At 67.9% G+C, this 55,656-nt stretch carries 45 protein-coding genes and 2 pseudogenes (1 of these 47 only partly in view); 27 read left to right on the top strand and 20 right to left on the bottom strand.

Features of this window, described 5'->3' with window-relative positions:
* From ABLE94_RS12850 to ABLE94_RS12835, 4 genes are all read left to right on the top strand, one after another.
* Positions 1-186: hypothetical protein (locus ABLE94_RS12850; protein ID WP_348808920.1), on the top strand; the 186-nt coding region annotated here is incomplete at its 5' end.
* Between the two features lie 162 nt (positions 187-348).
* The gene (locus ABLE94_RS12845; protein ID WP_348808919.1) at positions 349-1,398 is read left to right on the top strand and encodes a nitronate monooxygenase; all 1,050 of its coding nucleotides are present in this window, start codon (positions 349-351) and stop codon (positions 1,396-1,398) included.
* A gap of 48 nt (positions 1,399-1,446) precedes the next feature.
* Positions 1,447-2,088, top strand: coding sequence for a GntR family transcriptional regulator (locus tag ABLE94_RS12840; RefSeq protein WP_348808918.1), 642 nt, complete (start codon positions 1,447-1,449; stop codon positions 2,086-2,088).
* Positions 2,085-3,326 (top strand): MFS transporter, encoded by a 1,242-nt coding sequence (locus tag ABLE94_RS12835; RefSeq protein WP_348808917.1) that lies wholly within the window; start codon positions 2,085-2,087, stop codon positions 3,324-3,326. The genes ABLE94_RS12840 and ABLE94_RS12835 overlap by 4 nt, the downstream gene beginning before the upstream one ends.
* 27 nt (positions 3,327-3,353) lie before the next feature.
* Here the strand turns inward: ABLE94_RS12835 and ABLE94_RS12830 are convergent, their stop codons facing one another.
* Entirely contained in the window at positions 3,354-4,625 is a 1,272-nt protein-coding gene (locus tag ABLE94_RS12830) for a competence/damage-inducible protein A (RefSeq protein ID WP_348806226.1), read from the bottom strand.
* A gap of 201 nt (positions 4,626-4,826) precedes the next feature.
* On the opposite strand from ABLE94_RS12830, the gene ABLE94_RS12825 reads away from it, so the two are divergent.
* A complete protein-coding gene (locus tag ABLE94_RS12825) occupies positions 4,827-5,504 on the top strand; it encodes a TetR/AcrR family transcriptional regulator (protein ID WP_348806227.1) in 678 nt (225 codons plus the stop codon).
* 33 nt (positions 5,505-5,537) lie between these two features.
* Here ABLE94_RS12825 and ABLE94_RS12820 read toward each other — a convergent pair whose 3' ends face one another.
* Entirely contained in the window at positions 5,538-6,233 is a 696-nt protein-coding gene (locus ABLE94_RS12820) for a CPBP family intramembrane glutamic endopeptidase (protein ID WP_348808916.1), read from the bottom strand.
* Positions 6,234-6,350: 117 nt separating this feature from the next.
* Between ABLE94_RS12820 and ABLE94_RS12815 the strand changes: the two genes are divergently transcribed.
* The 4 genes from ABLE94_RS12815 (at position 6,351) to crtI (ending at position 11,361) form a co-directional block, all read left to right on the top strand.
* Positions 6,351-8,168 (top strand): alpha/beta hydrolase, encoded by a 1,818-nt coding sequence (locus ABLE94_RS12815; RefSeq protein ID WP_348808915.1) that lies wholly within the window; start codon positions 6,351-6,353, stop codon positions 8,166-8,168.
* Between the two features lie 124 nt (positions 8,169-8,292).
* Positions 8,293-8,844: an isopentenyl-diphosphate Delta-isomerase gene (gene idi, locus ABLE94_RS12810; RefSeq protein WP_348806230.1), complete on the top strand. Its 552-nt coding sequence runs from the start codon at positions 8,293-8,295 to the stop codon at positions 8,842-8,844.
* Entirely contained in the window at positions 8,841-9,740 is a 900-nt protein-coding gene (locus ABLE94_RS12805; RefSeq protein WP_348806232.1) for a phytoene/squalene synthase family protein, read from the top strand. Before idi ends, ABLE94_RS12805 begins: the two co-directional genes overlap by 4 nt.
* A gap of 25 nt (positions 9,741-9,765) precedes the next feature.
* Complete coding sequence (gene crtI / locus ABLE94_RS12800; protein WP_348808914.1) at positions 9,766-11,361, top strand: phytoene desaturase family protein; 1,596 nt, start codon at positions 9,766-9,768, stop codon at positions 11,359-11,361.
* A 298-nt stretch (positions 11,362-11,659) separates the two neighbouring features.
* Here the strand turns inward: crtI and ABLE94_RS12795 are convergent, their stop codons facing one another.
* Genes ABLE94_RS12795 through ABLE94_RS12775 form a run of 5 tightly spaced genes read right to left on the bottom strand, consistent with a single transcriptional unit; the run spans position 11,660 to position 16,870 of the window.
* Complete coding sequence (locus tag ABLE94_RS12795) at positions 11,660-13,144, bottom strand: phytoene desaturase family protein (protein WP_348806235.1); 1,485 nt, start codon at positions 13,142-13,144, stop codon at positions 11,660-11,662.
* A complete protein-coding gene (locus ABLE94_RS12790) occupies positions 13,137-14,267 on the bottom strand; it encodes a glycosyltransferase family 2 protein (protein WP_348808913.1) in 1,131 nt (376 codons plus the stop codon). The genes ABLE94_RS12795 and ABLE94_RS12790 overlap by 8 nt, the downstream gene beginning before the upstream one ends.
* Positions 14,254-15,081 (bottom strand): carotenoid biosynthesis protein, encoded by an 828-nt coding sequence (locus ABLE94_RS12785; RefSeq protein ID WP_348808912.1) that lies wholly within the window; start codon positions 15,079-15,081, stop codon positions 14,254-14,256. The genes ABLE94_RS12790 and ABLE94_RS12785 overlap by 14 nt, the downstream gene beginning before the upstream one ends.
* Positions 15,078-15,773, bottom strand: a complete 696-nt coding sequence (locus ABLE94_RS12780) for a monooxygenase (RefSeq protein WP_348806237.1) — start codon at positions 15,771-15,773, stop codon at positions 15,078-15,080. Before ABLE94_RS12780 ends, ABLE94_RS12785 begins: the two co-directional genes overlap by 4 nt.
* Positions 15,770-16,870 (bottom strand): polyprenyl synthetase family protein, encoded by a 1,101-nt coding sequence (locus ABLE94_RS12775; protein ID WP_348806238.1) that lies wholly within the window; start codon positions 16,868-16,870, stop codon positions 15,770-15,772. The genes ABLE94_RS12780 and ABLE94_RS12775 overlap by 4 nt, the downstream gene beginning before the upstream one ends.
* A gap of 172 nt (positions 16,871-17,042) precedes the next feature.
* Here ABLE94_RS12775 and ABLE94_RS12770 point away from each other — a divergent pair, with 172 nt between their 5' ends.
* Positions 17,043-18,263, top strand: a complete 1,221-nt coding sequence (locus tag ABLE94_RS12770; protein ID WP_348806240.1) for an NAD(P)/FAD-dependent oxidoreductase — start codon at positions 17,043-17,045, stop codon at positions 18,261-18,263.
* Between the two features lie 47 nt (positions 18,264-18,310).
* On the top strand, positions 18,311-18,739 hold the full coding sequence (locus tag ABLE94_RS12765; protein WP_348806241.1) for a hypothetical protein: 429 nt from the start codon (positions 18,311-18,313) through the stop codon (positions 18,737-18,739).
* A gap of 94 nt (positions 18,740-18,833) precedes the next feature.
* Here the strand turns inward: ABLE94_RS12765 and ABLE94_RS26555 are convergent, their stop codons facing one another.
* From ABLE94_RS26555 to ABLE94_RS12750, 4 genes are all read right to left on the bottom strand, one after another.
* Complete coding sequence (locus tag ABLE94_RS26555; RefSeq protein WP_496560824.1) at positions 18,834-18,992, bottom strand: DUF8730 family Cys-rich protein; 159 nt, start codon at positions 18,990-18,992, stop codon at positions 18,834-18,836.
* 65 nt (positions 18,993-19,057) lie between these two features.
* Entirely contained in the window at positions 19,058-20,782 is a 1,725-nt protein-coding gene (locus tag ABLE94_RS12760) for an FAD-dependent oxidoreductase (protein ID WP_348806242.1), read from the bottom strand.
* Between the two features lie 54 nt (positions 20,783-20,836).
* Entirely contained in the window at positions 20,837-21,955 is a 1,119-nt protein-coding gene (locus ABLE94_RS12755; protein ID WP_348808911.1) for an Rv3169 family protein, read from the bottom strand.
* Entirely contained in the window at positions 21,955-23,121 is a 1,167-nt protein-coding gene (locus tag ABLE94_RS12750; protein WP_348806244.1) for a phosphotransferase family protein, read from the bottom strand. The genes ABLE94_RS12755 and ABLE94_RS12750 overlap by 1 nt, the downstream gene beginning before the upstream one ends.
* 41 nt (positions 23,122-23,162) lie before the next feature.
* Here ABLE94_RS12750 and ABLE94_RS12745 point away from each other — a divergent pair, with 41 nt between their 5' ends.
* Positions 23,163-23,780, top strand: a complete 618-nt coding sequence (locus ABLE94_RS12745) for a TetR/AcrR family transcriptional regulator (protein ID WP_348806245.1) — start codon at positions 23,163-23,165, stop codon at positions 23,778-23,780.
* A gap of 80 nt (positions 23,781-23,860) precedes the next feature.
* Here ABLE94_RS12745 and ABLE94_RS12740 read toward each other — a convergent pair whose 3' ends face one another.
* Positions 23,861-25,903 carry an OPT family oligopeptide transporter gene (locus tag ABLE94_RS12740; RefSeq protein WP_348806246.1) on the bottom strand — a complete coding sequence of 681 codons (2,043 nt, stop codon included), beginning with the start codon at positions 25,901-25,903 and terminating at the stop codon, positions 23,861-23,863.
* Between the two features lie 167 nt (positions 25,904-26,070).
* Between ABLE94_RS12740 and ABLE94_RS12735 the strand changes: the two genes are divergently transcribed.
* A complete protein-coding gene (locus tag ABLE94_RS12735; protein WP_348806247.1) occupies positions 26,071-26,556 on the top strand; it encodes a PPOX class F420-dependent oxidoreductase in 486 nt (161 codons plus the stop codon).
* 16 nt (positions 26,557-26,572) lie between these two features.
* Here ABLE94_RS12735 and ABLE94_RS12730 read toward each other — a convergent pair whose 3' ends face one another.
* The 3 genes from ABLE94_RS12730 to ABLE94_RS12720 form a co-directional block, all read right to left on the bottom strand.
* Positions 26,573-27,841, bottom strand: a complete 1,269-nt coding sequence (locus ABLE94_RS12730; protein ID WP_348806248.1) for an aspartate aminotransferase family protein — start codon at positions 27,839-27,841, stop codon at positions 26,573-26,575.
* A gap of 10 nt (positions 27,842-27,851) precedes the next feature.
* Positions 27,852-31,463 carry a DUF3376 domain-containing protein gene (locus ABLE94_RS12725; RefSeq protein WP_348806249.1) on the bottom strand — a complete coding sequence of 1,204 codons (3,612 nt, stop codon included), beginning with the start codon at positions 31,461-31,463 and terminating at the stop codon, positions 27,852-27,854.
* 369 nt (positions 31,464-31,832) lie between these two features.
* Entirely contained in the window at positions 31,833-32,696 is an 864-nt protein-coding gene (locus tag ABLE94_RS12720; RefSeq protein WP_348806250.1) for a ribokinase, read from the bottom strand.
* A gap of 262 nt (positions 32,697-32,958) precedes the next feature.
* On the opposite strand from ABLE94_RS12720, the gene ABLE94_RS12715 reads away from it, so the two are divergent.
* The 4 genes from ABLE94_RS12715 to ABLE94_RS12700 all read left to right on the top strand — a co-directional run bounded on the left by ABLE94_RS12715 (position 32,959) and on the right by ABLE94_RS12700 (position 36,403).
* Positions 32,959-33,873: an oxygenase MpaB family protein gene (locus ABLE94_RS12715; protein ID WP_348806251.1), complete on the top strand. Its 915-nt coding sequence runs from the start codon at positions 32,959-32,961 to the stop codon at positions 33,871-33,873.
* A 114-nt stretch (positions 33,874-33,987) separates the two neighbouring features.
* Positions 33,988-34,683: a GntR family transcriptional regulator gene (locus ABLE94_RS12710; protein WP_348806252.1), complete on the top strand. Its 696-nt coding sequence runs from the start codon at positions 33,988-33,990 to the stop codon at positions 34,681-34,683.
* A 45-nt stretch (positions 34,684-34,728) separates the two neighbouring features.
* Positions 34,729-35,850, top strand: coding sequence for an alpha/beta hydrolase (locus ABLE94_RS12705; protein WP_425476192.1), 1,122 nt, complete (start codon positions 34,729-34,731; stop codon positions 35,848-35,850).
* 73 nt (positions 35,851-35,923) lie between these two features.
* On the top strand, positions 35,924-36,403 hold the full coding sequence (locus ABLE94_RS12700; protein WP_348808910.1) for a GNAT family N-acetyltransferase: 480 nt from the start codon (positions 35,924-35,926) through the stop codon (positions 36,401-36,403).
* Between the two features lie 36 nt (positions 36,404-36,439).
* Here the strand turns inward: ABLE94_RS12700 and ABLE94_RS12695 are convergent, their stop codons facing one another.
* Complete coding sequence (locus tag ABLE94_RS12695; protein ID WP_348808909.1) at positions 36,440-38,365, bottom strand: NAD(P)/FAD-dependent oxidoreductase; 1,926 nt, start codon at positions 38,363-38,365, stop codon at positions 36,440-36,442.
* 124 nt (positions 38,366-38,489) lie between these two features.
* Here ABLE94_RS12695 and ABLE94_RS12690 point away from each other — a divergent pair.
* The 6 genes and pseudogenes from ABLE94_RS12690 (at position 38,490) to ABLE94_RS12665 (ending at position 45,217) form a co-directional block, all read left to right on the top strand.
* Positions 38,490-40,322 (top strand): annotated as a pseudogene (locus tag ABLE94_RS12690) (hydroxysqualene dehydroxylase).
* Between the two features lie 51 nt (positions 40,323-40,373).
* Positions 40,374-41,015 carry a TetR/AcrR family transcriptional regulator gene (locus tag ABLE94_RS12685; RefSeq protein ID WP_348808927.1) on the top strand — a complete coding sequence of 214 codons (642 nt, stop codon included), beginning with the start codon at positions 40,374-40,376 and terminating at the stop codon, positions 41,013-41,015.
* Positions 41,016-41,063: 48 nt separating this feature from the next.
* On the top strand, positions 41,064-41,372 hold the full coding sequence (locus ABLE94_RS12680; protein ID WP_348808908.1) for a hypothetical protein: 309 nt from the start codon (positions 41,064-41,066) through the stop codon (positions 41,370-41,372).
* A 121-nt stretch (positions 41,373-41,493) separates the two neighbouring features.
* Entirely contained in the window at positions 41,494-42,747 is a 1,254-nt protein-coding gene (locus tag ABLE94_RS12675) for an NAD(P)/FAD-dependent oxidoreductase (RefSeq protein ID WP_425476196.1), read from the top strand.
* 29 nt (positions 42,748-42,776) lie between these two features.
* Complete coding sequence (locus ABLE94_RS12670) at positions 42,777-43,988, top strand: DUF1214 domain-containing protein (RefSeq protein ID WP_348808906.1); 1,212 nt, start codon at positions 42,777-42,779, stop codon at positions 43,986-43,988.
* Positions 43,985-45,217: a sulfotransferase family protein gene (locus tag ABLE94_RS12665; protein ID WP_348808905.1), complete on the top strand. Its 1,233-nt coding sequence runs from the start codon at positions 43,985-43,987 to the stop codon at positions 45,215-45,217. The genes ABLE94_RS12670 and ABLE94_RS12665 overlap by 4 nt, the downstream gene beginning before the upstream one ends.
* A 3-nt stretch (positions 45,218-45,220) precedes the next feature.
* On the opposite strand, the gene ABLE94_RS12660 is transcribed toward ABLE94_RS12665, so the two are convergent.
* Complete coding sequence (locus ABLE94_RS12660) at positions 45,221-45,928, bottom strand: hypothetical protein (RefSeq protein ID WP_348808904.1); 708 nt, start codon at positions 45,926-45,928, stop codon at positions 45,221-45,223.
* On the opposite strand from ABLE94_RS12660, the gene ABLE94_RS26435 reads away from it, so the two are divergent.
* Positions 45,927-46,055 (top strand): Rv1535 domain-containing protein, encoded by a 129-nt coding sequence (locus ABLE94_RS26435; protein WP_425476195.1) that lies wholly within the window; start codon positions 45,927-45,929, stop codon positions 46,053-46,055. The two genes, ABLE94_RS12660 and ABLE94_RS26435, sit on opposite strands and share 2 nt — an antisense overlap.
* Before the next feature lie 111 nt (positions 46,056-46,166).
* Here the strand turns inward: ABLE94_RS26435 and ABLE94_RS26430 are convergent.
* Positions 46,167-48,314: pseudogene (locus ABLE94_RS26430) on the bottom strand (cation-translocating P-type ATPase); the annotation flags it as partial.
* A gap of 2,227 nt (positions 48,315-50,541) precedes the next feature.
* Complete coding sequence (locus ABLE94_RS12650) at positions 50,542-51,612, bottom strand: magnesium transporter CorA family protein (protein ID WP_348808902.1); 1,071 nt, start codon at positions 51,610-51,612, stop codon at positions 50,542-50,544.
* 82 nt (positions 51,613-51,694) lie between these two features.
* Between ABLE94_RS12650 and ABLE94_RS12645 the strand changes: the two genes are divergently transcribed.
* Entirely contained in the window at positions 51,695-52,831 is a 1,137-nt protein-coding gene (locus ABLE94_RS12645; RefSeq protein ID WP_348808901.1) for an acyltransferase family protein, read from the top strand.
* Positions 52,832-52,901: 70 nt separating this feature from the next.
* Positions 52,902-54,161 carry a hypothetical protein gene (locus ABLE94_RS12640; RefSeq protein ID WP_348806263.1) on the top strand — a complete coding sequence of 420 codons (1,260 nt, stop codon included), beginning with the start codon at positions 52,902-52,904 and terminating at the stop codon, positions 54,159-54,161.
* Positions 54,162-54,176: 15 nt separating this feature from the next.
* Here the strand turns inward: ABLE94_RS12640 and ABLE94_RS12635 are convergent, their stop codons facing one another.
* Positions 54,177-54,548, bottom strand: a complete 372-nt coding sequence (locus ABLE94_RS12635) for an acyl-CoA thioesterase (RefSeq protein ID WP_425476194.1) — start codon at positions 54,546-54,548, stop codon at positions 54,177-54,179.
* A gap of 296 nt (positions 54,549-54,844) precedes the next feature.
* On the opposite strand from ABLE94_RS12635, the gene ABLE94_RS12630 reads away from it, so the two are divergent.
* Positions 54,845-55,656: the 5' portion of an alpha/beta hydrolase gene (locus ABLE94_RS12630; protein WP_348808926.1), read on the top strand. The gene runs 187 nt beyond the window's last position; the window shows 812 of its 999 coding nt (coding positions 1-812); it begins with the start codon at positions 54,845-54,847; the stop codon falls past the right edge of the window.

The raw sequence follows: 55,656 nt of genomic DNA, 5'->3' as shown, positions 1-55,656 counted from the left end.
CACTGGACATGCGCAACGCCGGAACTCCTCAGGTTTAGTCTTCGCAAACCAAACCTTAAGCAGGACAACGGCGTTGCGCCCTCACGCCACGCCGAACCCACCCACAACTACGTCACAAGAGCCGAAACAACTTCAGGGAACCTGCATCTACTCGAGCATATTGTCGTGCATGCTGCCGTGGCGTGAGATGCGGCGCGCTGGTCGACGACGGTCTTGCACAAAGGGGTGCGTGGGCCGCGCGCTCACAGAGACTGTCCTAATTTCTCCCGCGCTGACTGATTAGACGCATTACCCGGGCGCCGCGGTGGTGATTACGCTGGCCCTGACCGCGACTGAGAGGAGTGCGAGATGTTCGATCTGACGAGTCCGGCGGTGCCCGTCATCGCCGCGTCGATGGCGGGTGGACCGAGTACACCGGAGTTGGTGATCGCCGCGGCACACGGCGGTGGGCTCGGTTTCCTGGCGGCCGGCTACAAGACGCCCGACGCCGTCGGTGCCGAGATCGATGCCGTCGCCGACGCCCGAATCACATATGGCGTCAACATCTTTGCCCCGGGGCGACCCCTGCGTGACCGACGCGCCGTCGAACGCTATCGCGAGGCACTCGGCCCGCTCGCCAGACATCTGGGTATCGATCTTCCCGACATCGTCGACGCCGATGACGACCGGTTCGACGCCAAGGTCGATCTGATGATCGAGCGCCGGGTTCCGTTGGTGTCGTTCACCTTTGGTCTTCCCTCGCGTGAGGTGGTCGACCGATTGCACGAGGCCGGAATTCTCGTGATCGCGTCGGTGGCCGATCCGGCCGATGCGACGCGGGCGCTCGCCGTCGGCGTCGACGCCCTGTGCGTCCAGGGTGCCGAGGCGGGAGGTCATCGAGCCACCCTCGACATCGACGCCGTCCCGAACACCACGTCGACCCTGGATCTGCTCGGCCAGATCGGTGGATTGACCGATGTCCCGCTGATCGCCGCCGGTGGGATCGGTGACGGGCCGATGATCGATGACTGCCTCGCCGCCGGCGCGGTGGCGGTGCAGGTGGGCACCGCTCTCCTCGACGCCGACGAGGCCGGGACCAATGCGGTCCATCGCGCGGCGCTGCGCGACCCGGCATTCGATGCGACCACGGTGACCAGGGCATTCTCGGGCCGGCCGGCGCGGGCGCTACGCAACCGATTCATCGAGGACTTCGACGCGGCGGCACCCGCGGAGTACCCGACCGTCCATCACCTCACCAGTCCGATCCGCAAGGCGGCCATCGCGGCCGGGGATCCCTCGGCGGTCAACCTCTGGGCCGGGGCGGCCCACCGCGGGGTGCGCGGTGGATCGGCCACCGAGATCATCGCGGGATTGTGGGCCGACACCGCGGCTGCGGCGTCAGCGCGGTCGGTGCGCTGACGGCCCATCCTTGCACGCAAGCTTGTATGCAAGCTAGGGTCGTCGGTCATGGCGTCCACGACCGGGCCGGTGGCGGCCGAACGCGCCTACGCCTACACCAAGGAACGCATCCTCGCCGGCACCCTCGCCGGCGGTGACCTCGTCAGCGAGGGTGTCATCGGTGGGGAACTGGGAATCAGCCGGACGCCGGTACACGAGGCCTTCTTGCGGTTGGACTCCGAACAGCTGCTCACCCTGGTGTCGCGGAAGGGGGCCATCGTGCGCCCGATGACACCGACCGAGGCGGCCGACGTCCTCGCGATGCGTCACGGCGTCGAGACGGCGGCGGCCGGTCAGGTATTCACCGCCGGCGGCCCCGCGCCGGAGTTCGCCGATCGCCTCGCCGACAATCTGCGGCGTCAGCAGGGATTCGTCGACGACGGCGACGTCGACGGGTTCGTCGAAGCCGACGACGAGTTCCACGCCACGATGGTGAGTGCGTCGGGGAACCCGATCGCCGCGGACTTCTACGACCGACTGCGCAGTCGGCAACAGCGTCTGCGAAACCTGTTGTTACGCATCGACGTGGCCAACCTCGCGGCCTCCTATGCCGATCATCGGGTGCTCGCCGAGCGGCTGACCGCCGGAGACCGGGCGGGTTTCGATCAGATGCTCGCCGACCATTTCGGCCGGTACCGCGGGGCGATATGAGTTCGGGCACCGCGATCGCCGGATCGGCGGAGACGCTCGACCCGCGAGCGGTCGCCCGCCGTGGCTGGATTCCGGTGTTCGGTGCGGTCTTCGCCTGTGCATGGTCGGGCAATCAGTTCAGTCCGATGCTCTTGCTCTACGAGCGTGTGGGCCACTACTCGGCCGGCACGGTGACGATGTTCCTCGGTATCTACGTCGCAGGGCTGGCCCCCGCGTTGGTGATCGCCGGCGCGGTGTCGGACCACATCGGCCGCCGCACACCGATGTACTACGCGGTGGCCTTCGGTCTCATCGGCAGTGTACTTCTCGCGCTCGGTGAATTCGGTTCCGCTCCCATCTATCTCGGACGGCTGCTCGCCGGCATGTCGGTGGGTACGGCGATGGCGGTCGGCACCAGTTGGCTCAAGGAACTGTCCGGGCCGCCGCACGACGTCCGGGCCGACGCCGGTGCCGGGGCGCGCCGGGCATCGCTGGCCTTCACGCTCGGTTCGGCCGCCGGTGCCGCGGTGGCCGGCAGTATCGCCCAATGGGGGCCGATACCCCAGGTGCTGCCCTACGTTCTGCACATCGCGGTGACGCTACCGATGCTCCTGCTCGTGCGTCGCGCACCCGAGACCGTGTTCCCCGCCGCCGCCGCGCGGCCGCTGCATCATCGACTGGTGGTGCCGTCGGCGCGACACCGGCGGTTCCTGGGCGTGGTCCTGGTTTGCGGCCCTTGGCTTTTCGCGGCCTGCGGACTGTCCTACGGCTACCAGCCGGTGTTGCTCTCCGGGTCGACGGGTGGGCTCGGGCTCGCCTACGCGACGGCATTGAGTGTGATCGCGCTGGTCTCCGGTGCGGCCATCCAGCCTGTTGCGCGGCGGATCGACACCCCGTCGGGGGCCCGCGGGATCGTGGTCGCACTCATCGCCCTCGTCGTCGGGCTGATCACGATGATCGGCGCCGTCGCATCGCAGAGCTGGGTGATCGGCATCGTCGCGAGTCTCGTCTTCGGAGCGGGTTTCGGCATCGGGCTGGTCTCCGGACTCCTCGAGGTGCAGCGCATCGCCCCCGCCGAGGACCTGGCGACCCTCACCGGAATCTTCTACGCCGTGGCCTATCTGGGTTTCGCGGTGCCCACGATCCTGGCACTGCTGACGCCGCCGCTGAGCACCGTCGGCCTGCTGTCGATTCTCATCGGCCTGCTCGTGGTGTCGATTCTGGTGGTGCTGCGCGGCTATCGGCGTCATCTGCCCTGACTTTCCATGCAGGAGTGGTGATGCCGACTATCCGGCGAGTGCGCGCCGCAACAGGTGCAATGAGATCGTCGTCGAGCGGTCGCGAACCGCGGCGCGGTCACCGGGCAGATGCAGGGTGCGTGTGATGGTGGGACGTCCCGCCAGTGCGACGCCGAAACAGACTGTGCCCACCGGTTTCTCAGTGGTTCCGCCACCGGGTCCGGCGATCCCGCTGGTCGACAGTGCGGTGTCGGCGCCGAATCGGTCGAGGGCGCCCTCGGCCATGGCGGCGGCCACGGGTTCGCTGACCGCACCGTGTTCGGCGATCAGCTGCGCCGGCACCCCGAGCAGTGCCGCCTTGGCCTCGTTGGAGTACGAGACCACGCCTCCGGCAACGTAATCCGACGATCCCGGCCGATCGGTGAGGCGCGCGGCGATCAATCCTCCGGTGCATGATTCGGCCGTCGCGATGGTGCGGCCCTGCAGCGCTACCGCGATCAGGTCGTCGATGGTGGCGCCGTCGACGGAGAAGATCTGCGAACCATGGTGTGCGAGAAGGGCATCGGCGAGGGCATCGTAGGAGGCGGCGGCGGTCGACGGATAGCGGGTGACGATCTCGACCTCACCGCGACGAAGGCACGTGGTGACCTCGAGATCGTCGAATCCCGCAATACCCGGACCGATCTCACGCAGCGTTGCGGCGAGATCGGATTCGGACAGCCCCATTGCGCGGATCGTCTGCTCACGGAAGTCGCCCCGGCCGGCGAGCGCCTGCTCGATCGGGCCGGTGGCGATGGCGGCGGGCCACATGCCCTGCAGTTCGCGCGGTGGTCCGGGCAGGATGAGGATCGCCGGGCCGTCGTCGCCCGGGATGGCGATGCCGGGCGCGGTCCCGACCGGTGAGATGGGTTGGGCCCCTGCGGGAACCATGGCCTGCTTGCGGGTGCCCGCGCGGGCTGCGGCGGAGTCGTCGGTGACGCCGCGTTGCTGCTGCCATCGTCGGATGATGCCACCGATGTGGGCCTCGAGGTCGGTGTCGAGGTGCAGTGGCCGGCCGGTGAAGCGGGCCACGGTGTCGACGGTCAGATCGTCGGCGGTGGGGCCGAGTCCGCCGGTGGTGACGATCAGCGATACATCCTGTGCGGCGAGGAACTGTAGTTGGGCGATCAGATCGTCGGGGCGATCTCCGCACACGGTGATGTGTGCGACGTCGACGCCCATGTCGAGTAGTTGCCGCGCCACCCACGGACCGTTCTGATCCGCGATGCGGCCGGTCAGGACCTCGGTGCCGGTGACCACGATTCCTGCGCGCGCATTCACGTCGTCGAGCATAGTGCGCGACGCGGATCGGAGGTCGATGCGCGGCGCCGGCAGCGTGGGACAGAGCGCTGTCAGTGAGGTGGGGAGTGCTGTGAACGGGGGATGGTGAATCCCGGAGATCGGGCATGCTCGGATTAGCATGGTGGGGGGTCGGGTCGTTCGTGGTCGGGTGATGCCGTCTCAACAATCCGTGGGAGAAGTATGGACTCAGCAACGCCGCCGCGAAAATCGTTGCTGCAACGGGCCTTCGACGATGTCACCGCGGTCGGGGGTGGGGTTGACGTCGAGGAGGACCCGATCCGGGTGCGTCTGCTGGACGCGGCCTACGACCAGTTCCGACGGATGGGTATCCAGCGCACCTCGCTCGAGGAGGTGGCGCGCCGCGCGGGAACATCGCGGGTGACGCTCTACCGCAAGTTCACCAACAAGGACATCCTCGTCGAGGAGGTGATGCTGCGTGAGTTCCGCCGGTATCTGGTGCAGTTCCTCGCCGACGTCGCGCCCGCCCGCACCGCCGCCGATCGGCTGGTGGCCGGGTTCCTGAGCGCGTATCGCGCGGTGACGACGAACCCGCTGATCATCGGGCTGCTCGAGGTGGAACCGTCGGTGCTGGCCGGCCTGATCGGTGGTGACGACGGTCGGCTGCTGACCGCGGTGCGGATCTTCGTCGCCGCGCAACTGCGTGAGGAACAGCAGGCCGGGAACCTGCGCGGTGACCTCGACGTCGACCTGACCGCCGAGATGCTGGCGCGGATCTCCGTGTCGTTCGTCGTCATCCCCAGCCACATCATCGACCTCTCCGACGACGATCAACTCGTCGACGTCGCCCGGCGCTACCTGGTCCCGATGCTCGACGCCCCGCCCCCGACGACCGGGTAGCGCGACGACCGGGTAGCGCGGCATTCTGGTCGGTCAGTTCAACTGCCAGGCGATCGCCGCGGCGATCGCACCGATCCCGTTGACCGACCAGTGCAGTGCGATCGGGGCGAGGAGGCTGCCGCTGCGCATCCGCAGCCATCCCAGGAGGAGCCCGGCGCCGCCCGTGACGACCACGGCGATCAGTACCCCGGCCACCACGCCGAGGGGTCCGGTGCCGACGATGTCGCCGATGCCGTCGTTGTGCGCGGCGAGCCCCAACGACGATGCGACATGCCAGCAGCCGAACAGTGCGGCCTGACCGGCCAGGGCGACGCGCGCAGAGGTTAGCCGCGCCAGCGACCCGAGCAATGCACCCCGGAAGATCACCTCCTCGGCCAGGACCGTCCGCAACGGAATCAGGACCAGCGCGGCGTAGATCGCCGCCGGAACATCGGGGTAGCTGTCGTTGTGGAACAACTCGCGCGTCCACGGCAGCGCGACGGCCCCCGCGGCGACGACGGCGACGATCACGACGATCACGACGGCATACCGCAACCCGGTGGGCATCGTCCGGGGCGACAGTCCCAGGTCATCCCAGCTCAGGCCGGTGACGCGGCCGAGGATCGCGATGACGACGGCAGCGGCCGGGATGAACCATCCGGCGTAGGTCAGAGGGGAGGTGAACACCACGATCTGCACACCGATCAGCAACGCCACCACCAGCGGCGGATACCAGCGCAACCGTGACATGGGTGGTTCCTCGCTGCCGGGCTCGGCTGGTTGCCGCGGATGATGTGCGGATAGGGTTTCGGCGGTATCTGGGTGATTGTGCCCGATGATCGATCCGTTGCGGTGACAGGAGCAGTCATGTCGAGCAAGCCCGCCGAGGATCATGCGGCGACGCCGGGAGACGGCGAACCACGGAGTGAACCGGACACCGCGTCGTCGAAGGGCGTTGGCGTCAAACCAACGGACGGCGAACCGACGGACGCTGAATCGAAAAGAGATGTGCTCGAGGACGACACGCCCGGGGCAAGCGGGCTGCGTCGGCGCCTCGTCGCGTACTCCCACCGCATCAGTTTCACCGGATTGGTGATGGGCACCATTTTCCTGTGGCTGTCGGCCACGCCATCACTGTTGCCGCGTGGTGCGTTCTTCCAGGGGGTCGTCAGTGGCGCGGGCGCCGCGCTCGGTTACTGCGTCGGGGCGTTCCTGGCGTGGTTGGGGCGGTTCATGCTGTCCCGGGATCGGCGGTGGTCGTCGCCGCGCCGGGTGTTCTGGATCGCGCTGGCGGTGGCCTTCGTGATCGGTACCGCGTCGATGTTCTACTGGTTCGCGAAGTGGCAGAACGATATCCGCGACCTGATGGGCGTCGATCGGCTGTCGTGGACGGCGTACCCGGCGGTGGTCGTGATCGCGGTGATCGTGTTCGTGATCCTGATGGTCATCGGTCAGGCCTGGGCGTCACTGCTCGTGTGGCTGGTTCGGCAGCTCAACCGGATTGCGCCGCCCCGCGTTTCGGCCGTCGCCGGTGCGGTGGTCGTGGTGTTGCTGACGGTGTTCATCCTCAACGGCGTCGTCGCCAAGTATTCGATGCAGTGGCTCAATGCGAGTTTCGCCGCCGCCAACAACGAGACCGACCCGGATTCGGCGCCGCCGACGAGCGGGCTGCGATCCGGCGGTCCGGGGTCGCTGGTCACCTGGGCGTCGCTGGGACGGGAAGGCCGCCGCATCGTCAACGGCGGCCCGTCCGTCGAGGAACTGTCGGCGTTCAACGCCGCACCGGCGATGGAACCGATCCGTGCGTTCGTCGGGCTCGGGTCCGGCGACGACCAGCGCGCCAATGCCCGGCTGGCCGCCGACGAACTCGTGCGGGCCGGTGGACTCGACCGCGCGGTGATCGCCATCGGCTCGGCGACCGGTTCCGGCTGGCTCAACAAGGCCACCATCGACTCGCTGGAGTACATGTACAACGGCGACGTCGCGACGGTGTCGATGCAGTACTCCTACCTGCCGAGTTGGATCTCGTTCCTGGTGGACAAGGAACGCGCCCGGCAGGCGGGCAGTGCACTGTTCGAGGCGGTGGACGCCCGGGTGAGGGCGCTGCCGGAGGATCAACGACCCAAGCTCGTCGTCTTCGGGGAGAGCCTGGGCAGCTTCGGTGCGGAGGCCGCCTTCGGCACCGTTCCCACCGTGGCCGCCCGCACCGACGGTGCCCTGTTCAGCGGTCCCACCTTCAACAACACCATCTGGAGCGATGCGACGACGGCGCGTGACGCCGGGTCGCCGCAGTGGCAGCCGATCTACGGCAACGGTGAACAGGTGAGATTCATCGCCGACCCGCCGGATCTCGACCGCCCCGATGCGCCCTGGCCCGGGCCACGTGTGGTGTATCTCCAGCACGCCTCCGACCCGATCACGTGGTGGTCGCCGGCGCTGGTGCTGTCCGAGCCGGACTGGCTGCGCGAGGACCGGGGACGTGACGTCCTCGACGCGGTGCGCTGGATCCCGTTGGTCACATTCCTGCAGGTCTCCGCCGATATGGCGGTGTCGACCGGCGTACCCGACGGGCACGGGCATCACTATCTGAGCGCGATTCCGTACTCGTGGGCGCGCATCCTCTCACCGCCCGGATGGACCACCGAGAAGACCGAGGCGCTGCTGCCGCTGTTGCATCGCGACTGATCGGAGCCGCTACTCCGCGACCGGGCGGGACCCGCCCATCCGGATTTGCTTCGGCGTCGAAGTGCTGGTGGGTTAGGGGTGACACAACCGACTGCAGCGACGAGTGGAGCGAGGAGCCGCGCCGATGACCGAGGACCTGGTGGTACTCGTCGATGACGACGGCACGCCGCGCGGCACGGCGGATCGAGGGTCGGTGCACGACGAGCACACACCGCTGCATCTGGCGTTCTCCTGCCACGTCGTCGACGATGCCGGCCGACTGTTGATGACGCGGCGCGCGTTGAGCAAGAAGACCTGGCCGGGCGTCTGGACGAACTCGTTCTGTGGGCATCCCCGGCCCGGGGAGGACATCACCGACGCCGTTCGCCGCTACTCGCAGCGTGAGCTGGGTTTCGATGTCGACGACCTGCGGCCGATCATCCCCGATTTCCGTTACCGCGCGGTCGACGCCAGCGGTGTGGTCGAGAACGAGGTGTGTCCGGTGTTTCTGGCGCGTGCCCGGGGACCGGTCGTCGCCAATCCGGACGAGGTGATGGAAGTCGCCTGGGCCGGGGTCGACGACGTGTGGGCGGCAGCGATCCGTACGCCGTGGTTGCTCAGCCCGTGGTTCGTCGAACAGGTTCGTGCCCTGGGTACCGGGCCAGATCCGTATCGCCTCGTCGGAGCCCGGACGTGAGCCTGCGCCGACCCAACCTGGACCGGGTGCAGCCGTACGCCCGGTACGACGCCGTGGCCGAAGCGAGTGCCTCCCTGGTGATCCGGTCGTACTCGTCGTCGTTCGGTCTCGCATCCCGCTTGCTGCGCGGGCCGGTGCGCCGCGATGTCCATAACATCTACGCGCTGGTGCGGGTGGCCGACGAGATCGTCGACGCCCCACGCCCGGGACAGGGCATCGACGAACGTCGGGTGGCCCTCGACCAGCTCGAGAGCGACACCGAGGAGGCGATGGGCACCGGGACGAGCGCCAATCTCGTCGTCCACGCCTTCGCCCGCACCGCCCGCCGGGTCGGTATCGAATCATCGCTCACCGCACCATTTTTCGCGTCGATGCGTACCGATCTGGACTGCACGAATCACGACGATGCGTCGCTGGCCACCTACATCTACGGATCGGCCGAGGTCGTCGGATTGATGTGCCTGCGCGCGTTTTTGGCCGATGAGCGGGATCGGTACGCGCGGTACGACGCGATGGCCCCGGGGGCGCGTAGGCTCGGTGCGGCCTTCCAGAAGGTGAACTTTCTCCGGGACTTCGGCGTCGACAGCGGCGATCTGGGACGGACGTACCTCACCGGGCTCGACCCGGCCGACCCGCGCGACGACGCCTGGCACCGGTGGCTCGACGACGTCGACACCGATCTCGCGGCCGCGGCGACGATCATCCCCGACCTGCCGATCGGCAGCCGCATCGCGGTGTGTACGGCCCACGATCTGTTCGCGGAGTTGGCCGTCGGTCTGCGCGGGGTGCCGGCGGCCGAGGCGGCGCGTCGGCGGATCCGGGTGTCGACCCCCGGCAAGGTCCGGATCGCGGCCGCCGCGATGGCGCGTCGTGGGCGGCCCCGGGTGGCCGCATGATCGGTGAGTCGAAGGTGGTCCCACGATGAATAGTCTTGTGCCGCAACAGAAGAAGGTAGTGATCATCGGCGGTGGCGTGGCCGGTCTGGCGACGGCCGCGCTGCTGGCCGCCGATGGCCACGATGTTGATGTGGTGGAGCAGGGCGCCGAGTTCGGTGGCCGCGCCGGAAGCTGGGAGCGCGACGGTTTCCGCTTCGACACCGGCCCGTCGTGGTGGCTGATGCCGGAGGTCTTCGACCACTTCTTCGCCCTGCTGGGGACATCGACGGCCGAACAGGTGAGGTTGACGTCGCTGGAGCCCGGGTATCGGGTGTTCTTCGAGGGACATGGCGACGCGCTCGATGTGTCCGGTGACGTGGCGCGCAACCGGGCGATGTTCGAGTCGATCGAGCCGGGGGCCGGTGCCGCGTTGGACCGGTATCTCGCGTCGGCACGCGACACGTACGACGTCGCGGTGAGACGGTTCCTCTACACCAGCTTCGACACCGCGCACGCCTTCACCGGCACCGAATTGGTGCGGCGGCTGCCACGGTTGCTGCGGCTGCTCGGCGAAAGCCTCGACGGATACACCAAGCGGTACTTCACCGATCGGCGACTCCGCCAGATCCTCGGGTACCCGGCGGTCTTTCTCGGTGCGTCGCCGGAACGTGCGCCGGCGATGTATCACCTGATGAGCTGGCTCGATCTCGACGACGGCGTGCGGTATCCCGACGGCGGATTCACCACATTCGTCGATGCGCTGGTCCGGGTGGCGCAGGGTGCGGGTGCGCGCTTGCACGCGTCGAGCCCGGTGGTGGAGATCACCACTCGCCCGAATCCTGGCCGCTCGCTGCGGGATCGGCGGTCGGCGGAGGTCAGTGGCGTCCGCGTGCGGGATGCCGACGGTACCGAACGGGTGCTGGCCGCAGACGTGGTGATCGGTGCCACCGACCTGCATCACCTGGAAACGGAGCTGTTGCCCGCTCGACTGCGGACCTTCGACCAGAAGTGGTGGGATCGTCGGACTTCGGGCCCCGGTGCGGTGCTGGTGTTCCTGGGAGTGCGTGGGCGGCTGCCCGAACTGGCCCATCACTCGCTGTTCTTCACCGAGGATTGGGGCTCGAACTTCGATGCGATCTTCGAAAGGCCCACTCGCGTACCCGATCCCGCATCATTGTATGTGTGCCGGCCATCGGCGTCGGACGATTCGGTCGCACCCGAGGGCGACGAGAATCTCTTCTTCCTCGTCCCGGTGCCGGCCGATCCCGGTCTGGGCCACGGGGGCGTCGATGGTCTCGGCGACCCGCTGATCGAGCAGATCGCCGACCGCGCCATCGAACTGGTGTCGAAATGGGCCGACATCCCCGATCTCGCCGACCGGATCGTGCTGCGGCGCACCACCGGTCCGGCGGACTTCGTCGACGATCTGAACTCGTGGTCCGGCGGCGCGCTCGGACCGGCACACACGTTGCGGCAGAGTGCCTTTCTGCGGGCGACCAACCGATCTCGCAAGGTGTCGGGGCTGTACTACGCCGGTGGGAGCACGCGACCGGGCATCGGTCTGCCGATGTGCCTGATCAGTGCCGAACTCATCCGCAAGAGATTGCGTGGCGACACGACGACGGGACCGTCGGCGTCGTAGTCTCCGTCGCGTCGAGTGGGCGCCTTTTCGCGTCGACTGTGCGTCCTTTTGCGTCGAGTGGGCGCTGTTTCGCGTCGACCGTGCGTCGAATCTCGTTGAGTGGGCGCTGTTTCGCGTTGACTGTGCGCACCATCCTCCACTTGCGGCGGGCGGAGCGAGTAACTCGGTAGGATACTGCGCACACTCGACGGAATACAGCGCCCACTCGATGGAATACGGCGCACACTCGATGGAATACGGCGCCCACTCGACGGAATACAGCGCACACTCGACGGGAAAGGGCGCCCACTCGACGGGGTCAGGCCGGGCCGATCAGTCCCGCAACGATTTTCGCGGACAGCAGGACCAAGGGCACGCCCCCGCCGGGGTGGGCCGATCCGCCGACCAGGTACAGGCCCGGGACGGGGGAACGGTTGGCGGGACGCAGGAAGGCGGACCGTGGTCCGTTCGACGACGTCCCGTAGATCGACCCGCCGGGAGTGAGGGTCCGCCGCTGGAGGTCGGACGGTGAGATGACGAATCGATGGCGAATGCGTCCGGCGATGTCGATGTCGCGCATCGACATCAGGTCCACGAGGAGATCGGCATACCGGCTCGCCACACCGGGTGCATCCCAATCCATTCCGCGGTCCGGGTCGTGCCGTGGGGCGTTCACGAGGACGAACCACGCCGCGGTCGAGGCGTCGGGTCGCACCGCCGGGTCGTCGGGGGCGGTGATGTAGATGGTCGGGTCGGCGACCGGGCGGGGCCGGCCGTGGCGTCCGAAGACCGCGTCGAACTCGGCGTCGTAGTCGGAGGGGAACAGCACCGTGTGATGGGTCATCGGCGGCGGATCGTCGACGGCGAGCAGCATCACGAAACCCGACAACGAGGGGGTGGATCGATGCAGCGAGCGGCGCGCCCGACGAGCGGGCGGTGTGGTGATGAGATGCGAATAGACCTGCTCCGCATCGGCATTGGCCACCACGAGATCGGCGTCCACGACGCGGCCGCCGACGGTGCGCACACCGGTGACCCGCCCACCCGAGGTGGTGATGGCCTCGACCTCGGTGTCGGTGCACAGGAGCCCACCGAGCTCGAGGAGCCGGTCCCGTAGGGCGATCGCGATGCGGCCGAGACCGCCGCGCACATACCACGAGCCGCCGCTCTGCTCGGCCCACGGAACCGATAACAGCGCCCCCGGTGCGCGGCGCGGATCGGAACCCGTGTAGGTGGCGTAGCGGTCCAGCATCATGCGGAGTCGGACGTCGTCGAGGTACCGGTGGCCCAGGCCGCGCAGACTGTGCCACGGGGCGACGGTACGGACGTCGGACACCGAACGAGCCAGCGAGGCCATGCGCCGCAACGAGATCGGGGATTCGAGAAACGGTTCCCGCGTGACGTCCCAGATCTGCTGGGAGCGCCGCAGCAGACCCTGCCACTGGGCGCCGCATCCCGAACCCAGGGCGGCGTCGAGTGCGGCGGGGATGTCGGTCATCTCCCCGGGCAGGTCGAGGAGTGTGCCGTCGGGAAAGTAATACCGCGCGGCGATCGGAAGGCGTTGCAAGTCCAGGACATTCCCCAGTGGCGCCCCGGTGTCGGCGAACAGCTCGGCCAGCACCTGCGGCATGGTGAGGAGCGAAGGCCCGGTGTCGAAGACGAATCCGTCCTGGGTGAGGACGCCGAGTTTGCCGCCGACGTCCGCAGATTGCTCGAGAACGGTCACCCGATGCCCCGCCGCCTGCAACCGGATCGCGGCGGCGAGCCCGCCGACACCGGCGCCGATCACCACGATGTCAGACACCGTTGATCTCCCGTCCCTTCCAGCGCAGCAGTCCTCGGCGATGGGTGATCACGGAATCGACTGTCATACCGGTGAAGGCGACGACCGAGATCGGATGTGCCAGCGAGTCGGGCAGTGCACGTCCACCTGTCCGGCGGGCACTGACGACCCGCGAGGCGACCCCGGCCAGATAACCGAACAGGCCGACCCGTGAGCCGGTGAGTGCGGCCACGGCGGGCACGACATAGGTGAGCAGCAGGAGAGCGGACACCGCCGCCGCACCTGCCGGGGAACCGAAGGCCGACCACAGCGACTTGCGGTACCCGTCGCGAATCTCCCGCCAGCCCACATACATTCGGCACGAAGCCACCTCGCTGCCGTCACCGACGACCCCGCGCCCACCGACCGCCTTCACCGCACGCAGCAGCGCGATGTCCTCCAGCACCTCGGCGCGCACCGCGCCGTGACCACCGGCACGGCGGTAGGCGGTGGCGTCGACGATCAGGAACTGACCGTTCGCGGCCGACAGGCTCGGCCGCGCCGACCGTTCGGCCAGTCGCAGCGGGAGCGTCGACATCCAACTCCACTGCAGGAGCGGTTGTATCAGCCGCTCGGCGTAGGTGCCGGCGATCTGACGCGGGTAGGGACAGAACATGTCCAATCCGGCCGTGCGCATCGTGGCCACGCTCGCGGTGAACGCGTCCGGCGCCACCCGCACGTCGGCGTCGACGAAGACGAGAACGCCCCGCTCGACGGCGCGATACGACAACTGCTCACACGCCCACGCCTTGCCGAGCCACCCGGAGATGGGGCCGGCGCCGCTGACGATCTCGAGTGCGGGAATCTGCTCGGCCAGGTCCGCGAGGATGTCGGCGGTGCCGTCGGAGGAGTCGTCATCGAGTACGACGATGCGCACCGGCCCCCGCCACCGATCGGCTGCGGCGGCGACGGCGCGGAGGCAGTCGCGGGCGTGGCGGGCCTCGTCGCGCATGGGCAGCAGCACCGACAACGGTTCGTCACCACTGGGTGCGTGCGCATTCGGCACCCGGATGGTGGCGGCGTTCACCATCGCCAGCACGGCCGAGCCGGTGGCCGTCGCTGTTCCGCACGCCACCAGCGCACGCCAGATCTCACCGCCGCGCACGACGCACCTCGCGGACCAGCGAGATCGCGAGGGGAATCGCGATCACCCCCATCAGCACCCCGCCGACCACCGCGACCATGGGTTGGCCGAAGAAGACCAGGTGGCCGATCACCGACGAGAAGTACGTCCAGAGGTACGCGACGAGCGGGACCGTGCCCTCCGGGGCGTCCGAGCCCCGTCCGGTGCGCATTGCGACGCTCAGACACGTCATGATGATCAGCGAGACCATCAGCCAGCCGGCGAAGTTCGACAGCGGGATGCCGTCCACTCCGGGCAGCGATGGCGTCGTCGAATCCCACTGCCAATAGCCGTTGTCGACCATCTGCGGATCGAGGAAGACATCCCACGCGGTCAGTGCGTACGCACCGACCGGGATGACCAACCAGGTCCGGTCAGCGGCAAGCCGGGTGGCGACGACGAACGCCGGCCAACTCATCATGATCCACGCCGCGGGCACCGCGACGGGCACTCCGAATAGTTCCGGTTGCAGCGCGCCGGTGTAGGAGTAGGCGCCGAACGGGACTCCGGTGTGCACGCCCACGGTTTCGGCCAGCAGTCCGCCACCACCGGCGACGAGCAGCAGGGTCAGGGCACCACGGAGACCGTGGGTGGCACCGGCCGCGCAGAGCATGGCCACCGACAGCAGCAGGGCGCTGCCCGTGGTCATCGCGGTGGTGCCGCCGCCGGTCAGCGGGAAGGCGATCTGGAGAAGGATGTTGGCGCACAACAGCGTCCAGGCGGCGATCGGCAGGAAGCGACGTGGGACGAGGTGTGCGCCGGCGTGCTCGACGGTGCGTCCGGACACGCTGCTCACTGGGTGTCACCCCGGTATGTCCCGTCGACGGTCTCGACGCTGAATCGGGCGAAAAGCTCTTCGGCATACCACCGTTCGGGTGTGGTACGTCGAATGGCGGAGACGTGTTCGGGGTTTCGATAGGCGAAGGCCGTCAGATCGCGCGCGTCATCCCACAGCGAGAAGGTGCCCTGCACGCCGATGGGAGCCTCACCGATCCCCACCGCGAGACGCACCCCCGACGACGCGTTGAGGGCCGCCGCGACCGGCGGTACCGAACGCCAGAAGGATGCCATCCGGGTCGGGCGCAGCCGCGCTCGGGTGATCGCCGCGACCGGACCCGGTACTCGACCCGGCGTGCGAGAGGCGTTGACACCAAATGGTTCCCGCCGCGACCACCGGCCGCGGGCGGAGAGCGGTCGCATCCGGATCCGCAGGTGCTCCCGGCTGATCGCCTCCCACCGATCGAGGTAGGACAGTCCCATCGGGCCGCTCTCCTCCCAGGCGAGGAGTACGGCCCAGTGGGACAGATCGGCGTCGCGCATGGTGAACGTCTCACCGGAACCGGTGCCGAGGACCTTGGCAAAGCGCAGTCCGGGAACATCTTTCAACGATCGACGGGCACGTGCGACGCGCTGCAGCGCGGCGAACACCGAGTCGACCCCGAACAGGTGCAGGTCGACCACCGGCGGTGCGGGTGCTGCGTCGCTCATGACTCCCGCCACACGCACCGGTGGATCAGATCGGTCAGCGCCTTCCGCGTGCGGTCATCGGAGTCGAGCCCGTCGACGGTGCGCAGGGCCGCATCGGTCAGCTCGTCGATGCGTCGTTCCACACCGCGTCGAGCGCCGGTGGACTCCATCAACTCGCGCAGCGCGGCCACATCCCGTTCTCGCACAGCCGGATTACCCAATGCGCGGGACAGCAGTTGACGGCCGACCCGGTTCGCGCGCTCCTCGGTGATGGCCACGAGCAGGGTGCGTTTGCCCTCCCGGATGTCGTCGACGTTGGATTTGCCGGTCGCCGCCGGATCGCCGAACACACCCAGGACATCGTCGCGTAGCTGGAAGGCCTCGCCGGCATGGATGCCGATGTCGTCGTAATCGGCGAGCAGGCGGGCATCGGCTCGCGCCAGGGTTCCGCCGAGCCGAAGTGGCTGGGAGATGGTGTATTTGGCGCTCTTGAAGCGCAGGATCGTGTGCGCTCGCGCACGGGTGATACCGGATGTGGTCTGCGCCAGCATGTCCAGGGTCTGGCCGGCGAAGGCCTCGTCGCGCATCTGTGACCACACCGCGCGCGCCGCACGGCGGATGTCGCGGTCGGCGTCGTCGAGGGCGGTGGCGAGCAGATCGTCGGACCAGGTCAGGCAGAGGTCGCCGGCGAGGATCGCCATCGAGGTGCCGTGGGTGGTGGGGTTGCCGCGCAACCGGTCTCGACGATGCCGATCGGCGAAGTCGCGGTGCACGGTCGGAAGACCGCGACGGGTGTCGCTGTCGTCCATGATGTCGTCGTGGACGAGCGCGGCGAGGTGGAACAACTCGATGGCGGCGGCGGCCGCGGCGGCGCCGGGCGCGAGATCGGCACCCGCACCGCGAGATCCCCACAGGCAGAACGCCGCGCGTAATCGCTTGCCGCCGGTCGCGGAACGCCGGATCGCGCCGGTGAGCGCTGCGGTGTCGGGGTCGACGGCACCGAGGACCGAGGCGTGGGCGTCGAGGGTTCCCCGCACGATGCCCTCGACGAGGGTGGCGTCGTCTGGTGGATCGCTGGGGGCGTCGGACGTGACCGTGGGTAGCGGCCTCGTGCGCATGTGCGGCTCCTCGGGGACGCGGGTGGGCTACGGATCTGGACTGTGATGGACTCGGTGCTGCGATGGATTCGGAGCTGCGCAGCGGAAGGATGGGTGTGGACTCAAGTCGCCCGGACGGTGTGGCGTGCCCGCGTACGGTGGATCGGAGAGTCCACCGAGAAGAGGAATCGCCATGTCGAGAATCATCATCGTCGGAGGAGGCCTCGCGGGAGCAAAGACCGCCGAGGCGTTGCGAGATCAGGATTACGGCGGCGACATCGTGCTGCTGGGTGCCGAGGAACGCCTGCCGTACGAGCGTCCACCGCTGTCCAAGGAGTTCCTCGCCGGGAAACAGAAGCCCGACGAGTTCACCGTCCACGACACCAACTGGTACCTCGACCACAAGGTCGACTTCCGGCCCGGCACCACCGTCGACGCCGTCGATGCGGCGGCGAAGACGGTCTCCCTGCCCGACGGATCGACACTGTCGTATGACTCGTTGGTGCTGGCGACAGGGTCGTCGTCGAGGCACCTGGACCTGCCCGGAGCGGATGCGAGCGGGGTGTATCACCTGCGGTCGCTCGACGACGCTCAGGCGGTGAGTTCGGCGCTGGACTCCATCAGCAGACTCGCGATCGTCGGTGGCGGGTGGATCGGGCTCGAGGTGGCGGCGACGGCCCGCGGACGCGGTGTCGAGGTGGCGGTCGCCGAGGCCGCGGCCTTACCACTGCAACGAGTCCTGGGCGACGAGGTGGCCCGCGTCTTTGCCGACCTGCACCGCGGCCACGGGGTGGATCTGCGGACCGAGGTGCAGGTGGCCGAGATCCTCACCGACGGCGGTGCCGCTGCCGGGCTGCGTCTGAAGGACGGATCGACCATCGATGCCGACGCCGTGCTGGTCGCGGCGGGTGCGGTTCCGAACCTGGGACCGGCGCAGAGCGCCGGGGTGGAGATCGATGGTGGGGGTGTCCTCGTCGACGCCGGCCTGCGCAGCAGTGATCCGGACATCTTCGTCGTCGGTGACATCGCCAACCAGATGCATCCGGTCCTGGGGCGCCGGGTCCGCACGGAACACTGGGCCAACGCACTCAATCAGCCGGCGGTGGCGGCGACGAACATCCTCGGCGGCGACGCCGAGTACGAAAACCTGCCGTACTTCTTCACCGACCAGTACGACCTCGGCATGGAGTACAGCGGGCTCGCCGGCGCCGACGATCGCGTGATCATCCGTGGCGACCTCGGGGCGCGGGAGTTCGTCGCGCTGTGGGTCGACGACGATGCGCACCTGCTCGCCGGGATGCAGTGCAATATCTGGGATCAACTCGACGACATCAAGGCGCTCGTGGCCTCGGGAGCAACGCTCGATCTGAACAAGCTCGCCGATTCGGAGGTCCCGCTGGGTCAGCTGATCTGAGGACTGCCCCGGTGACCTGACGGAATCATCGTGACAGACTGACGGCCATGGCACCCGACATCGGCATCGACACCGCGATCGTGGTGTTCGCGGCCGGTCTGATCCTGGTGCTGGCGCTGATCCTGGGTGTGTGGAAGTACCGGGAGATGCTGTCGTCGCCCACCCATCTCGCCCACCCGTACGTCGACATCGCCCATCGGGCGGCGCTGCTCTACGCGTTCGCGACGTTGCTGCTCGCCGCGCTTGTCGAGTTCAGTGCCTGGCCGACCTGGGTGAATCTCGTCGCCGCCGGCGTGCCGATCGTGTTCTTCGTCGGGGCGATCATCACCTACATGCTGCACGGCTGGCGCCGCGACACCGACAACCAATTCGCGCATGCCTCAACGAGTTTGCGTGCATCCACCACCGCATTGATCGTCGGTGAGATCGGTGGTGTGGTGGTGCTGCTGATCGGCTTCGCGGTCGGCCAATTCTGAACGGCGCGATTCTGAACGGCGCGATTCTGAACGGCGCGATTCTGAACGGCGCGGCTCAGAACGGTTGGTTCTGAGCCGCGCCTGGGGTGTGTGTCTAGCCCTTGCCGAAGAACCGAGCGAACATGCCCGGCTCGCCCGCATGCCCTTGGCAGCGTTGCGATTGCGGGATGCCGCGCATCACCTGGTCGACGTGATTACCGCAGCCTCGCCAGCTGGCCTTTCCGCATTTCCGGCAGGTCGTTCGTTGGCACATGGGTACTCCTCGGGGTTGGTGAAGATGGGGGGTCGGTGAGATGGGGTGGGTGTGATGGTGCGAGGTCAGGCGGTGGTGCGTTCGTCGGCCACGATGTGGTCGGCGGCCGCCGCACCGAACCAGCCGAGGAATGTCAGCATGCCGCCGGAGAGATTCGCGACGTCGGGCAGGGACGCGGACAGGGCGCGGGTGGCCAGGTACGAACGCATGCCCGAGTGGCAGTAGACCCGCACCGGCCGGCCGTCGGCGGCCGCCCGGACCTCCTCGATCCGCTCACGAATCTCGGTGTGCGGGATGTTGAGTGCTCCGGGAAGGTGTCCGCCGGCGTACTCGTCGGCCGAGCGGGCGTCGAGCACCAGTGACGAGACGAGGACGGTGTCGACGTCGGCGGCGTGCCAGAGTTGCACGGTGCCGGTGGCGATGTTGTCGGCGATCATGCCCGCGAGGTTCACCGGATCCTTGGCGGATCCGTAGGGCGGCGCGTAGGCGAGGTCGAGATCGATCAGATCGGCGGCGCTCATGTGATTGCGGATCGCGGTGGCGAGCACGTCGATTCGCTTGTCGACGCCATCGAGGCCGACCGCCTGGGCGCCCAGCAGGAGCCCGTCACCCGCGCGGACGTGCAGCATCAGACTGATCTGTTCTGCCCCCGGGAAGTATCCGGCATGACTGTTCGGATGCAAGTGCATTGTCCGATAATCGATTCCGGACGCATCCAGGGCTGCCCGATTGGCACCGGTGAGGGCGGCGGTGAGCTCGCCGACGCGGACGATCGCCGTGCCCAAGGGGGCCGGGATCGGCCGGGCGGTCTCGGGTCGGAGGATGGCGTCGGCGACCTGCCGGCCCGCGCGATTGGCCGGCCCGGCCAGGGCGACGGGGCGTCGCATACCGGTGACCGCATCGGTGGAGACCGTCGCGTCCCCGACGGCCCAGATGCGGTCGAGGTTGGTCCGGCCATGCTCGTCGACGACGATCGCACCGCGTTCGCAGGCCACGCCGGCGGCCTCGAAGGGGGCGGTATCCGGGGTGACGCCGACCGACAGCACGATCACATCGGCGGGTATCCGGGTGTCGTCCGACAGGATCACGGTCGCGGGTGGATTGCCGGAATCGGTGGTGGCGCCGTGGTATTCCACTGCGGTGTATTCCACTGCGGTCGCACCGATGCCGTCGTGAACCGCGATGCCCAGGCGGGTCAGTTCATCGCGCACGGCGGAGGCCAGCTCCCGTTCGAGGGGCGGCAGCACGTGATCGGAGAGTTCGACGAGGGCCACCTCGAGGCCACGCAGGCGCAGGGCCTCGGCCGCCTCGACGCCGATGAAGCCGGCACCGAGGACCACGGCGCGCCGGGCTCCGTCGAGGACACGTTCACGCAGGGCGACGGCGTCGCCGACGGTGCGCAACGTGGTGACGCATTCGGCGTCGAGGCCGGGGATGGGCGGGCGGACGGCGCGCGCGCCGGGGGCCAGGATCAGGTGGTCGTAGGCCATCTCGTCGATGCCCTCGGCGGTGGCCACCCGCACCCGGCGGGCGGTCGGGTCCACCGCAATGACCTCGTGGTTCACCCGGACGTCGAGGTTGAGTGTCTCGGCCAGACTCTCCGGCGTGTGCAGCAGGAGCTCGTCGCGGTCGGCGATCTCACCGCCGACGTAATACGGCAACCCGCAGTTGGCGAACGACGGGTGCGGACCGCGTTCGAGGACGATGATCTCGGCATCTTCGTCGAGGCGCCGAGCGCGGGCGGCCGCACTCATACCTCCGGCGACACCGCCGACGACAACAATTCTCATACCCCCGAGGGTATATACCCCGGGGGGTACCTGGCAAGGGGTGTGGCGCAGAACTCAGGGGGCGACCGACAACCAGTCCGCGAAACCCGACGGATCGTGGCGGCCCAGGGCACCGTGCTCGAAGAGTCCCCACCCCTCGCGGGTGGTGCCGTCGGCCTCCCGGCACACCGCGTGTCCGACGTGATCGATGACCCCGAACGGGATGCGGCCGGCGACGGCCGGATCGGACAACGAGTACGAGCGACGCTCGGTGAAATCGGCGCCCTTCCACACCCCGTGTGTCCAGTCGGGATCGCCGCCGTAGCCGCCGCCCACGTGGATCGGTACCGCCAGCCGCGACGTGACCTCGAGGTGCACGGCCGCCCCGTAGGGGGCGGTGGTCTCGATGGTGGCGCCGGCCGGAATCCTGGTACCCGAACGGTAGTGGACGGTGATCCGAGGCCAGCCCAATTGCTCGACGCGGCCGTCCTTCCACACCCGGCTGCAGTCGTTGAGCGTGCGGAAGCCATCCGGGGATTCCTGCACGATCAGTACGAGCTGGAAGTCGTCGAAGGCCATCGGGATGTAGTTCCACCACATGCCCTCGAAGGGTGGATCGGCCGGGCGACCCGCGGGCTCGGGTTCGCCGACCGGCCGGATACCCCAGGACCGGTCGCGGGTGCCGATCCAGGTGGCGGGGTCGACGGTGATCTCCTGGCCGTCGACGACGATGCTGCCCTGCCACGTGCCGACCTGGGCGAAGCGTTGGGCGTCGAGGGTCACCTTGGGGCCGGTGCGCATCAGGTGTGGCATCTCCTGCAGGGCGTCGAACAGTCCGGTGAAGGTGAGGTCGATCTCGATGCCCTCGGTCTCGGCGAGGGAGATGTGCAGCGAATGCAGGGGATCGGTGACGTCGATGCGGTAGTCGCCGACGTGTTGGTGCAGGCGATCGGCGTCGATGGCGTCGGACAGGTGTACCGCGGTCTGGGCGTCGCCACCACGGTTGATCAGGACGAACGCATCTTTCACGCCCAGATTCGGGTAGTAGCCGATGCCGGTGATCAGGAAGATCTCGCCGGTGCGGTCGTGCGCGTTGAAGTAGGAGCGGTCGTAGAAGTTGCGATCGGAGCTCGCGGGCCAGGCGATCGGTTGGGGTACTTGATGAATCGGGAACTCGTCGGCGGGGCCGAGCATCAGTGTCCTTCCTCGGGTGTGGTGATGAGACGTTCGAGCAGGGTGCGGTGATAGAACAGTTCGGCGTCGATGTCGCCAGGCGGATCGATCTCCCCGAAGTGGACGCGCCGCGCGCCTGCCCGCATGAAGACGCAACACCAGATGACGCCGGCGAACACCGAGAACCACTGCAGGTCACCGAGTTCGACGCCGGTCGCGTCGCGGTAGGTGGCGCGGACGTCGTCCTCGCGCATGAAGTCCGGCATGCCGGGCAGGGCCGCCAGGCCGGATAGTTCCTGGAATACCCGGTGGGCGAAGATGATCCAGGCCACGTCGAGTTCGCGTGGGCCGAATGTGGCCATCTCCCAATCGAGTACGGCCACCGGAGCGAAGTCCCGATAGATCACATTGCCGATGCGGGCGTCACCCCATACCAGCACCGAGGGCCGGTCGGCGGCGTCGGTGGGGAAGTTCTCCCGTAGCCAGATGAGCGCGCGGTCGACGAGTGGTGAACGGCCGATCGCGGCAGCCGACGAGTCGTACCATTCGACCAGCCACGAGAAACGGCTGCCGAGATCGGTGTCCGACGGTGGCCCACCGTCGCGCAGGAAGCCGAAGGTGGCGGCGGCGTCGGGTATCGAATGCAGCTCGGCGATCAGGCGCACCGTCGAATCCTGCAGGGCTCGTTGCTTTTCCGTCGACGCATCGAAGAGCCAGTTGTCGCCGAAGGTGTAGGGCATGACATCCGGCGGTACCAGACCGTCGACGCGGTCCATCAGGAAGAACGGAGAGCCCGTCACGTCGCCGGTCGGTTCGAGCCAGTGCACTCGCGGAATCGGGACGGCGGTGGCCGCGGCCGCGCGGCGCATGGCCTCGTATTGATGATCGAGGCGGTAGGTGTCGAAGACCGGGATGTCCTCTGCCCGTGGCGCCATCCGCATCACCCAGCGTTCCGGCGCCGATTCGCCGGGCCACTGCGCGTCGACCATGATCGTCTCCGACGACATGCCGTTCGCGTCGCCGCCGGCGTCGACGTGCAGATCGGGGCGGCCGCGATCGGGTGTCTGGGTGGCGATCCAGTCCGCGAGGGTGTCGGCGAGCGACGAGGTGTCGCGCGCCGAACGCTGGAGGGGATCCACGTGGGTGTCGACGGTGGGAGTGCCCGTCGAGGATGCCGACTCGGTCATGATGCTCCATTCGCCCCGATTCCGCTACGCTCGGTTGCGTTATGACAACAGACCAGATGTCCCCGCGCAGCGAAATCCGGAAATCCGCCGGGAGACCTCGCGATGAGGCGATCGACGGGGCGGTCATCGGCGCGACCCGTGAGCTCCTCGTCGACGTCGGATACGCCCGGCTGACGATGTCGGCGGTGGCCGAACGCGCCGGGACCACCAAGACGGCCATCTATCGTCGGTGGACGGGTAAACCCGATCTCGTGCACGACGCGACCCTGCGACGATTCACCACGCTGGTGTCACAAACCGGCGACCTCGACGCCGACCTCGCCTCGATGATCGCCGAGGTGCGCGAGGTGTTCGGCAGCCCGGTCACCCGCGCCGCGCTGCCCGGCCTGATCGCCGACATGGCCGCCGACCCGGCACTGCATCGGCAGGTCCTCGAAGGCTTCGGTGGGGTTTTCGGGGCCGTCGGCGTGCGGCTCGAGGCGGCGCGCGACGCCGGTGCCATCGGTGCGGACGTCGACGCCACCCTGCTCATCGAGATGCTCGGTGGCGCGGCCATTCTGCACACCCTGATGCGGCCCGAGGAGCCGCTCGACGACTACTGGGGGACGCAGATGCAGCGCATGGTCGCCGCGATCCTGGCGCCGGCGTCGTCGGGATAGTTGCGCGCGCACCTCCCGCTTGCACGGAATGCATTGCATGCGTGTGGGAGTCGAGCATGCAGATGCAAGGGATCGGCGCCTCAGAGCCGCTTGGTCGTGTCGATCTTCGTGTTGGGTGTGCCGCCGGCGCTCGCGAGGCGCTGCGCGTACTTGTACAGTCCACCGACGAGCAGGACGAAGAGCACGACGCCGAGCCAGATGGCGTAGTTCTCGAAACCGTCGCCGACGACGGCCAGCGCAGAATCGTCGCCGGTGGCCGCGACGATGCCGGCGAAGATGACACCGAAGAGGCTTTCACCGACGATCAGGCCGGTAGCCATCAGCACGCCGATCCGCTTCTTCTGCTCGGCGTCGCCGCCGGAACGGTCGGCCCACTTGTTGTAGAAGACACCGAGGATCGCGCCGATCGGGATGACCAACGTCAACGACATCGGCAGGTACATCCCCATGCCGACGGCGAGCGGCGGAACCCGCAGCCGGCGGGTCGTGAGGCCGAGCACCTCGTCGACGATGATGACGCCGATCCCGATGAGAGCGCCGATCCCGAGGAGGCTCCAGTTGAGCGAACCGCCGAGGACGCCGGTGGCCAGGGTGGACAGCAACTGGGCCTGTGGTGCCGACAGGGCGTCGTCGCCGGCGCCGGGCATCCCGGCGAAGCCGAAGGAGTTGTTCATCAGTTCCAGGATCGGCGGGATGATGATCGACCCGAAGAGGACGCCGATGATCAACGCGACCTGCTGCTTCCACGGTGTGGCACCGACAAGTTGGCCGGTCTTGAGGTCCTGGAGATTGTCGTTGGAGATGGTGGCGACACCGAAGACGATCGCGGCGGCGAACAGCGTGTAGGCGATGAGCGCGTCGGTCTCGCTGCCCGACGCCGTCCCGTAGACGATCTTCACCAGGACCGCGGCGATGATGACGACGAGGATGCCGACACCCGAGATGGGGCTGTTGGACGAACCGATCAGGCCGGCCATGTAGCCGCACACGGCGGCGATGACCAGGCCGATGATCACCACGAACAGGATGGTGACGGAGATGATGCCGCCCGACGACCCGTCGATCGGGTTGGTGGACTGCCCCGACGCGGGGGTTTGCACGAAGTCCCAGAGCAGCAATCCGATCGGGATGAGCATCGCCACGACGGTGGCCCCGACGTAGGTGATCGGGATGTCGCGTTCGGTGATGTCGACGGTGATCCCCTCGCGTCGTGAGCGCGACGAGGTCAGGGCGTTGGAGATGCCGGTGATGATCGGCCGCAGGATCTTGATGAGGGTCCACACCGCCGCCACGGCGATGGCGCCCGCACCGATGAGCCGGACGTCGTCGGAGAAGACGGTGTCGAGGACGTCGCCGATGGCACCGGTCGATGCGGTGAAATCGCCCCACGAGTAGATCGGCATCAGGATGAAGTAGGAGATCACCAGACCCACGAGCATGGCGATGCCGACGGTCAGGCCGACGAGGTGCCCGACACCGATCAGGGCCAGGGACAGGCTGGCGCCGAAAATGGTGCCACCGGAACCGATTTTGAGGTATGCGCCCACCGAGTCGGTGACGATCCGCATCTTGGCCAGCAACGCGAACAGCGCCGATCCGACCGATCCGACGATGATCGCGATGAGGCCGGCGCGGTTGCTCTCCGCGCCCTCCTCGGTCTCACCGACCTTGAGAACCTCTGCTGCGGCAACACCTTCCGGATACGGGAGGTCGGAGCCGGTGACGAGTGCGCGGCGTAGCGGGATCGAGTACATCACGCCGAGGATGCCGCCGACGGCGCAGACCGCCACCGTGATCCAGTAGGGGAATCCGGTCCACCAGCCGATCATCACCAGGCCCGGGATGACGAAGATGATCGCCGACAGCGTGCCCGCGGCCGAGGCGATCGTCTGGACGATGTTGTTCTCGACGATCGAGTGATGGGCGAAGAACCGGAGGACGGCCATCGAGATCACCGCCGCGGGAATGGCGGTGGCGAAGGTGAGACCGACCTTGAGGCCGAGGTACACGTTCGCGGCGGTGAACACGAGGGTGATCAGGCCGCCGAGGATGATGCCCCGAACGGTCAACTCCCGCAGTGTCGGTGACGCGGCGGGCGGGGTGGCGACAGGAGATTCAGACATAGCGGGCTCTCCTTCGTGGAAGGTTTGTCACACCATAAGCCCGGGCTCGGGCGGATGTCGCCGAACGCCACGGTCTTCGACGCTGCGGCGGTGACGGCCGGCTACCGTCGTGTCGACGCGTGAGTTGGCCCGCCCATCGGCGTTGCGCTCATGGTTAGGGTGGCGGTATGCCCAGAACCATCGCCACCGCCACCGACGTCGAGAAGGCCGAACTCATCGACTTCGTCACGCCTCGTCACAAGATGCTGCTGCTCACCACCCGGGGGTCCGGCGCGCCACAACTCTCGCCGGTCAGCGGCGGTGTGGACGCGCAGGGCCGTATCGTCATCGCGACCTATCCCGCTCGTGCCAAGACGGTCAATGCCGCACGGCGACCGCAGGTCAGCGTGTGCGTGATCTCCGATGAGTGGAACGGCCCGTGGGTGCAGGTGGACGGCACCGCCGAGGTCCTCGACATGCCCGAGGCCGAGGATGCGCTGGTCGACTACTTCCGCTGCATCTCCGGTGAGCACCCGGACTGGGAGGAGTACCGCGAGGCGATGCGGGTGCAGAACAAGTCGGTCATCCGCATCACCCCGACGTCGTGGGGGCCGGTGGCCACCGGCGGATTCCCCGCCGAGGTGGCCGCGGCTCTCGACGCGAAGGACGGCTGACCGGCGGCTGCCGGGGTCACGCGTCGAGTTCGGCGATGGCCTGCTCCAGGATCGACAGACCCAGTTCCAGTTCGTCGTCGGAGGCGGTCAGGGGTGGCGCGATCCGGAAGGTGCCGCCCATGCCGGGCAGCTGGACGACGTTCATGTGCAATCCGAGGTCGTAGCATCGGCGGGTGACTTGGGCGCCGAGGCGGTCGGCGTCGGAGTCGACGAGCTCGAGTCCCTGTAGCAGCCCGCGGCCGCGGACGTCACCCACCACACTGTGACGTTCCTGGATGCGAAGCAGGCCGTCGCGCAACAGTTTTCCGGCGTGTGTCGCACGGGTATCGAGGTGATCGCGTTCGAGGACGTCGAGCACGGTGTTGCCGACGGCGGCGACGAGCGGGTCGGAGACGTGGGTGGTGAAGAACAGGAAGCCGCGTTCGTGGGCGGCCTGTTCGATCTCGGTGCTGGTGATGGTGGCGGCGAGGGGCAGGCCGGCGCCCAGCGTCTTGGAGAGGGTGATGATGTCGGGGACGACACCGTCGCGTTCGAAGGCGTACCAGGTGCCGGTCCGGCACAGCCCGGTCTGTGCCTCATCGAGGATCAGCAACATGTCCCGCTCCCGGCATTTGCGTTGCAGCGCAGCCAGATAGCCCGGCGGGAGGTCGATGACGCCGCCGGAGGACAGGATGGGTTCGACGATGCAGGCGGCCAGCGAACCCACCGACTGCGCGTCGATAAGACCGAATCCGAAGTCGAGTTGCCGTTCCCAGTCGAGGGTGCCGTCGGCGTGGGTGAAGTCGGGCCGGAACGAATCCGGTGTCGGAAGAGCATAATTGCCCGCCGCGACCGGACCGTAACCGCCGCGTCCCGCACTGTAGGTGGCCGCGGCCGCCGCGTGCGTCATGCCGTGCCAGGAGCGGGCGAACGAGACAATCTCGTGCTTGCCGGTGACGAGTTTCGCCAGTCGGATCGCGGCCTCGTTGGATTCGGCGCCGGTGGTCAGCAGCAGCACCTTGTCGAGCGGATCGGGCAGCGAATCCGACAGGCGTGCAGCCAATTCCAGCACCGGCTCGGACAGCATGCCGCTGAAGAGATGATCGAGGGTGGCGGCCTGCCGGGAGATGGTCGCGACGATCTCCGGGTGCGCATGCCCGAGGATCGCCGACATCTGCCCCGAGGTGAAGTCGAGGATGCGTCGGCCGTCGGCGGTGTAGACGAAGCTGCCCTCCGCGCGGGCGATCAGCTCCGGAGAGAAGGTCCCGCCGTACCGGATCAGGTGGCGGGTGTGGTCGGACGTCATGGTGTCGACGTTACGAGGGATTGGCAGTGCTCGCAGTGTCGTCGGACGACTCCTCAGGCAATAGGCCCATGGCCTTGGATGACAGGGGTGTGACGTTGCCGAGAAAAACGGCCATCCAGATCCACCACGTTGCCACCGGGACCAGGATCACCAGGACGTTGTTCTGCGCCCAGCAGTGGGCGACCACACCGGTCACGATGCCTGCGAGCAGAGCTGCGGGCGCGGCATAGGTGTATGTCTCCCGGAGGGGGACCCAGCCCCACAGTGAGCAGGCGACGAGTGCTGCGGTGAGCACTGATGCCACACTGACAGCGGAGGCGATGGTGCCGGGCAGCGAGATGTCGATACCGATACCGAGGACCACCACGACGATCAACAACCCGGCCGCGCAGCAGAAAGCAAGCCGCCGTGCGGCGGATCGGCCGACACGGCCGGCCTCATGGCCAGATCGAGGTGGAGTCACCCGGGTACAGACAACGAACAACCACCCGGCTAGGCCGAGCAGCGGGAACCACACGGCGAGTGCAGCTTCCATCGGATGGCATGCCAACACCGTGGCCAGGAGCCACAGCGCGATACCGATGCACGCATAGGCAACCCCGAAGCACAGCGTCACCCACAGGTAGGGACGGGCCCGGCCCTGGGCCTCCGTGAACGCGCGACGCCAGTCTGTGAACACACGCTGACGTTCGGCCGGAAACACCTGTTTGGCGCGTTCCCATCTCTCATTCATGCCGTGCCACTTCTTCCGAGCCGCCCACCATCGCCAGCCGATGCCCAAGCCCACAAGCGTCGTCAGGAACCCGAACACCCTCCAGTTGGATTCATCTGTGCCCGAATCCCCCGGCAGTACTTCCGATGCGAGGAGAGTTGCTCCCAGGGCGATGGCGAGTCGGATCGGATCGACGAGAAGTCCGAGAAGTGGTGGGATGACCCGCAACGCGGCCACCGCCGCGACCACGATCGATTTCTTCACGACGCTCGGTTTCACGGTGGCGGGCTGTAGGGCGCGGATGACCAGGCTGGACGCACGTGACACCAGACCGACACGATAGGACGAGGGAAGTCCGGTGATCACACCCATCCCGCGCGGCGGCATCGCCAGCGAGGTCGGGAGGTCGGCGAAGATGCACTGCTGCAGGTCCCGTGCGGTGGAATCCGATTCGGACGCTGTGGACTGTTCCTCATTCTCGTCGCGGGCGGTCGCCTCCAGCAGATCGGCGATCCCTGCGGCAGCATCCATCCGACCCCACGTCCAGTCGTTCGAGCGCCAGCGCCAGTCGAAGAAGCCGGCGAACCGCGCAAGCGGTGTTCCACACAGCTTGTCCTCGGCCCGGTTGACTCCCTCGACGTGAGACATCCACGCGGACAACTGTTCTGGGTCGATGTGCTCCAGGGCGGTGTTCTTGCGTAACCAGGAAGCCAGTTGTGAGTGGATGGCTGCGGACCGCAGCTCGGAGACGTGCTCGTTGTCCAGCGCGGGGGTCTGGTTGCCTGTGATCTCGTGGTAGCGAATCATCGACTGACCGCCGGGGACGCCGCTGACCGAGAGTAAGCGGGTTATCTCATACGCCGAGTGTGAGTGCGCCGATACTCGTTGGCGCAGTGCGTTGTAGATGGAATCGGACCACTCCGAATCGTTGCGTTCGGCCTGGCCGGGGTGGATGGTCCTTAGCGCACGAAGATACGAGTCGAGGCGTGACCACACGGTGGTGAGTAGCTGGGCCGAATGGGGGATCGCTGTTGACGCTGTGGCAGTTCCCGGCATTCCCAAAGCAGATGACAGATGTACGTAGAACTCCGAATCATCCCCTGGTTCAGAATGATTCAACAGACTGTCGAGACCCTGATCGAGCGTCAGAAACAGCTGATGGCTTATCCCTGCGACGATTGCCGTCGACAACGCGTCTGAGTCGGTGGTGCTGCGAACGGCGTCATCCACGGTCTGACGCCGTACGCGGAGAAGTATTGACAGGCAACGGTACAGGCATCGTTTGACCCTTCGGAGCAATGGAGCATCGTTGCAGCTGACAGTGTCCGTGTCCTGGAGCATTCGCGTCCACGCGATCAGGAACAGCGAGGCGTCGATTGCGGCACCGGCATCGCCGATCGTGACGACATGCCACGCGTGACGGTCGAGCGTGGTTGAGCGCGATGAGATAGCAGCGTATGCCCTCTCGACGGCTTCGGCGACCGCGAGGCTGGCTTCGGCATTGACGGGGACCCAAGGTTGGGCGGGGAATCCTGGGCTGACGAGGACATCATTGGGTTTCGTGAGGATGAGGGCATACCGTTCGGCGTCGGCTCCCGCACGCGACGCGAGATAGTCACGGAGTCCAATGTTCGGCAGCCGCGTCCCGGGATTGGAGAGCCAGGCCGCCAACGAGTCCAGCCGTCCTTGGAGTTCCTTGACGGAGTCATTGTGCTCGCGGATGTACGTGATCTCGTCGGCTGCGGACTCCTCACGTTGCTTGAGTGACATTCCGGTGGTGATGACGTTGAGCCAGCGACTCAGCTGCGCAGACTGATTGCGTGCGCGGGTGCCCTTCTTCGCCGGCGACGGTGCAGGTTGCGGTTCGGGTTGTGACGGTGGTTGCGGATCGAGGTAGATCAGCACACGTTGCGTCGGATCGGTGGCCGATGCGCGCTGAATTGCGCGAACGGCGCGATCGATAGGGATGTTGTCGAAGACACCGCCATCGATCACCAGGAATGGATCGTCGGCGTCGTTGGCCTCACGGCACAACGAGAAGACCGGCTGCATGTCACCGGGCGCAGAAAGGTCGGTCATGGGAGTCGGTTGCGACGAGTGCACCGACGCCGGCTCGAATGCGCCCGGAAATGACGAGGTGGCGCGCATGCTCAGTGCCATACGTTCCTGGGCATGTATGGCCGCGCTCTGGTCGACGTCGATTGCTCCGGGGATGGTGGAGTACGTCGATCCGAGTCCACCTGGGCGACGGGTGAATGAGAACCCTGCGCGGGAGGGCATGCTCCGTCGCTTCGGGTCGGGCAGCACGGTGGCTGCCAACTCCACGGTCAGTCGATCCTGTGGTTGGACTCGGCCAACCGTGGAGGATTCTTCTGCCTGCGGCGGATTCCAGGATTCCCCGACGATTATTTCGATGGCTTCGCGTGCCAGCGTCAGGAACCGGCCGTCGCCGGACAGCACCGAGTCGACCGCACTGAATCCTGATCGCTGCTTGCCGTCCGCTTCGGCTTCCTTGTCGGGCGTCCGCAACAGATCCCAGAGGCCACCATCCTTCAGCCACATGTCGCGAACAATGTCGTCGGTGACGACGCCGTAGCTCTGCGCCAGGGCAAACAGCACAGCGTTGAGTCCGCCCGCGCTCGCCCCGGCGAGGATGTCGAATTCGACCTTGTCGAAGCCGGCGGCCGCGAGAAGCTCTTTATAGACGTGGGCACGGTGATGCTCTGGTGAAGCGTGGGGACCAGGAGTGGGGATTGGTGTCAACGATGCCCGCCGCACCAGATCGAGTTCGGCGACGGCACCGCCGATCCAGACGGCCATGCTCACACCACCGCGCATGGCAAGGGCGATGCGGAGGGTGCGTTTCGGGCTGGTGCTCTGGGTCGTCGAGACACTTCTGTTCTCAGACATCGAGACTCGTCCTCCGGCTCACCCGACCGTGGCATTCGTAGTGCGCTAATTGAATCCCAATACGGACGTATCGGACGCCGAATACGCGGAGTTGGCGTCGTCGGACGATATACGGCGAGCGGTCACGGCCACCTGCGGTCTTCGATATGGAAGCACAGCGCTGTCAGTGCCGAGCCGAGCGCTGTCAGTGATGGGGAGAGCGCTGTCAACGTTGGGGAGAGCGCTGTCAACGTTGGGGAGAGCGCTGTCAGTGCCGAGCCGGGCGCTGTCAGTGAAGAGGTGAGCGCTGTCAGTGGCGAGGATGGCGCTGTCAGTGGCGAGGTGAGCGCTGTCAACGGGTGCGTGTATGAACGAGGCGGTCAGGTTGGCTCAGTGTGCTGCCGGACCACGCTCGACGAATTCGGTTGCCGCGCTTGTCGCGTGCCGGGCGGCGTCCAGGAGGTCGAGGCCACCGGCGAGATGGGCGGCGAGGACTCCGGCGAAGACGTCACCGGCACCGGTGGTGTCGGTGGCCGTCACGGCGCGGACCTCGATGTGATGTTCACCCGCGTCGTCGATCACGACGACCCCGGCGCCACCGCGGGTGATCACCACACTGCGACACGTCGAGCCCAGCTTCTCCGGACCGCCGTAGTAGGTCTCCTCGACCTCGTTGACGATCACCGGATCCGCGATGGTGAGAATCGAATCATCCAGCGGTGCAACCGGACTGGGATTGAGGATGAATCGTCGCCGGTGGCTGCGGCACCAGTCGGCCACCGCCTCGGTGATCGCCATGGGGCACTCGAGTTGGGTCAGGACGACGTCGGGATCGAGTGCGTCCAATGCGGTGAGCGTGTGGTCGACCGGCAGGTCGGTGTTGGCGCCGGACAGCACGATGATGCGGTTGGTGCCGTGCGCGTCGACCTCGATGACGGCCCGTCCGCTGATGCCCTCGGCGTGGTGGATGTGGTCGACGTCGACGCCGGCGGATCGCTGATGGGTCAGCATCGTCTGCGCCGCGGTGTCGTCACCGACGGCACCGATCAACGCCACCCGGGCGTGACCGGCGGCGGCGAGGGCCTGATTGGCGCCCTTGCCGCCGGGCCGTTCGGTCTGCGACAGGCCGAGGACGGTTTCGGAGTCGGCCGGAAGTCGATCCACCCGGATCACCTGGTCGAGATTGAGGGTGCCCACCACGGCGACGACGCCGGTGTCCTCGGATGGCGCTGCGGTCGGGTCGTGAGAGGTCATCGCCGATGAGTATGCCCGGTCGACGGAACCCGACGCTGCGACCGACTCTACATTTAATATTTTAAGTATGTTAGCCTTACCGGAGAAACCTGAGATATCAGTCACAAGTGGACACTCCTCTGCGGGATGATCGTCGGGGCACCACTACGGCACAGGAGTCGCCTGGCGGCCGGAGTCACCCGCGTGGCGGGCCGCCCGGCGACTCGGTCGGTCACCCGGGCGGACGCGCTCGTGGTCCGGCCTCGCGAGAAAGAAGACGTCCATGGCCACCACCTACCTGCCCGATCTCGACGAGACGACCGCGGTCCTCACCAACGCGCAGACGCGTATCGCGATCCCGCGGCGCAGGCGGCACGCCATCGGCCGGCACACGACGGCGAAGGTCACCGAGGCGCTCGACTTCTGGTCGTTCGCCGGTGCCGCCGCCAACGTGATCATGCAGCTGTCGTGGCCCGAGGTCGCCTACGGCGTGCTGGAGAGCAAGGTCGAGTCCGGCGCGCTGCAGCATCACCCGTGGAAACGGGCCCGGACCACCACCCAGTACCTCGCGGTCGCGATCCTCGGCACCGACGAGGAGCGGGCCGCGTTCCGCGCGGCGGTGAACACGGCTCATCGTCACGTCCGGTCCGACGAGAACAGCCCGGTCCGCTACAACGCCTTCAACCGTGAACTCCAGATGTGGGTGGCGGCCTGCCTGTTCGTCGGCGTCGAGGATTCCTATCAACTGATCCACGGGACGATGGATGAGACGCAGGCCGAGGAGTTCTACCAGTCGTCGAAGGTTCTCGGCACCACCCTGCAGGTGCCCGAAGAGATGTGGCCCGCCTCGCGCGCGGAGTTCGACCACTACTGGAACGTCGCCTGTGAACGGGTCTCCATCGATGAACGGACCCGGGCCTTCCTCAACGACCTGGTGGACCTGAAGATGATCAACCCGTTGGTCCGCCTGCCCTTCGTCGACCTGCTGCGGTTCCTGACCATCGGCTTCCTGCCGCCGCTGTTCCGCGAGGAACTGGGCGTGGAGTGGACCGCGACCGATCGACGACGATTCGCGCAGCTGTTCTGGACCGTCTCCGTGGTCAACGCACCCCTGCCGAAGTCGATTCGGTTCGGCGGGAGCCGCGCGATGATGCGCGATCTGCGGTACCGGATCCGTCACGACAGGGCGATCGTGTGACGCGCAATGCCCGTTCGGTTGTCCCGATCGGGGAACGCATCGACGAATTCGGGCACGAGACAATAAGGTTCGGTAGGGGAAGTGCGGTCGGGGATGACGAGAGGAGACAAGGCGATGGCAGCTGTGCGGCTCGGTCGTAAACAGCTCACCGATGAGGTCGCCGACCACTTGCGTACCCGGATCATGACCGGAGACATCCGTCCCGGTCAGTTCATCCGGCTCGACGAGACAGCGTCCGCGCTCGGATGCAGCGTCACGCCGGTCCGCGAGGCGTTGGTCACGCTGCGGGGTGAAGGTCTGGTCCGGTCGTCCCCTCATCGCGGGTTCATCGTCGAGAATCTCGAACGCGGTGACATCGTCGACCTCTTCTGGATGCAGGCCGAGTTGTCGGCGCGCCTGGCGACCCACGCCATCGCCGATCCGGAGTTGGCGCGCAGCCTCACGGAATTGGCGACCATCGTCGATGAACTCGAGGCCGCCGTCGACACCGGCAATGCCGATCGGGTCCTCGATCGCGAGTTCGCCTTTCACCGTCACGTGAATCTGATGGCGCACAGCAAGAAACTCGCCTGGTTCCTGTTCGAGGCCAACAAGTACTCACCGCATCAGCTCTATGCGCACGATCCGGAGTGGGGCCGCCAGGCCGTCGCCAGCCACCGCCGACTCATCGGTTTTCTGCGCGATGGCGACGAGGCCTCGATCCGGACCGAGATCCACGCCCGGTTCGCCGACGCCCGCGATCGGCTGATCCGCAGTCTCGACGCCGTCAACTTCTGGGACGACGACGAGTCCCGCGAGCACGCGTCCTAAAGGGCTGCCGCCTCGCCGATGGGTGCGTCGCGTAGATTCGCCAGGATGTCGAGCCCCGCAATCGCGCCGAAAGACAACGAGGCGCCGTCCACCGCCGAAGGTGCGCTCCTCGTCCTGCGGATGTTGGGAGGCCACCAGGTGGCCCCCGACGTGCAGACCGAGCACACCGTCCTGCACACCGGTGAGCACCGGGAACTGCGCAGATACGGCAGTGACGCCGATCGTGCCGCGGCGCGCGTCGCCGGTCGTCCCCCGGTGCTGCTGGTACCGCCGCTGGCGGTGTCGGCCCGCTGCTACGACCTCGGCCCGGGGCAGTCGGTGGTGGCGAAGCTGCTCGAGGACGGACGGGTGCCCTACGTCGTCGACTTCGGTGACGTCGGGCGCGCCGACCGTGACATGGGCTTTTCCGACTACTTCGACGACATCGTGCCCCAGGCCGTCGGCCGGGTTCTCGCCGACTATCACGGTGGCGACGAGGCGTCCGCGTCGTCGACGGGCGACCTCGTCGATCTCATGGCGTGGAGCATCGGCGGGACGATCACGTTCCTGACCGCGGCCGCGCATCCGGAACTGCCGATCCGGTCGATCACCGCCATCGGCACGCCCCTCGACTACGCGAAGGTTCCGCCGTATCCGCTGGTCAAGACGCTGATGAAGCCGACCGGCGGCACCCTGATCTCCGGTGCGCTGCGCGCCCTCGGCGGCATCCCGGCACCGCTGGTGCGGCTCGCCTACCGGGCGACGGCGTGGGAGCGGGAACTGAAGAAACCCGCTTACATCATGCGCAACGCCCACGACACCGATGCGCTGGCGCGGATGCAGGTGATCGACCGTTTCCAGACGACGATGCCGGGATATGCGGGCAAGGTATCGCTGCAGATGTGGGAGAACTTCATCTACCGCGACGAACTCGCGTCCGGGGTGCTCAATTTCGACGGCAGGCTCGTCGACCTGACGTCCATCACCGCACCCATCCAGCTGTTCGGCAGCCACCGCGACGCGATCGTCAGCTGGGCCGCCGCCCGGCACGGAGTCGACCTGTTCGCCGACTCCGAGCAGGTCCATTTCGCGACCGTGGAGACCAGTCACCTCGGTCTCATCGCCGGTGATGCCGCGACCCGCGAGACCTGGCCACGGGTCCGGGAATTCCTCGCCTCGCTCGACTGAGTCGATCGCGCCCGGGTCTCGACGCGCGGTGTGCGGGCGGTCCGACCGTGACGCTCTGACTTGATCGGCTGTCATGGAAACCGCCGTGGTGATCCTGTCCGCATCCGACGCCGGCGAGTTGCTCACGTTGCAGCGTGCCGCCTACGTCACCGAGGCCCAGGCGCATGACGATGTCTGGCGACCCCCGTTGGTGCAGTCGCCGGACGAGGTGACGACCGAGCTCTCGGCGTCGAACGTCCTGGCGCTGGGGCTCCGGGACACCAACGGGCGTCTCGTCGGCGCCGTCCGGGTGACCGTCGATCCCGCGACGACGATCGCCGAACTCGGCCGGCTCGTCGTCGCTCCGGATGTCCAGGGCCAGGGTCTGGGTAGCCGGCTGCTGGCATTGGCCGAGCAGCGGCTGCCTCCCGAAGTCGGCGAGATGCGCCTGTTCACCGGCGACCGCAGCGTCGGCAACCTGCGGCTGTACGCCAGAGTCGGTTTCCGGGAGACACACCGAACACCGACCTCGGGTGGATACGCACTGGTTCACCTGACCAAGGATGTGCGGTAGACCGGCTCCGACGAAGGGCGGCGTCGCCGGGTGGGCTCAGGCCCGCACGCAGGTCTCCACCCACTCGTGGACCAGGGGCACCACGCTCGCGCCCTCACCGGATGCCGACGCGACCCGCTTCATCGAACCGGCGCGGATGTCGCCGGCGGCGAACACCCCCGCGGCGCTGGTCGCGAGGTTCGCCGGGGGCAGGCCGTCGGCCCATCGGTTCTTGGGGACGTCGCGGCCGGTGAGGACGAAGCCGTGATCGTCGCGCGCGATCTCCGTGGAGACCCATTCGCAGTGCGGTTCGGCACCGATCAGCAGGAACAGCCCGCCGACGGCGCGTCGCTCGTCCTCGCCGGTGTCGCGATGATGCAGCGTCACCCAGTCCAGCGAACCGTCGCCGCCGCCGTCGACGACCTCGCATCGACCGCACACGCTGATGCGCGGATGGAAGGTGATCTCGCCGATCAGGTACTGCGACATGGTGGCCGACAGGTCATCGCGGCGGACCACGATCGTCACCGACCGCGCGAACCGGGCCAGGTGGATGGCCGCCTGACCGGCCGAGTTGCCGCCGCCGACGACGATCACGTCGCGGCCCTCCATCTCGCGGGCCGCCGACATCGCCGCGCCGTAGAAGACGCCGACGCCGACCAAGGCCTCCAGTGAGTCGACGCCGACCCGTCGGTAGTCGACGCCGCTGCTGATCAGGACGGCGTGCGAGCGCACATCGCCGCCGTCGGTGACGAGGCGGTGCGGGGTGTGCTCGCTGCCGAGTTCGAGGCCGCCCGGTTCGAGGCCGCCGAGTTCGAGTCTGTGGACCGGCCACCCGGAGTAGAACCGCGCACCGAAGCGCACCGCCTGCACCCGGGCCCGCTGGGCCAGCCGCATCCCGGAGATCCCGCGCGGGAAACCGAGGTAGTTGCGGATCATCGAACTCGTGCCGGCCTGCCCGCCGATCACCGACGATTCGATCACCACCGTCGACAGTCCTTCGCTGGCCGCGTAGACCGCGGCCGCCAGACCGGCCGGGCCGGCGCCCACGATGGCCAGATCCACCACCGCCTCCTCGTCCACATCCGAGGGCCGCCCGTAGAGCATGGCCGACACCTCGCGGGCCGACGACGGTGCGATGACCATCCCGTGGTTGAGGCTGACCATCGACTGGAGCAGCGGGAACGACGGTTCGGCGGTGGGATCGTCGGGGTCGGGCAGGTACGCGGCGAGGGCCTCACGCCCGGCCGGACTGTCGGGGGGATAGGTGCGATGCGGCATGCCCGAACGATCGAGCATGTCCCGGATCTCGAGGGTCAGTGCGGTCGGCTCGTCGGTGATGATCCGGACGGCCTCGACGACCGGGGCGGCGATGGTCGAGCCCCAGTCGGACAGCATCTCGGTGATCGCGTAGTGGAACTCCTCGTCACGGGCGCCGCGCGGCATCAGCAGGAAGGTGTCGAACTTGCCCTTGCGCAGCGCCGGACGCAGCGCCGCCGAGGTCACCGCGAAGGTCTCCCAGGCGATGGCGACGACGCGGCGTGCGGTCGGTGTGATGGAGCGAAAGGTGTGCAGCGCCTCCATGAGTGGCATGTCGGGCAACTCGGAATCGGCGACGATGAGCGCCACCGGATCACCACGACCGGCCAGCTGACCGAGTGCCACGATCGCCTCGATCGCCGACGCCACGCAACGCACGTGGTAGTCGCGGCGGTACCGGCCGAACTCGTCGGCGAGGGCGTCGGCGTGGGTGCCCGACACCAGCAGGATCGTGGGGGTTGCGGCGTCGGCGGGTGCCGCGGAGCCGGGGATCGGTTCGGTGTCGTGGGTGGGTGCGGTGGGATCGGGGACGGTGGGATCGGGGACGGCGGGATCGGGGACGGCCGGATCGGGAAACGCCGGATCGGGAGAAGCCGGGCCGGTCACCGGGCTGCGCCGGGGTTCGGGTGCGGGGACGCATCGGGCATGAATCCAGTGTGACATCGCGGAGACCGGACCATCGGTGGCGAGACACTTCGCCGGTTCCGTCCCACCCGCTCCTCGAAAGTGGTACACATCACATCGAAAGAGTCAGAGTTGACTGTTCCGAGGTCGGGAGGGCCGTGCCATGTCCGAAGGTGACGAAAGAATCGACGGATCGGGCGGAGGGTCGGGAGTCTCCCGGCGGTCGTTGCTCACCGGTGCCGCCGCCGCGGCGGTGCTGGCCGGGACCGCCGTCGCCATGCCCGGTGTGAGCGTGCCGTCGGCGCGTGCGGTGCCGCCCGCGGCGGGTCGACGACGCTCGGTGGCGATATTCGGTGGCGGCATGGCGGGACTCGCCGCCGCCCACGAGCTCATCGAACGCGGCTTCGCGGTCACCGTGTACGAACCGGCCTACCTCGGTGGCAAGGCCCGCAGTCACGACGTCCCGGGCACAGCCGCGGGCGGACGGCTTCCGCTTCCCGGCGAGCACGGCTTCCGCTTCTTCCCCGGCTGCTATCAGCACGTCACCGAGTCGATGCAACGCATCCCGGTGCCGGGCGGCAATGTCAAGGACCGGCACCTGATCAACGTCGAGACCGCGATCGTCGCCTTCGACGAATCCGGGTACGCGCCGACCGTCGCGCCCGCATCGATCATGGGATCGATCACCCACGCGGGTTCGCTTGCGACACTGGAGAATCTACGCAACGCGCTGACCACCGGACTCAAGTTCGTCGTCGACATCCCGCCACAGGAGTTGGCGTACTTCGTGAACCGCGAACTGATCATCGCCACCAGCAGTGACGAACGCAAGGTGGGCCAGTGGGAGAAGCAGTCCTGGGTCCAGTTCGTCAAGGCCGACGGCAAGTCGCCGGCCTACCGCAAGTACCTGGCCGGCGCCCTCACCCGCGCGCTGGTGGCCGCCAAATCCGGTACCGCATCGGCACGCACGATCGGCCAGATCGGTTGGGCGCTGGCCGTTTCCGCGACCGGCCTGATCGGCCGGTACGACGCGGGACTCGTCCACGGTGGTGTCGACCGAATCCTCAACGGCCCCACCAATCACGTGTGGATCGATCCGTGGGTCGCCCATCTCCGGCACCGCGGCGTTCGATTCGAAATGGGCTAGGGCGCAGCGGCATTCGACGTGTCGGGCGGTCAGATCGCCGGGGCGCGCACCTCCCGGGGCCGGGCGGTGGCCGCGGACTTCTACGTCGCGGCGATGCCGATCGACCGGCTCCGGCCACTGCTGACGCCGGAGATCCTCGGGGCTGCACCGGAACTCGGCGGCATTCGTCATCTCGAGGACGACTGGATGGTGGGAATCCAATACTTCCTGTCCCGCAGGTCGGACCTGCCGCCCGGGCACATCGCCTCGCTCGGCACGCCCTGGGCGCTCACCGGGTTGTTCCAGGCCGGTCCGTGGAACGTCGACTTCGCCCGGACCTACGGCGACGGCCGGGTGCACGACTGCCTGTCCATCGACATCTCCGACTGGGAGACGCCGGGAATCCTGTTCGGCAAGAAGGCTAAACAGTGCACCAGGGACGAGATCGCGAAGGAGGTGTGGGCGCAGATGGCGCGCGCGATGAACTCCGGCTCGCGGCGCATCCTGCGCAGCGAGGACATCGTCACCTGGTCACTCGATCCCGGGATCACCTGGTCACCGACCATCGCCAACGCCACACCGCTGATGGTCAACACGGCCGGTTCGCTGCAGCACCGTCCCACCGCAGCCACCTCCATCCCCAACCTGTTCATCGGCGGTGATCATGTGCGCACCAACATCGACCTGGCGACGATGGAGGGGGCCAACGAAGCGGGACGACGCGCGGCCAATGCGATCCTCGACGCCGCCGACAGCCCGGCCCGTCCCGCTCCGGTGTTCCCGCTGTGGGACCTGCCGGTCCTCGACCCGATCAAGGCCGCCGACCGGGATCGCTATCGCGCGGGTCTGCCCCACATTCTCGACTTCTGACGTCTCGACAGGCCCGTGGTGGAATCCGGCTCGTAGACTGGCCCGGTGACGATGCGCCCGAGCAGTGCGCTCACCCCGAACAGTGTGCTCACCCCGATGGAGGCACCCCGGCAGCGGCGCAGCGACGAGACCCGCACCCTGATCCTCGACGCGGCACTGCGTGTGCTGGTGGAGCGTGGCTATGCCCACACCAGCACCGTCGCCATCCAGTCCGAGGCGGGCGTGAGCCGCGGCCGGATGCTGCACCACTTCCCGTCCAAGGACGCCCTGCTGACCGCGTCGGTCGGGCATCTCGCGCGGACCCGGATCGCCGAACTGCCCGCACAGATCGACTGGCCCGAGGATCCGGTGGAGCGGATCTCGGCGGCCACCGACCTCGGGTGGTCGACCTTCCATCAGCCGTATTTCGTGGCGTCGATGGAGTTGTGGGTGGCCGCCCGCACCAACGAGTCCTTGCGCACGGTCCTGCTGCCGGCCGAGCGGGAGATCGGCCGCACCGTGGCCGCCGTCGTCGCCGACTTCCTCGGCCCCACCCTGACGTCGGCGCCGCGATATCCGGAGCTCTACCCGATCCTGTTCTCCAGCATGAGGGGAGCGGCCACCACCTACCTCATCGATCGACGCGATCCCACCACCGATCCGCACCTCGTGCTCTGGAAGCGGATGCAGCAGGACTATCTGATCACCGGATGAGTCCTGCCCGAGACCGCCGGCCATCGCCCCTTGGGTAGGCTTTCGGCCATGGCTCTCGATCCCACGGTTCCCGCTGTCGCTGTCGGCCTCGTCGGCGGGTACGCCGCCGCCCGCTACACCGGTCGCCGCGAACTCGGCGGCATGGTTCTCGCGGCCGTCGGCGCGTACTGCACCAACGAATGGCGCTCCCGCGGGCCGGCCGTCGCCGCCGGACTGCTCGGCACCTATCTCGTGGCATTCGGGGCGTCGCACCCGCTGGCCAAGAAGATCGGTGCCTGGCCGTCGGTGTTCACCGTGACCGCCGCGACGAGCGCGGCCACCCTTGCGGTGACCAGCGCGGTTCCCGCCTCCCGCTGACCCCGACCGCGGACAGCCACCGCCTCGCCGGGTTTCTGCCACAATCGGCGGGGTGGGTGTATCCGACTCCGGCCGGCGCGGCCGGCCGCATGTGGTCATCATCGGAGCGGGTTTCGGCGGCATGAACGCCGCCCGGCGTCTGCGCCGAGCCGACGTCTGGGTCACGGTGATCGACCGCGGCACCAGCCATCTGTTCCAGCCGCTGCTCTATCAATGCGCGACCGGACTGCTGTCGGAGGGCTCCATCAGCAGCCCGATCCGGCATCTGCTGCGCCGGCAACGCAACGCCGAGGTGTTCTGCGCCGAGGCGACCGCGGTGGACCCGGCGGCGCGCACCGTCACCGTCACCCGGATGGATTCGACGGTCACCGAGGTCACCTACGACTACCTGGTGGTGGCGGCCGGGATGCGGACGTCGTATCACGGCAACGAGGATCTCATCGAGCACGCCATCGGGATGAAGACGCTCGACGACGCCCTGGCCATCCGCCGACGCATCATGGCCGCCTTCGAGATGGCCGAATCCCTGCCCGACGCCGAGCAGCGTCGTCCGTGGCTGAGTTTCGCCGTCGCCGGCGGTGGTCCGACTGGTGTCGAATTGGCCGGGCAGATACGGGAATTGGCGCACGTCGCACTCGAGAGCGAGTTCCGCAGCATCGACCCCGACGAGGCCCGGGTGATGCTGTTCCACGGCGGTGATCGGGTCCTGCCCTCGTTCAGTCCGACGTTGTCGGCGAAGGCGCAGCGCACCCTCGACCGCCTGGGTGTGGAGACGCACCTCGGCGTGCACGTCACCGATGTGGATGCCGATTCCGTCGAGATCACCGAGAAGGCCACGAAGAAGGTGTGCCGATATGACGCGCGCACCACACTGTGGACCACCGGCGTGGAGGCCGTCCCATTCGCCGGGGCGCTGGCCGACGCGCTCGGCGTCACCACCGACCGGGGCGGCACCATCCCGGTGGGCGACGACCTGTCGGTGCCGGGGCATCCGGAGGTCTTCGTCGTCGGCGACATGAGTTCGTACCAGAAGTTGCCCGGGGTCGCCGAGGTCGCCATGCAGGGCGGGCGGCATGCGGGTGCGGTGATCGCCGGAGTGGTGGCCGGCGACACCGACCGGCCACCCTTCAAGTACCGCGACTTCGGCACCGCCGCATACATTTCCCGCAAGAATGCGATCCTGCAGACCGGGCCGCTGAAGCTGTCCGGGAGCATCGGCTGGTTGGCGTGGGGCGCGATCCACATCGCCTTCCTCGCCGGTGTTCGCAACCGCACCGGAACCGTCGTGACGTGGGCGGCCACCCTGCTCACCGACACCCGACGCGAACGTGCGATCACCTACGGGGATCCGAAGACCGCCCGAAAGTCGTTCTGAGCAGACCGACCTCGCCGTAGGGTGGGCCCATGAACGGCCGCACGCTGGCAACCTCCGCCCTCGATGGATTCCGCCGCGCCCGCATCGCGTGGCTCCGATTTCGTGGCACGACGCCCGACGACGTCGCGCAGGCGCGGGTCGCGTCCGGGCAGGCGTGGGAGGAGTTCTGTGACACGCTGAAATCGGCCGGCGCGTCGATCATGTACCCGGGCACGCCGACCGATCCGCTGACCCAGGCCGAGGGCTACCGCTACCTGTCGCGGCTCACCCGTGCCGGACTCGAGGCCTTCGTCGAGTACGCCGACCCGCGAGCCCCGGTGCTGCGCCGGATGATTCACGAGACCGCCAAGATGGGCTCGGACAATCCCGACAACCACTACCAGAACGCCACCATCGACGGCACGCTCAGCTACCGGATCTCCGGCACCCGTGGCACCGTCGACTACCTCGGCTTCGGCACCCAGGAGGGCAACTACGGACAGGGTGGCCAGATGCCGACCACCGGATACGTGGAGGCCTCGGATCTGGCCATCGGCGCCGACGGTCGGTTCGAGCTGATCGTGAGTGCCGTTGAGCACGAGGGCAATTGGTTGCCGATGACGGAGGCGTCCGGGTTGCTGATCGTGCGGCAGACCTTCGCCGACCGCAACACCGAGACGCCCGCGGACCTGCGCATCGACCTGATCGACGACGCCGCCGAAGGCACCGACGCGAGCCCGCCGGCACCGGCACCGCTGACGGCCGCGCAGCTCGACGCCGGGCTGGGCAAGGCGAGTCTGCTGGTGGCCGGTGCGTCGATGCTGTTCGCCAAGTGGGCACACGACTTCGCCGAACACACCAACGAACTGCCGATGTTCGACCCGGATCGTTCCACCAAGGCCGGTGGCGATCCGAACATCATCTACTACCACAGCTATTGGCGGCTCGGACCCGACGAGGCGCTGGTCATCGACGCCGAGATCCCCGACTGCGAGGCGTGGAACTTCCAACTCGACAACCACTGGCTGGAGTCGTTGGATTACCGGTACTCCACGATCCACGTCAACAAGCACACCGCCGGCTACCGTCCGGACGGCAGTGTGCGCGTCGTCGTCGCCCACACCGATCCCGGGGTGGCCAATTGGATTCACACCACCGGACATTCGAGTGGCGGCATGACGTTCCGATGGATTCGGGCGACCGATCATCCGCAGCCGCGCACCCGCGTCGTGCCGGTCTCGCAGGTGAGAGATCTTCCGTGACCGACGGTTTCGTTCCCGTTCAACGCCGGCCGATCACCGCACTCAACGCGATCGGACGACGCCTGGCCGACCGCGGCCACGGACCGGAACTTTCGGCGGATGCGTTGCGCGCGCGGGCATCCCGGGTCGCCGGACTGCCCTGGCAGGCCGACCCGCTCACCGAGGAAGCCCTCGAGGTGCTGACCCGATCCATCATCGACGAGGCCGACCTCTCCTACTTCGGTGCGCTGGTGATCCGGGCGCGTCTGACCGGCCTGCTCGGCACCCGACTGCGGGTGGCCGAACTCCTCACGCGCCGGCCGGAGATCGCCGACGAACCGATCACCCCACCGATCGTGATCGCCGGACTGCAACGCAGCGGAACGACCATGCTGCACAGGCTGATCGGATCGGACTCCCGGATGCGTGCGGTGCAGTCGTGGGAGGTCGTGCACCTGTTGCCGCACCGGTGGGAACGTCCGGGCCGGCGTCCGTGGATGCGGATCGCACAGACCAAGGCCGCCGAGTGGTCACTGCGCTACCTCAACCCGCAGTTCTTCGCGATCCACGCGGTGGAGGCCGACGGTCCCGAGGAAGATGTTCTGCTGCAAGAGTATTCGTTGCTGTCGCAGGTGCCCGAGGCGATGCTGAACGTGCCGTCGTATGCGCGTTGGCTCGCCGAACAGGACCCGCGACCGTCCTACGATTACCTCAAGCTGTTGCTGCAGGTGCTGGCCCAACAGGATCGCCGACCGCACTGGGTCCTCAAGACTCCGGCTCATCTCGAGCATCTCGACACCCTGCTCGACGTCTTTCCCGAAGCGGTCATCGTCGGCACCCATCGGGATCCGGTCCGCACGACGGCATCCTTCTCCAGCATGCTCGCCCACGGACACTCGATGTTCTCCGATCACGTTGACGCACAAGCGGTTGCGCGGCATTGGCTGCACCGCAACGTCGACATGGCCGAACGGTCCCTCGCCGTGCGCCAACGTCACCCGGACCGATTCGTCGACGTTAACTACGACGACCTCATCGATGACCCGCTGGCGCAGGTCGAACGCATCTACTCCGCAGCGGGCATCGACCTCGGCGCCGACACCCGGGCCGAGATGACGCGGCACCGGGAGTCACACCGCCAGCACTCCCACGGCGTGCACCGGTACTCCCTCGCGGAGTTCGGTCTCACCGACGACGAGGTCGCCGAGGCCTACGCCCACTACCTCGAGGTCATCTTCGGGGACCGGTGAACCTCAGTCGGTGGGCTCGGTGACAGGCGCGGGAGCGGGCGGCGCGGACTTCTTGGCGGTGGTCTTCTTGGCGGCAGTCTTCGTCGCGGTGGTCTTCGTCGCTGGGGTCTTCTTGGCCGCAGTCTTTCGCGCCGGGGTTTTCTTGGCCGCTGCCTTTGCCGCAGTGGTCTTCTTCGCGGGGGCTTTCCGCGCCGGGGACTTCGTGGCAGGTGCCTTCTTCGCCGGTGCCTTTGTCGCCGCAGCCTTCGTGGCGGCGGTCGTGCGGGTCGCAGCCGGTGTCGCGGGCTCGGTCCCGAGGACGTCGGCCACGTCGTCGGCCGCCGGCTCGGTGGTCACCCGCTCGACGATCATCTGCTCGACGATGACCGGCTGGGCCGCGACGAGCGCGGGTTGCGGCGCGGCGGGGGAGGCGCTGACGGCCTTGGCGGTCACCGCGACACCGAGGCCGAGGGCCACCGCAACCGGCCACTCGATGGCCCCGGTCGCGGCCAGCGCACCGAGCACCCCGTAGAACGCCAACTGTTTGGGTTGCGGCACCGCGACCTTGCCGACCAGCGGCAGATTGATCGAGAAGCGACGTGCGTCACGCACCATCTTGGAGACGTCGTTGTGGGTCGCGACGAGGTGACGAACATCGTCGAGGACCGAAGTCCCTTCTTCCGGTTTGCCCCTATCCGTTTCCGTAGGACTTGGGGTAGGCTCACCTGTCATGACGGAGATCACTCGCTCTCTCGGGCCCGATGCCCTGGTCGACTCCGGCGTTCGTCTGCTCACTCCTGCTCTCGAGCACGTCTACGCCGTCCTCGTCCGTGTCGGTGTGCTGAGCATCGACGAGTAGTTTAGGAAGTTCCTCTGCCAGCCGGTCCATGACGCTCGGCATTGTCTTGGCAATGGCAGCGGCCGCGAAGGCCGCAGCGAATGCCTCGCCCCACCCGATGGGTCCCACCGGAGTACAGCCGAACACCTGACTGACGCCCGGGATGCTGATGATTCCCGCCATCACCGCGAAGGTGCCGACGTTCGTCGCGACGACCAACGGCCCGTGCGAATCGCCCAGGGTCTCCATCATCTGGGTCAGCACCAATCCCACCAATCCGATGGTGGCCGCCCGTTCGGGTGTGCCCGTGAGGCGCCCCAGCGTCCAGGCGAGCGTCGCGCCGGTGGTGGTGAAGACGCCACGGACCGCCACCGCACGCCAGATGGTGGCCTCATCGTGACGCCCGGCCACGTCGGGCTCGTTCTGCGGGCTCATCGCCAATGCCGCGGCCGGCAGCGCGTCGGTGAGCATGTTCACCAGCAGCATCTGACGGGCGTTCAGAGCGGGCGATCCGGTCAGCACCGTCGTGATGAGACCGAAGCTGACCTCACCGACGTTGTGCCCGAGTAGGACCGACACCGCCGACTGCACACGCCGCCACAGCTGCTCACCCTCGTCGAGGGCGTCGATGATGGCGCCGATGTCGCCGTCGAGGAGCATCACGTCGGCGGCCATCCGGGCCGGGTCGCTGCCCTTCGACGCCACCCCGATTCCGACCGATGCGGCGCGGATGGCGGCGGCGTCGTTGGCCCCGTCGCCGACCATGCCGGTGATCAGGCCGGCCGATTCCAGTGCCGCGACCACCTGCACCTTGTGTTCGGGTGACATCCGCGCGAAGACCTGGTGGGTGCGGGCGGCCTCGACGCGCGCCGACGCGTCGAGCACGTCCCAGTCCGCCCCGGTCATCACGTGGCCGTCGTCGACGTCGAGACCGAGCTCGCCGGCGACGACCCGCGCGGTCACCGGATGATCACCGGTGATCAGCCGGACTCCGATGTTCCGGGCCTGCAGGTCGGTGAGCAGTTCGCGGGCGCCCTCGCGGGGCGTGTCACTGAGACCGATCGTGCCGATCAACCGCAGCTCCGCCGAGCACAGCTCGGCCAGGACGGCGGGATCGGCGGCTGCGGTGGCCTGGGCCGCGGTCAGGGTGCGTTCGGCGACGGTGAGCACGCGTAAACCCTGCAATGCCATGTCGGCGACGGTGTCGTGCAGGATGTCCCGGTCGGCCGGGTCGAGTGCGCTCACCAGCGCCTCGGGTGCGCCCTTGACCATGAGGCGGCGGCCGATCACGGCGGCCGCGAGTGGTCGGTCGGATTGGAAGGGCAGGAATCCGTCGAGGGTCGCCAACCCGATCCCGGCCTCGGTGGCCGCGCGGTGGATCGCAGCGTCGGTGGCGTGCTCCACCTTGCCTGCGCGGTTGACCAGCATGGTGGCCCCGGCCACCTCGAGGACGTCACGTTCGGTGGCGCCGTCGAGGGCCCGCACCGACGTCACCCGCAGACGGTTCTCGCTCAGCGTGCCGGTCTTGTCGAAGCAGACCACGTCCAGCCGGGCGAACGCCTCGATGGCGCGCGGGTTGCGTATGAGCACCGACGACCCGGTGAGCCGTCGCGCCGATGCGGACTGCGCCAGGGTGACGACGAGCGGGAGGCCCTCGGGAACAGCGGCCACACCCACCGAGACGGTGCCGGAGGCGGCCTCGTGGACGGGGGTGCCACGCAACAGACTGAGAGCGCCGACCAGGGCTCCGCCGGCCAGGCCCCACGGCAGTGCGCGTTTGGTGATCTCGCCGAGTTGGGCGGCCAATCCGACGGACTTGGACTGGGCGGGGGAGAGCGCCAACGCACGGTCGACCTGTGTCGCCCCGTCGGCGGCGGTCACCACCGCGTGGGCCTTGCCGGCCACCATGGTGGTGCCGGCGAACAGCATTCCGGTCCGCTCGGCCAGCGGTGCTCCCGGGGTGTCGGCGGTGTTCTTGGCCACCGGCAGCGACTCGCCGGTCAGCGCCGATTCGTCGACCTCGACGGCGTCGGCGTCGATGATGCGGGCGTCGGCCGGGACCACCTCACCGGACCTTACCTCGATCAGGTCGCCGGGCCGCAGACGTCCGGCGCGCACCTCGGCGTAGTCCGCGGCGCCGAGTGCACCGGCGTATTCGGCCGACGTCAGGCGCCGGGCGAGGGGTTCCTGGACGGCCAGCATCGACCGCAGGAGGCGCTCGGCATGCAGCGATTGCTGGGCCGAGATCGCGGTGTTCAGCAGCAACACCCCCGACACCATCACCGCGTCGAGCGGTGAGCCGAGCAGCGCGCTGGCGGCCGCGCCGGTGGTCAGGATCGGGGTGATCGGATCGGCGAGATCGTCGCGCATCGTGTCGGTGAAGTCGCGCACCCGTCGCCACGCCCCGCTGATCGTGGTCCGGGGAATCCGGAGGGGTGGGGATGATGCGACCCGGTGCGCCACGGAAGTGTCCATGGGTTCGGGAGCCGGCATCGGCAGTAGCCGACGCACCTCGTCGACGGGCATCGCATGCCAGTCATGTCCCGAATCCGGTTGCGGCAGTTGCTCGTCGAAGACCTCCCGCCCCACCGAGAATCCGGACCAGAACGCGTACATCGCCGAGACGTTGACCGAATCGGGCCCGTATCCGGGAACGCTGGGGATCAGCATGAGCGTGCCGAGCAGCGATGCGCCCGTGGACAACGCCTTTCCCTGCTGCGCGGCCGCCCGGGCCGCGGGCAGGGCGTGCAGCACGCGCCAGGCCGCGCCGAGGTCGGGGACCAGGATGTCGGCCGACCAACTCGGTGCGTCCACCCGGTCCATCAGACCGACCGAGAGGTGGGCGGCATGCGCCGCGTCGTCGGCACCCCGACAGATCACGGCGATACGGGCGCCGTCGGTGCGTAGCCGCACGACCGCGTCGAACAGATCCTGATCGGGGTCCTTGCCGTCGGGCAGGAGTTCATCGAATCCCTGTCGCAGCGAATGCAATCCGTCATTGGCGAAGGTGATCACGCGCACTTCGGCCCGGCGGGCCTCCATCAGCAGCGCCGAGGCCATCGGCTGGCGGATCGGGCTGACGAGCGCCGACGCATCGGAGGCGCCGTCGACGTGGGGCGCCAACGGATTCCAGCCGGGCTCGAGTAGGCCCTCGTCGAAGGCCCTGGTGGCGGCCTTCCAGACGCGGGAACGGTCGTCGTGATCGACCCCGGCGATCTGGGTGACGGCGAGTTCGTCGGTGAACAGCACTCGCGGATCGACCAGGAGGGTGTCGATGTCCTCGAGGCGACGTAGGACGCGGGGGTTCATCACCAGCGCGCCGTGACGAAGGTGCAGTCCCCGCGACAGGGCGGCGGCGAACGACTCTCGTACGGCCCGTGCGGCTTTCGGGGCGGAGACCAGGGTGGCGTCGGCGGCGGTGCGCAGGCCGTCGGCGATGGTGAGGATCCCGGAGCCGCCCAGCCCCACGTTCATCGAGATCTCGTCGAACCGCGGCCCGTGGCGTGTGTGCCGACCTGCCGGGTCCGCCCGAAGCGGTGCCACCACATCGATCTTGCGTGCCTGTCCGGCGAGAGCGGTGGCGTGCTGCTGCCACGCGCGGCGCGCATTGAGTGCCTCGGCACTCTGTACGGCGCGGGCGGTCGCGGTGACCAGGACGGACATCGGGGCCGCGGTGACGATGCCGGTCACCGATTGGAATGACGAGAGGAGCAGATCTGCGCCATCGGCGCCGAGGCGATCCTCGACCATGCCGCGCAGGCGGGGGTGATTGTTGAGCAGGGTTGCCGGGACGGCGGCGACATCGGAGACCACCGGCAGCGGCAGGAAGCGGTACACGGCCGCCGAGACGAGCGCGGTGCCCGCGACACCCAACCCGATCAGATCGGCCGCGATGACATTGTCGTCGCCCGGCAGCGGAGCCAAGGCGGGGGGTGTGGCCTCGCGTGGGGCCCGGCGTTCGGCGTCGGCGATCACCGCCGCCAGGTCCGCAGCCGACGGCCCGCCCGCGGCGACGGTGACCATCACCCGCGACAGCGGTCCGTTGACGTGGACGTCGGTGACGCCGGGGGTGGCGTCGAGTGCGATGGCGACGGCCTCGGCGAGGGCGTCGAAATCGGTGTCGAGGCCGCGGACCTCGATCCAATGCACGTCACCGTTGCTGGTGATCCGGCGTGCGGGGGTGCCCCCGAAGGCCTCGGCGATCATCCCCGCGGATGCGGACGCCGTGGTCTGCGCGATCGAGGTGACGTCGGCAGCGATCGAGGACAGCGTTGCCCGGGTGGTGTCCTCGGCCCAGCGTCCGGCTCGCACCGCCGACTCACCGCCGACGAGGGCGGCACCGACAGCGATCTGAACCGCCTTGACCGGAACGGAAAAAAGCGACATTGTGCGGCCTCCAATCCGCATTAAACTTTACCCAAGTCACGTCGTATCCCCGGCCCGACCCGAGGGACTGAGGTGCCACCCGGGGGTCGGGGTCGTTGACCGCGGACCTCGCCGGAGCCCCCTACAGCCAGTCGCGCCGTCGGAAACCGACGTAGAGCGCGACGACCACGACGAGGATCAGCAGCGTGCTCACCAGGAAACCGGTGAATGTCTGGAACAACGGGAAATCCAGATTCTGGCCGTAATACCCGGTGATGGCCGTCGGCACCGCCACGATCCCGGCCCACGCGGTGAGCTTCTTCATCACCGTGTTCAGACGCGCGTCGGCCAGCGACAGATTGGTCTCGAAGATGGTGGTCACCATGTCACGCAACGACTCGGTCCACTCCGCCGCGCGCAGGGCGTGGTCATAGAGGTCGGAGAAGTGCGGATCGAGTTCCGGTGGGGCCTGATTCTCGAATCGTCGACGTTGGATGCCGGCGATCACCTCACGCATCGGCACCACCACGCGCCGCAGCAGGACGAGATCCTTGCGCAGATCGAAGGTCCGTCGTTGCAGATCGTGGGAACGCATCGTGTCGTCGAACAGGGTCTCCTCGAGGTCCTCGATGTCGGAGTCGAGTCGCTGCACCGCGTCGAAATGGCCGTCGACGACGACGTCGAGCAGGCCGTGCAGCAACGCGCCGATCCCGTATTGCTCACCGCCGACCTCCTCCCACCGGGTGGCCACCTGGCCCATGTCGAAGCCCGGTGAGAGCCGGACGGTGATCAGCGCGTTCTCCTTGAGGAAGATCGAAATCCGTTGCAGGGTGAACGTTTTGGCGCGCCACGCGAAGGGGGAGTGGTGGTCGGGGGAGCCGGCGACCGCGTCACGCGGCGGCGGTACCGTGCCCGGCTCGCGTTCGGAGATCGCGTAGACGGTCATGAAGGTGTAGTTGCGGTAGTTGACGGTCTTGACGCGTTCGGCGGCGGCGATGGTGTCCTCGATGGCGAACTTGTTGAGGTCGAGTTCGTCGGCGAGTGCGGTCAGCGTCTCGTGTGAGGGGCAGTCCAGGTCGGCCCAGATGAGGGTGTTCTCGCAGCGGAGGTGCTCGGAGATGCTCGCCAGATCGAAGCCGTCGACCTTGTGTCCGTCGCGCCAGATCTGACCGCGGATGACCTCGTGGTGGCCGGAGTCCGGCGTGGCCGACATGGTGTCATCGTGCCATCTCCCCGGTACCTCATCTCCCACGGCTGTGGTGGCCGAGCGTTTCGCCCCTGGCAGGATCGGGCGCATGGCCTCGCGTGTCCCCTCGCTCACCGGTGTGCGTACCGTGGCCGCGGTGTCGGTCGTGGTGACCCATGCGGCGTTCTGGACCGGTCACTACACCGACGACGTGGTGGGACGGCTGTTCGCGCGGTTCGAGGTCGGGGTGGCGATCTTCTTCGTGCTGTCCGGATTCCTGCTTTTCTCCCCGTGGGTGCGCGCCGCGCGCTCGTCGACGGCGACACCGGCCGTCGGGCGATACTTCTGGCATCGGGCACGACGCATCCTGCCCGCGTACTGGATCACCGTCATCGGCGTGTATCTGATCTACGCCCTCGCGCCACCGGCCGGTGAGCCGTCGCTGACCGGTGCCGGCTGGTCGGGGTTCCTGCGCAACATGACGCTGACGCAGGTCTACGGTCTCGGGTACCTGCATTCGGGGCTCACCCAGATGTGGAGTCTGGCCGCCGAGGTCGTCTACTACCTGGTGCTGCCGCTGATCGGCTGGGTGCTGGTGGTCGGCGTCGGATGGCTGACCGGGGCGCCCGGCCGGTGGCGGCCCGATCTGCTGCTGGCCGGTCTGTCGGCGCTGCTGCTGGTCAGTCCGGTCTGGATCGTCATCGTCGCCGGCAGCACCGGGCTGAGTCCGACGGCGCGGCTGTGGGCGCCGTCGTTCTTCGGATGGTTCGTGGCGGGAATGATCCTCGCGGTGTGCGCGCCGATGATCCGGCGGTCCCACGCCACCGGCTGGGTGCTCGCGGCGGTGGTGGCCTTCGTGGTGTCGGCGGGCGAGATCGCCGGTGAACCGACCATCACGCCGACCACCGCGTCGGCGACGATCGTCAAACACGTGCTGTATCTGATCGTCGCGGTCGGCCTGATAGTGCCGTTGACCTGCGCCGATCAGCGGTCCTGGTGGGCGCGGGTGTGTGCGAGCCGGCCGATGGTGTTCCTCGGCGAGATCTCCTACGAACTGTTCTGCGTGCACGTCATCGTGCTCGAGGTGGTGATGGCGGTGCTGGGGTACCGGGTGTTCACCGGGAATCTGGTGATCGCGTTGCTGATCACCGTGGTGATCAGCACGCTGCTCGCCTGGGTGTTGCATCGGGTGACCCGGCCGCTGTGGCGGGCGCGAACGCCCGGTTCCGTCGCAACCCGCCGGTAGCATGGATGCATACGGTCGCCGCCGTTTCTCACCGGCGCATTCGACCACGTCAGGAAAGGAGCCGGGAACGATGATCGACGACGCCCATCGGCCTGCTCAACGCCCCGGTGCCCGCCACCTCAGCGGACCGACCAGCGCCGAGATCCGCGAGTGGTGTGATCGCGCGGCCATGCCCGGCGACCGACCGGAGCTCTCCGACGTGGCCGCGGTCCTCGTCGCGTCCGGATACCTCACCCCCGCCGGTCGTGCGATCGTCATCCGCCGTGTCTCCACCGGTCTGCCGATGCCCACGCTGCCCGGCGGTTTCGGGGAGCTGCGCCGCCTGCAACGCACGATCGTGCAGACCGAGCAGCAGTTGTCCGGGGCGATGATGCCCAGTGTGGTGGCCGCGGTGTTCCGCAACCGATTGTCGGGGCTGGCGCGTCGCCGCGACGACGCCCACAAGGCCATCGTCACCGGCAAGGGCGTGTTCGCCGGGAGCACCCGGGCGATCCGCCGGGAGCGCCGCGAGAACATCTACCTCGAGATCGAGGAGCGGGAGCGCCTGTTCGCCGGGTTGCTGTGTACGCCGACCCCCAACGTGGGAACACTGCGGGCCGTGCGGCGGGCCGGGACGGCCGCGGTGGACCTCATCGCCGGCGTCGTCGGACAGGTCGCGGCCCGCTCGGGTAAGCGGCAGGTGGAGCAGTGGGCCGATCAGGTCACCGCGTCGATGCCCCGAACCGCACCCGCGGCACAGAATCAGGTGCCCGCCGCACCCGGGTCGTCGAACTTCGTCGACGGATACGAGGCACTGCTGTTCATCGCCGGTCACTACTACGACCGCATCATGATGAATCCGGCGTGGCGCTCGGATCACTTTGCGGTGCAACGCACCCAGGTCAATCTGCACGCCGAGCTCGTCGAGATCGCCGCCGACATCATCGCGCTGCGCGCCGTCCGGGTCGAGCTCGATCGGGCCAAACGCAGCGGCGGATTCGATGCGGCGTTCGCCGAGCAACTCGATCGTCGGGAGACGACGCTGCGCCCGGTGTGGACCGAGTTGATCGACCGCGTGCAGGCGTTGTCCGAGGTGGCCCACGTCGTGGAGTCGGCCGCGGTCGAGTTGCGCATCCTCGCCGAGTACGACCGGGCCGCCACCCTCGACGACCGGATCGATGAACTCGTTGCCCGCTCGGGTGATCGGGAGATCTCGATGGACAACGCCAAACGGCTCTCCGAACAGGTGCGCAGCGGCGAGGAACAACTGCGTATCTACCGAGATGTGTTGGCGGGCAACATTGCTCGGCTGTCGGTGGGTCAGGAGCTACCGGCGCGGTACGAACCGTAGCCGTCGTCGAGTCCCTCAGCGTGACCAGGCCGTGAGGTACCCCTTCTCGGTGGCGGTGAGTCGGCGCAGGCTGTGCTTCTCGATGTCCACCACGGCCATCTGGGTGCTCGCGACGCAGGCCGGTTTCGACGCAGGATCGGCGTCGGCGCCCCGGATCTCGTAGCCGATGGTGAAGTCGACGGAGCGAAAACCCTTGATCCACATCCCGATTGCCAGCGGCGAATCGTCGTGGCGGAGTTGGCTCTGATAGCGGATCTCGACGTGCACGATCATCGCGCTCTTGATCAGCGGGGTGTACTCCTCACCCGCGGACAGCAACCACTGGATGCGGGCCTCCTCCATGAGGGTGACCATCCGCGCGTGGTTGATGTGACCGAAGGCATCCATATCCGACCAGCGCACCGGAATCGTTGCCAGAAATGCGAATTCGCCTGCGGCGAGGCGAGCGGGGCCGCTCTCACCTGCGGTGTTTGCTGCCCTGCGGGTGGGCTTTGTGGTACTCACGCGTGGTGTGCTCCTGAATGCAATCTGTGAAGTACTCGTCGAGGGTTCACGTGGTGGTCACCCGTGCGTATCCTTTCAGGCTGAGACTGTTGGTGATGAGTCTGGGGGAGGCTTCAACACCCCGCGTCGGTGGTTCATCGTCCGGAATTCGCCGGATCAAGTGGAGCGGAATGGTGATGATGACAAGGCGTGTGGCCGTGCTGGTGGCGTCGGTGTTCGGCGTTGCCGCCCTCGGCATGGGGGTCGTCGCACCGCCGGTCGCCGATGCGGCCCCACATCATGTGGCGCGGATCGTCACCACCAAACCGGTGAGTGTGCTGCGCACCGACATCTGGGTCGACTCGCCGTCGATGAACGAGCGGGTGAAGGTGTCGGTGCTGACCCCCGAGGGGTCGTCGGGTCCGCGTCCCACCGTGTACATGCTCGACGGCGCCGGCGCCGAGGGCGGCGTCAGCGACTGGATCACCAAGGGTCATGCCGGACGATTCTTCGCCGACAAGAACGTCAACGTCGTGCTCCCCGTCGGTGGAGCCGGAACCTTCTACACCGACTGGCAGCGGAAGGACCCGAAACTCGGCAAGCCGATGTGGGAAACCTTCCTCACCAAGGAACTGCCCCCGCTGATCGATTCGACCTTCAACGGCAGCGGCCGCAACGCCGTGATCGGCCTGTCGATGGGTGGTCAGGCCGCCTTCGCGCTCGCCATCCGTCATCCCGACCTCTACTCCGGGCTCGCCTCGCTCAGCGGTTGCCCGCCGGTGTCGGGGGCGGCGAATGAGGCCTACGTCCGCACCACCGTCGGCCGCGACGGCGGGGACGCCACCAACATGTGGGGGCCGTTCGGCTCTGCCGGATGGCAGGCACACGATCCGTCGCTGCATCTCGACACCCTGCGCGGCAAGAACATCTTCATCTCCGCCGGGTCCGGAGCGATCGGGCCGCTCGACCTGCAGCGCCGGATCGAACCCGACGAGGGCCCGCCCGAGGCAGT

The organism is Gordonia sp. VNK1 (assembly GCF_040049135.1).
In the GTDB taxonomy this organism is placed as follows: Bacteria; Actinomycetota; Actinomycetes; order Mycobacteriales; family Mycobacteriaceae; genus Gordonia; species Gordonia oleivorans.
The sequence above is the reverse complement of the archived record's forward strand: the minus strand, read 5'-3'. Positions and strand labels throughout refer to the sequence as shown.

Excerpts from the sequence above, each read along its gene's own strand:
- ABLE94_RS12845 (WP_348808919.1), top strand. The coding sequence starts at position 349 with ATGTTCGATCTGACGAGTCCGGCGGTGCCCGTCATCGCCGCGTCGATG.
- ABLE94_RS12840 (WP_348808918.1), top strand. The coding sequence starts at position 1,447 with ATGGCGTCCACGACCGGGCCGGTGGCGGCCGAACGCGCCTACGCCTAC.
- ABLE94_RS12835 (WP_348808917.1), top strand. The coding sequence starts at position 2,085 with ATGAGTTCGGGCACCGCGATCGCCGGATCGGCGGAGACGCTCGACCCG.
- ABLE94_RS12825 (WP_348806227.1), top strand. The coding sequence starts at position 4,827 with ATGGACTCAGCAACGCCGCCGCGAAAATCGTTGCTGCAACGGGCCTTC.
- ABLE94_RS12820 (WP_348808916.1), bottom strand. The coding sequence starts at position 6,233 with ATGTCACGGTTGCGCTGGTATCCGCCGCTGGTGGTGGCGTTGCTGATC.
- ABLE94_RS12815 (WP_348808915.1), top strand. The coding sequence starts at position 6,351 with ATGTCGAGCAAGCCCGCCGAGGATCATGCGGCGACGCCGGGAGACGGC.
- idi (WP_348806230.1), top strand. The coding sequence starts at position 8,293 with ATGACCGAGGACCTGGTGGTACTCGTCGATGACGACGGCACGCCGCGC.
- crtI (WP_348808914.1), top strand. The coding sequence starts at position 9,766 with ATGAATAGTCTTGTGCCGCAACAGAAGAAGGTAGTGATCATCGGCGGT.
- ABLE94_RS12780 (WP_348806237.1), bottom strand. The coding sequence starts at position 15,773 with ATGAGCGACGCAGCACCCGCACCGCCGGTGGTCGACCTGCACCTGTTC.
- ABLE94_RS12775 (WP_348806238.1), bottom strand. The coding sequence starts at position 16,870 with ATGCGCACGAGGCCGCTACCCACGGTCACGTCCGACGCCCCCAGCGAT.
- ABLE94_RS12770 (WP_348806240.1), top strand. The coding sequence starts at position 17,043 with ATGTCGAGAATCATCATCGTCGGAGGAGGCCTCGCGGGAGCAAAGACC.
- ABLE94_RS12765 (WP_348806241.1), top strand. The coding sequence starts at position 18,311 with ATGGCACCCGACATCGGCATCGACACCGCGATCGTGGTGTTCGCGGCC.
- ABLE94_RS26555 (WP_496560824.1), bottom strand. The coding sequence starts at position 18,992 with ATGTGCCAACGAACGACCTGCCGGAAATGCGGAAAGGCCAGCTGGCGA.
- ABLE94_RS12760 (WP_348806242.1), bottom strand. The coding sequence starts at position 20,782 with ATGAGAATTGTTGTCGTCGGCGGTGTCGCCGGAGGTATGAGTGCGGCC.
- ABLE94_RS12755 (WP_348808911.1), bottom strand. The coding sequence starts at position 21,955 with ATGCTCGGCCCCGCCGACGAGTTCCCGATTCATCAAGTACCCCAACCG.
- ABLE94_RS12750 (WP_348806244.1), bottom strand. The coding sequence starts at position 23,121 with ATGACCGAGTCGGCATCCTCGACGGGCACTCCCACCGTCGACACCCAC.
- ABLE94_RS12745 (WP_348806245.1), top strand. The coding sequence starts at position 23,163 with ATGACAACAGACCAGATGTCCCCGCGCAGCGAAATCCGGAAATCCGCC.
- ABLE94_RS12740 (WP_348806246.1), bottom strand. The coding sequence starts at position 25,903 with ATGTCTGAATCTCCTGTCGCCACCCCGCCCGCCGCGTCACCGACACTG.
- ABLE94_RS12735 (WP_348806247.1), top strand. The coding sequence starts at position 26,071 with ATGCCCAGAACCATCGCCACCGCCACCGACGTCGAGAAGGCCGAACTC.
- ABLE94_RS12730 (WP_348806248.1), bottom strand. The coding sequence starts at position 27,841 with ATGACGTCCGACCACACCCGCCACCTGATCCGGTACGGCGGGACCTTC.
- ABLE94_RS12725 (WP_348806249.1), bottom strand. The coding sequence starts at position 31,463 with ATGTCTGAGAACAGAAGTGTCTCGACGACCCAGAGCACCAGCCCGAAA.
- ABLE94_RS12720 (WP_348806250.1), bottom strand. The coding sequence starts at position 32,696 with ATGACCTCTCACGACCCGACCGCAGCGCCATCCGAGGACACCGGCGTC.
- ABLE94_RS12715 (WP_348806251.1), top strand. The coding sequence starts at position 32,959 with ATGGCCACCACCTACCTGCCCGATCTCGACGAGACGACCGCGGTCCTC.
- ABLE94_RS12710 (WP_348806252.1), top strand. The coding sequence starts at position 33,988 with ATGGCAGCTGTGCGGCTCGGTCGTAAACAGCTCACCGATGAGGTCGCC.
- ABLE94_RS12705 (WP_425476192.1), top strand. The coding sequence starts at position 34,729 with ATGTCGAGCCCCGCAATCGCGCCGAAAGACAACGAGGCGCCGTCCACC.
- ABLE94_RS12700 (WP_348808910.1), top strand. The coding sequence starts at position 35,924 with ATGGAAACCGCCGTGGTGATCCTGTCCGCATCCGACGCCGGCGAGTTG.
- ABLE94_RS12695 (WP_348808909.1), bottom strand. The coding sequence starts at position 38,365 with ATGTCACACTGGATTCATGCCCGATGCGTCCCCGCACCCGAACCCCGG.
- ABLE94_RS12685 (WP_348808927.1), top strand. The coding sequence starts at position 40,374 with ATGCGCCCGAGCAGTGCGCTCACCCCGAACAGTGTGCTCACCCCGATG.
- ABLE94_RS12680 (WP_348808908.1), top strand. The coding sequence starts at position 41,064 with ATGGCTCTCGATCCCACGGTTCCCGCTGTCGCTGTCGGCCTCGTCGGC.
- ABLE94_RS12675 (WP_425476196.1), top strand. The coding sequence starts at position 41,494 with ATGAACGCCGCCCGGCGTCTGCGCCGAGCCGACGTCTGGGTCACGGTG.
- ABLE94_RS12670 (WP_348808906.1), top strand. The coding sequence starts at position 42,777 with ATGAACGGCCGCACGCTGGCAACCTCCGCCCTCGATGGATTCCGCCGC.
- ABLE94_RS26435 (WP_425476195.1), top strand. The coding sequence starts at position 45,927 with ATGACGGAGATCACTCGCTCTCTCGGGCCCGATGCCCTGGTCGACTCC.
- ABLE94_RS12660 (WP_348808904.1), bottom strand. The coding sequence starts at position 45,928 with ATGACAGGTGAGCCTACCCCAAGTCCTACGGAAACGGATAGGGGCAAA.
- ABLE94_RS12650 (WP_348808902.1), bottom strand. The coding sequence starts at position 51,612 with ATGTCGGCCACGCCGGACTCCGGCCACCACGAGGTCATCCGCGGTCAG.
- ABLE94_RS12645 (WP_348808901.1), top strand. The coding sequence starts at position 51,695 with ATGGCCTCGCGTGTCCCCTCGCTCACCGGTGTGCGTACCGTGGCCGCG.
- ABLE94_RS12640 (WP_348806263.1), top strand. The coding sequence starts at position 52,902 with ATGATCGACGACGCCCATCGGCCTGCTCAACGCCCCGGTGCCCGCCAC.
- ABLE94_RS12635 (WP_425476194.1), bottom strand. The coding sequence starts at position 54,548 with ATGGATGCCTTCGGTCACATCAACCACGCGCGGATGGTCACCCTCATG.